The 57,300-nt window shown below is 69.8% G+C and carries 44 protein-coding genes, 2 tRNA genes and 1 other RNA gene (2 of these 47 only partly in view); 20 read left to right on the top strand and 27 right to left on the bottom strand.

The features are described from left to right. From ABDJ40_RS08400 to hemC, 6 genes are all read right to left on the bottom strand, one after another. Positions 1-20 (bottom strand) — tRNA-Arg (locus ABDJ40_RS08400) (it extends 57 nt beyond the left edge of the window). A gap of 228 nt (positions 21-248) precedes the next feature. After that, positions 249-325, bottom strand: a tRNA-Arg gene (locus tag ABDJ40_RS08405). Positions 326-443: 118 nt separating this feature from the next. Beyond that, a complete protein-coding gene (locus tag ABDJ40_RS08410; protein ID WP_269629544.1) occupies positions 444-1,691 on the bottom strand; it encodes a heme biosynthesis HemY N-terminal domain-containing protein in 1,248 nt (415 codons plus the stop codon). Positions 1,692-1,704: 13 nt separating this feature from the next. Further along, positions 1,705-2,877 carry a uroporphyrinogen-III C-methyltransferase gene (locus ABDJ40_RS08415; protein ID WP_347608716.1) on the bottom strand — a complete coding sequence of 391 codons (1,173 nt, stop codon included), beginning with the start codon at positions 2,875-2,877 and terminating at the stop codon, positions 1,705-1,707. Between the two features lie 20 nt (positions 2,878-2,897). Further along, a complete protein-coding gene (locus ABDJ40_RS08420; RefSeq protein ID WP_347608718.1) occupies positions 2,898-3,707 on the bottom strand; it encodes a uroporphyrinogen-III synthase in 810 nt (269 codons plus the stop codon). Then, positions 3,700-4,629, bottom strand: coding sequence for a hydroxymethylbilane synthase (hemC, locus tag ABDJ40_RS08425; RefSeq protein ID WP_430765615.1), 930 nt, complete (start codon positions 4,627-4,629; stop codon positions 3,700-3,702). The genes ABDJ40_RS08420 and hemC overlap by 8 nt, the downstream gene beginning before the upstream one ends. Positions 4,630-4,823: 194 nt before the next feature. Here hemC and ppc point away from each other — a divergent pair, with 194 nt between their 5' ends. Beyond that, positions 4,824-7,712 carry a phosphoenolpyruvate carboxylase gene (gene ppc / locus ABDJ40_RS08430; RefSeq protein WP_430765616.1) on the top strand — a complete coding sequence of 963 codons (2,889 nt, stop codon included), beginning with the start codon at positions 4,824-4,826 and terminating at the stop codon, positions 7,710-7,712. A 30-nt stretch (positions 7,713-7,742) separates the two neighbouring features. Here ppc and ABDJ40_RS08435 read toward each other — a convergent pair whose 3' ends face one another. Next, positions 7,743-8,588 carry a LytR/AlgR family response regulator transcription factor gene (locus tag ABDJ40_RS08435; RefSeq protein ID WP_347608720.1) on the bottom strand — a complete coding sequence of 282 codons (846 nt, stop codon included), beginning with the start codon at positions 8,586-8,588 and terminating at the stop codon, positions 7,743-7,745. An 11-nt stretch (positions 8,589-8,599) separates the two neighbouring features. Beyond that, positions 8,600-9,682, bottom strand: a complete 1,083-nt coding sequence (locus ABDJ40_RS08440; RefSeq protein ID WP_347608722.1) for a sensor histidine kinase — start codon at positions 9,680-9,682, stop codon at positions 8,600-8,602. Between the two features lie 127 nt (positions 9,683-9,809). Here ABDJ40_RS08440 and argH point away from each other — a divergent pair, with 127 nt between their 5' ends. After that, the gene (gene argH / locus ABDJ40_RS08445; protein ID WP_347608724.1) at positions 9,810-11,207 is read left to right on the top strand and encodes an argininosuccinate lyase; all 1,398 of its coding nucleotides are present in this window, start codon (positions 9,810-9,812) and stop codon (positions 11,205-11,207) included. Between the two features lie 9 nt (positions 11,208-11,216). Here the strand turns inward: argH and ABDJ40_RS08450 are convergent, their stop codons facing one another. Continuing rightward, the gene (locus tag ABDJ40_RS08450) at positions 11,217-11,933 is read right to left on the bottom strand and encodes a hypothetical protein (RefSeq protein ID WP_347608726.1); all 717 of its coding nucleotides are present in this window, start codon (positions 11,931-11,933) and stop codon (positions 11,217-11,219) included. A gap of 221 nt (positions 11,934-12,154) precedes the next feature. On the opposite strand from ABDJ40_RS08450, the gene ABDJ40_RS08455 reads away from it, so the two are divergent. The 3 genes from ABDJ40_RS08455 to ABDJ40_RS08465 all read left to right on the top strand — a co-directional run bounded on the left by ABDJ40_RS08455 (position 12,155) and on the right by ABDJ40_RS08465 (position 16,432). Then, entirely contained in the window at positions 12,155-12,664 is a 510-nt protein-coding gene (locus tag ABDJ40_RS08455; RefSeq protein WP_347608728.1) for a hemerythrin domain-containing protein, read from the top strand. A gap of 65 nt (positions 12,665-12,729) precedes the next feature. Beyond that, the gene (gene dinB, locus ABDJ40_RS08460; protein ID WP_347608730.1) at positions 12,730-13,968 is read left to right on the top strand and encodes a DNA polymerase IV; all 1,239 of its coding nucleotides are present in this window, start codon (positions 12,730-12,732) and stop codon (positions 13,966-13,968) included. A gap of 112 nt (positions 13,969-14,080) precedes the next feature. After that, a complete protein-coding gene (locus tag ABDJ40_RS08465) occupies positions 14,081-16,432 on the top strand; it encodes an ATP-binding protein (protein ID WP_347608732.1) in 2,352 nt (783 codons plus the stop codon). 12 nt (positions 16,433-16,444) lie between these two features. Here ABDJ40_RS08465 and ABDJ40_RS08470 read toward each other — a convergent pair whose 3' ends face one another. Next, positions 16,445-16,861, bottom strand: coding sequence for a YbaN family protein (locus ABDJ40_RS08470; RefSeq protein WP_347608734.1), 417 nt, complete (start codon positions 16,859-16,861; stop codon positions 16,445-16,447). On the opposite strand from ABDJ40_RS08470, the gene ABDJ40_RS08475 reads away from it, so the two are divergent. Together ABDJ40_RS08475 and ABDJ40_RS08480 are read left to right on the top strand one after the other, a co-directional pair. Further along, the gene (locus tag ABDJ40_RS08475) at positions 16,860-17,774 is read left to right on the top strand and encodes a LysR substrate-binding domain-containing protein (RefSeq protein ID WP_347608736.1); all 915 of its coding nucleotides are present in this window, start codon (positions 16,860-16,862) and stop codon (positions 17,772-17,774) included. The two genes, ABDJ40_RS08470 and ABDJ40_RS08475, sit on opposite strands and share 2 nt — an antisense overlap. Positions 17,775-17,911: 137 nt before the next feature. Continuing rightward, complete coding sequence (locus ABDJ40_RS08480; RefSeq protein WP_347608738.1) at positions 17,912-19,048, top strand: alpha-hydroxy acid oxidase; 1,137 nt, start codon at positions 17,912-17,914, stop codon at positions 19,046-19,048. A gap of 532 nt (positions 19,049-19,580) precedes the next feature. Here ABDJ40_RS08480 and ABDJ40_RS08485 read toward each other — a convergent pair. Beyond that, positions 19,581-21,749: a S46 family peptidase gene (locus ABDJ40_RS08485; RefSeq protein ID WP_347608739.1), complete on the bottom strand. Its 2,169-nt coding sequence runs from the start codon at positions 21,747-21,749 to the stop codon at positions 19,581-19,583. Positions 21,750-21,960: 211 nt separating this feature from the next. Between ABDJ40_RS08485 and ABDJ40_RS08490 the strand changes: the two genes are divergently transcribed. Further along, entirely contained in the window at positions 21,961-22,224 is a 264-nt protein-coding gene (locus ABDJ40_RS08490) for a hypothetical protein (RefSeq protein WP_269629560.1), read from the top strand. Between the two features lie 63 nt (positions 22,225-22,287). On the opposite strand, the gene ABDJ40_RS08495 is transcribed toward ABDJ40_RS08490, so the two are convergent. Both ABDJ40_RS08495 and dcd read right to left on the bottom strand, forming a co-directional pair. Next, a complete protein-coding gene (locus ABDJ40_RS08495) occupies positions 22,288-22,617 on the bottom strand; it encodes a hypothetical protein (protein ID WP_347608742.1) in 330 nt (109 codons plus the stop codon). Positions 22,618-22,746: 129 nt separating this feature from the next. Then, a complete protein-coding gene (dcd, locus tag ABDJ40_RS08500) occupies positions 22,747-23,313 on the bottom strand; it encodes a dCTP deaminase (protein WP_183102741.1) in 567 nt (188 codons plus the stop codon). 167 nt (positions 23,314-23,480) lie between these two features. Between dcd and ABDJ40_RS08505 the strand changes: the two genes are divergently transcribed. Next, entirely contained in the window at positions 23,481-24,173 is a 693-nt protein-coding gene (locus ABDJ40_RS08505; RefSeq protein ID WP_347608744.1) for a Crp/Fnr family transcriptional regulator, read from the top strand. A gap of 160 nt (positions 24,174-24,333) precedes the next feature. Here ABDJ40_RS08505 and ABDJ40_RS08510 read toward each other — a convergent pair whose 3' ends face one another. The 4 genes from ABDJ40_RS08510 to ABDJ40_RS08525 all read right to left on the bottom strand — a co-directional run bounded on the left by ABDJ40_RS08510 (position 24,334) and on the right by ABDJ40_RS08525 (position 30,093). Then, positions 24,334-27,393 carry an efflux RND transporter permease subunit gene (locus ABDJ40_RS08510; protein WP_347608746.1) on the bottom strand — a complete coding sequence of 1,020 codons (3,060 nt, stop codon included), beginning with the start codon at positions 27,391-27,393 and terminating at the stop codon, positions 24,334-24,336. A gap of 22 nt (positions 27,394-27,415) precedes the next feature. Next, positions 27,416-28,636: an efflux RND transporter periplasmic adaptor subunit gene (locus tag ABDJ40_RS08515; protein ID WP_347608748.1), complete on the bottom strand. Its 1,221-nt coding sequence runs from the start codon at positions 28,634-28,636 to the stop codon at positions 27,416-27,418. Positions 28,637-28,765: 129 nt separating this feature from the next. Continuing rightward, a complete protein-coding gene (gene rnhA / locus ABDJ40_RS08520) occupies positions 28,766-29,245 on the bottom strand; it encodes a ribonuclease HI (RefSeq protein ID WP_269629565.1) in 480 nt (159 codons plus the stop codon). Next, positions 29,242-30,093 (bottom strand): class I SAM-dependent methyltransferase, encoded by an 852-nt coding sequence (locus tag ABDJ40_RS08525; protein WP_347608751.1) that lies wholly within the window; start codon positions 30,091-30,093, stop codon positions 29,242-29,244. Before ABDJ40_RS08525 ends, rnhA begins: the two co-directional genes overlap by 4 nt. Before the next feature lie 44 nt (positions 30,094-30,137). Between ABDJ40_RS08525 and gloB the strand changes: the two genes are divergently transcribed. Continuing rightward, positions 30,138-30,944: a hydroxyacylglutathione hydrolase gene (gene gloB, locus ABDJ40_RS08530; RefSeq protein WP_347608753.1), complete on the top strand. Its 807-nt coding sequence runs from the start codon at positions 30,138-30,140 to the stop codon at positions 30,942-30,944. Further along, entirely contained in the window at positions 30,941-32,557 is a 1,617-nt protein-coding gene (locus tag ABDJ40_RS08535; RefSeq protein WP_347608755.1) for a transglycosylase SLT domain-containing protein, read from the top strand. Before gloB ends, ABDJ40_RS08535 begins: the two co-directional genes overlap by 4 nt. Positions 32,558-32,578: 21 nt before the next feature. On the opposite strand, the gene ABDJ40_RS08540 is transcribed toward ABDJ40_RS08535, so the two are convergent. The 5 genes from ABDJ40_RS08540 to dnaX all read right to left on the bottom strand — a co-directional run bounded on the left by ABDJ40_RS08540 (position 32,579) and on the right by dnaX (position 37,351). Further along, a complete protein-coding gene (locus tag ABDJ40_RS08540) occupies positions 32,579-33,442 on the bottom strand; it encodes an alpha/beta hydrolase (RefSeq protein ID WP_347608757.1) in 864 nt (287 codons plus the stop codon). A gap of 129 nt (positions 33,443-33,571) precedes the next feature. Continuing rightward, on the bottom strand, positions 33,572-33,964 hold the full coding sequence (locus ABDJ40_RS08545; RefSeq protein WP_269629570.1) for an MAPEG family protein: 393 nt from the start codon (positions 33,962-33,964) through the stop codon (positions 33,572-33,574). A 96-nt stretch (positions 33,965-34,060) separates the two neighbouring features. Continuing rightward, complete coding sequence (gene recR / locus ABDJ40_RS08550) at positions 34,061-34,684, bottom strand: recombination mediator RecR (RefSeq protein WP_347608760.1); 624 nt, start codon at positions 34,682-34,684, stop codon at positions 34,061-34,063. A 131-nt stretch (positions 34,685-34,815) separates the two neighbouring features. Further along, on the bottom strand, positions 34,816-35,145 hold the full coding sequence (locus tag ABDJ40_RS08555; RefSeq protein ID WP_269630515.1) for a YbaB/EbfC family nucleoid-associated protein: 330 nt from the start codon (positions 35,143-35,145) through the stop codon (positions 34,816-34,818). A 70-nt stretch (positions 35,146-35,215) separates the two neighbouring features. Continuing rightward, the gene (dnaX, locus tag ABDJ40_RS08560) at positions 35,216-37,351 is read right to left on the bottom strand and encodes a DNA polymerase III subunit gamma/tau (RefSeq protein WP_347608762.1); all 2,136 of its coding nucleotides are present in this window, start codon (positions 37,349-37,351) and stop codon (positions 35,216-35,218) included. Between the two features lie 79 nt (positions 37,352-37,430). Between dnaX and ABDJ40_RS08565 the strand changes: the two genes are divergently transcribed. After that, positions 37,431-38,555 (top strand): AIR synthase-related protein, encoded by a 1,125-nt coding sequence (locus tag ABDJ40_RS08565; protein ID WP_347608764.1) that lies wholly within the window; start codon positions 37,431-37,433, stop codon positions 38,553-38,555. 136 nt (positions 38,556-38,691) lie between these two features. Further along, positions 38,692-39,072, top strand: a complete 381-nt coding sequence (locus tag ABDJ40_RS08570; protein ID WP_347608766.1) for a SirB2 family protein — start codon at positions 38,692-38,694, stop codon at positions 39,070-39,072. A gap of 18 nt (positions 39,073-39,090) precedes the next feature. On the opposite strand, the gene ABDJ40_RS08575 is transcribed toward ABDJ40_RS08570, so the two are convergent. After that, complete coding sequence (locus ABDJ40_RS08575; protein ID WP_347608768.1) at positions 39,091-39,525, bottom strand: hypothetical protein; 435 nt, start codon at positions 39,523-39,525, stop codon at positions 39,091-39,093. A 279-nt stretch (positions 39,526-39,804) separates the two neighbouring features. On the opposite strand from ABDJ40_RS08575, the gene ffs reads away from it, so the two are divergent. Then, an RNA gene (ffs, locus tag ABDJ40_RS08580) (signal recognition particle sRNA small type) lies at positions 39,805-39,902 on the top strand. Between the two features lie 92 nt (positions 39,903-39,994). Here the strand turns inward: ffs and ABDJ40_RS08585 are convergent. The 4 genes from ABDJ40_RS08585 to ABDJ40_RS08600 form a co-directional block, all read right to left on the bottom strand. Further along, positions 39,995-42,358, bottom strand: a complete 2,364-nt coding sequence (locus ABDJ40_RS08585) for a protein kinase domain-containing protein (RefSeq protein ID WP_347608770.1) — start codon at positions 42,356-42,358, stop codon at positions 39,995-39,997. A gap of 90 nt (positions 42,359-42,448) precedes the next feature. Then, positions 42,449-44,350, bottom strand: coding sequence for a serine/threonine protein kinase (locus ABDJ40_RS08590; RefSeq protein ID WP_347608772.1), 1,902 nt, complete (start codon positions 44,348-44,350; stop codon positions 42,449-42,451). A gap of 182 nt (positions 44,351-44,532) precedes the next feature. Next, entirely contained in the window at positions 44,533-48,537 is a 4,005-nt protein-coding gene (gene hrpA / locus ABDJ40_RS08595) for an ATP-dependent RNA helicase HrpA (protein ID WP_347608774.1), read from the bottom strand. Positions 48,538-48,770: 233 nt separating this feature from the next. Then, entirely contained in the window at positions 48,771-49,160 is a 390-nt protein-coding gene (locus ABDJ40_RS08600) for a VOC family protein (RefSeq protein ID WP_347608776.1), read from the bottom strand. 125 nt (positions 49,161-49,285) lie between these two features. Here ABDJ40_RS08600 and argA point away from each other — a divergent pair, with 125 nt between their 5' ends. The 6 genes from argA to rpoD form a co-directional block, all read left to right on the top strand. Continuing rightward, complete coding sequence (gene argA, locus ABDJ40_RS08605) at positions 49,286-50,623, top strand: amino-acid N-acetyltransferase (protein ID WP_347608778.1); 1,338 nt, start codon at positions 49,286-49,288, stop codon at positions 50,621-50,623. A 106-nt stretch (positions 50,624-50,729) separates the two neighbouring features. After that, positions 50,730-51,002: an oxidative damage protection protein gene (locus ABDJ40_RS08610; RefSeq protein ID WP_183102724.1), complete on the top strand. Its 273-nt coding sequence runs from the start codon at positions 50,730-50,732 to the stop codon at positions 51,000-51,002. Positions 51,003-51,233: 231 nt separating this feature from the next. Next, the gene (locus tag ABDJ40_RS08615; protein WP_183102723.1) at positions 51,234-51,536 is read left to right on the top strand and encodes an H-NS histone family protein; all 303 of its coding nucleotides are present in this window, start codon (positions 51,234-51,236) and stop codon (positions 51,534-51,536) included. A 308-nt stretch (positions 51,537-51,844) separates the two neighbouring features. Beyond that, positions 51,845-54,811 carry a putative bifunctional diguanylate cyclase/phosphodiesterase gene (locus ABDJ40_RS08620; RefSeq protein ID WP_347608781.1) on the top strand — a complete coding sequence of 989 codons (2,967 nt, stop codon included), beginning with the start codon at positions 51,845-51,847 and terminating at the stop codon, positions 54,809-54,811. Positions 54,812-54,851: 40 nt separating this feature from the next. Next, positions 54,852-56,849: a DNA primase gene (dnaG, locus tag ABDJ40_RS08625; RefSeq protein WP_347608783.1), complete on the top strand. Its 1,998-nt coding sequence runs from the start codon at positions 54,852-54,854 to the stop codon at positions 56,847-56,849. 383 nt (positions 56,850-57,232) lie between these two features. Further along, positions 57,233-57,300: the 5' portion of an RNA polymerase sigma factor RpoD gene (gene rpoD, locus ABDJ40_RS08630; RefSeq protein ID WP_347608785.1), read on the top strand. It continues 2,167 nt past the right edge of the window; only the first 68 of its 2,235 coding nucleotides appear in the window; it begins with the start codon at positions 57,233-57,235; the stop codon falls past the right edge of the window.

Genomic DNA, 57,300 nt, shown 5'->3' on the forward strand with positions numbered 1-57,300 from the left:
TCCAACTGAGCTACAGCCGCTTGTATTTAGTTGAGCCTTAGATTGTAGCGCGATTTTTATTCAATCGCAAGCCAAGACTCATATTTTTAATTCCGGATTGTCTTGAAACTCGGAAGTTTCTTGACTCACACCTCGGCTTCATCATTCCTTTGAAACGCTGCAGGACTGCAGCAGTTTCTCCGTCGCTTTCCAGAAATTCTCAGAACAGTATTCCGAAGATTTTCCAGTGAGCTTCAAATCTGAAATTTTGGCGCGGCTGGCAGGATTCGAACCCACGACCCCTTGGTTCGTAGCCAAGTACTCTATCCAACTGAGCTACAGCCGCCGAAGCCTTGAACTATAGCATGGGTTTTTCCGACCATGCAAGTATTCGGCTGAATTTTCCTCTGGAGCGGGTCTCAGGCAAGCGGGTGCTCATCGCCCCGCAGCCGCCCAAGGCCGGCTCAGCCCAGCAGGGCCGCCGCCTCGAAACAGCGGGCGCGGCGTTCGGCGTCGCCGTCGTTCTCGGCCAGGTCGGCCAGCTTGAGCCAGCTGCGGCGGCGAGCGCTGATGCTCAGCTGGCGGTCCTCGGCCGCCTGTTCCAGCATGAGACGGGCCTTGCCCCACAGCTGTCGCTCGGCCAGGGCGTGACCCAGGGCATAGGAGAGGCCCGGATCCCGCGCATGACGCTGCATGAGGCCTTCCAGACGCTGCAGCCATTCCGGCCCCAGGCCAGGCATGCACTGGACCAGGGCCTCGGCCAGCGCGGCGCGCTCCTCGGCCTGCAGGTCGCCGTAGTCGTCCCAGGAGGGGCGCAGCCAGCCGCGGCCATCGTCAGGCGCGCCGAGACCGGCGGCGCATTGGGCAGCCCGGGCGGCGACGAAGACATCACGCCGGTCGGCGGCATCCAGCTGCTGCCAGCTGCTGCGGAGCTGGTCGATGTCCCGGGAGGACTCCAGGGCCTCCACCGCCAGGGAGCGCAACAGCCCTTGGGCGGCCGACTTGGAAAAGCCCTGGTGCTTGGCCAGCAGGCGCGCGGTGCGCAGCGCCTCCAGCGGCTGTCGGGCCAGGCGGGACGCCTGCAGCTTGAGGCGCAGGGCCTGGGTGCGGCGGGCCACGCCGGGGGTCAGCTCGGCCAGGATCTGGCTGGCGCGATGGGCATCGCGGTCATCCAGGGCCCATTCGGCAGCCAGCAGCCGGGCGCCCTCCTCCTGAGCCTTGGCCTGGGAAGAGGCCTGCGCGAACTGCAGCGCCAGCTGCAGCTGCTCGTCGCGACGGCGTTTGTCCTGGAGCCGGTGGGCGCTCTGGGCCGCCAGCAAGTGGCTCAGGGCCATGAAGGCCTGGTCCTGGGCGAGGTCCGGCGTCTGGGACTGGATGTTGAGGGCACGCTGCACGGCCTTCTGCGCCCGGCCGTAGCGGGCGCCGAAATACTCGGCCAGGGCTTCGCGCAAGGCCAGCTGCGCGCTGCGCTCGCGCTGCGACAGCCGCCATTCGCGGGCCCTGCGCGGCAGGGAGACCAGCGAATTGACGGTCTGGATCAGCGTCACCAGCGCAAAGCAGCCCGCCACCAGGGCCAGCAGGAAGAGGTTGAGCGACACATCGAGGCGCCAGCCATTCCAGTAGAAACTCGCCAGACCGTCATTGCTGCCCAGGGTCAGGGCGGCCACCACGGCCGCGGCAAAGAGCAGCACCAGCCAGATCACAGTACGCATGGACCGGCCTCCCTCATCGCCCGGCCGCGGCCAGGGCCGCGAGGCTGTCGTCAGGGCGCGGCACGGCCACCTGGCGCGCCTGCCCCTGCACCTGGCGCAGCAGCTCGGCAGCGGTCTGGGCCTTGCGCGAGCGCATGTCGACGTAGCGGTCCAGCAGGGCCAGGGCCTCGCGCAGGTCCGACTGTGCGGTGTCGTACTGGCGGCTCAGCAGGGCCAGCCGCGCATTGAGCAGGCGCAGCTTGAGGTTCTCGCGGAGGAAGTAGCCCTGCTCGGGCGTGATCAGCGCCGCCTCGGGATGGTTGATCCGCGTGACGCGCACCAGGGACTTGGTCTCCTGCCAGACCTGGCTGCTGAGCTCCTGCCAGCGGCTCTGGGCCAGGTTCCACCAGGCCTCCCAGCCCTCCGGGGCCGGCGCCGGCTTGGACGCTGCGCCGGCGGCCTTGCGGGCCTTGGGGTCCGTGCGGGCGTCGGTCTTCGATTCCAGCCGGGCCGCGCTGCGGGCCTCGCCCTCGGCCTGGGCCACGCGTTCGGCCACCGACAGCAGCGGGAGCTCGTCGGCCAGGCGGGCGACTTCATCGAGCTTGATGCCCAGCGTGGCCACATCGACCACGCTGACCGCCTTGACGCGGTCCAGGTCGCGGATCACGGCACGGCGCACGCCCTCCAGCCGGGGCTGCTTGTAGCGCTGCAGGCGCTCGTCCGCCTGCTTGAGCGCCGACACCAGGGGCTCGGCGCTGCCGGTGATGCTGGTCTGCTGGAGGGCCACGCGCAGCGAGGCCTCGATGTCACCCAGCACGTTCTCGTCCCGCGAGCGGGACATGGACTGGATCAGTTCCTCCAGCTGCCCGCGCTGCAGGGACACCTCGGCGAGGCGGGCGTCCAGCAGGGCCAGCTTGGCCGAGGTCTCCTGGGCCACCTCCTGGGCGCGGCTGGCCATGCCGCGGGCGTCGGAGGCCTGGGTCTGGCTCTGTTCCTGGCGGCGCACCAGCTCCTGCTCCAGCTGCCTGACGCGGCTGTGCCCCTGCCAGGCCATGGCGAGGGCGCCCAGGGACAGCACGCCCAGGGCCATCAGGATCAGGGTCAGCGAACCCGGCGTGCTGGCGCGGGCCGGCACTTTCTCGGGCAGCACGGAGGCGCTCTCGGGCTCGGAAGCCGGGGCGCTGCGGGGGATGTCTTGCTCGCTCACAGTGCCGCGGATTGTAGGGTTCAGTCCCAGGGGCCTTGCAGGGCGGTAGCGACGGCGGCGGCGTCCGGTCGCGTCAAAACCACATGGCCCAGGCCCAGGCGGCGCGCTCGCTGCGCAATGCGCTCATGCGTGGCGATGGCACGGCTGCGGGACCAGTCGGCGGTGGTGCCGGCCAGCGCGGGCAGATGATCGATGGCTTCCGCGCTGCTGAAGAGCCACACATGCGCCTGCGGCTGGGCCAGCGCGCGATCCAGCACCGCCTGCTCCGCGGGCTCCAGCCGGGGCGCCTGGCGGCGGTAGACGCTGACGGCCCCCACCCGGGCACCCGCCTCGCGCAGGCGGTCCGCCAGCCACTCACGGCCGCCGTCCCCGCGCACCATCAGCACCTCGCGCCCCCGCCAGTCCAAGCCGGACAGCACGGGCCACAGGTGTTCGGAATCCAGGCTGGGCGCATCCGGCGGCGGCTGGCGTAGCAGCGCGGGCGGCACGCCCTGGCTCACCAGGGCCTGGGCACTGCCCGGCCCCACGGTGGCCGCCAGAGTGTGGGCGGGCCAGCGCATGCCGGCCGGGCGCGCGGCAAAGAAGTGCTCGACGGCATTGGGGCTGACGAACATCAGCAGCGCCTGGCTGGCCAGACGCTCCCAGGCCTGGCGGGCGGGGGTGGGATCCAGCGGGGCGATGTCCAGCAGCGGAACGCAGTCGCAGGCCACGCCCAGCCGCGCCATGCGCTGCACCCAGTCCTGCGCCTGGGCACGGGGGCGGGTGAGGATCAGGCGCGGCAGGGCATCAGGCGATCCGCCCTCGGCACCGGGCCGGGCGGAATCAGGCACAGCGCAGGTAGTCCTCGGCACCTTGGGTGCGCAGGGCCTCCGCAGCCTGCAGGCCCAGGGCGCGGGCCGCGGCCTCATCGGTCGGCTGGCCCTGCACCCGCGCCTTCAGCAGCGGACGCTCGGGATGCTCCGGATGGCCCAAGGCCACCTCCAGCTGCAGCTGCCCGTCCACCCAGCGTGCATGGGCAGCCAGCGGCATGGAGCAGCTGCCGCCGAGGCTGCGCGAGACCGCGCGTTCGGCCTGCGTGGCCAGCCAGGTGGGCTGGTCCGTCAGGGTGCCCAGCGCCTGGGTCAGCGCGGCGGCATCGGCCCGCACTTCCAGGCCCAGGGCGCCCTGCCCGGCGCAGGGGATCATCTGATCGAGGGCGAAGCAGCTGCGGATGCGCTGCCCCAAGCCCAGCCGTTTGAGGCCGGCTGCCGCGAGCACGATGGCGTCGTAGCCGCCTTCGTCCAGCTTGCGCAGGCGGGTGTCGAGGTTGCCGCGCAGGGGCTCGATGCGCAGGTCGGGCCGCAGGTTCTTCAGCTGCACCACGCGGCGCAGGCTGGAGGTGCCCACCAGCGCACCCTGGGGCAGCTCGTCCAGGCTGGCGAACTGGTTGGAGACGAAGGCATCACGCGGGTCCTCGCGCTCCAGGATGGCCACCAGGGCGAAGCCCTCGGGCAGGTCCATGGGCACGTCCTTGAGCGAATGCACGGCCAGCTGGGCGCGGTCTTCCTCCAGGGCCGTCTCCAGCTCCTTCACGAAGAGGCCCTTCCCTCCCACCTTGGAGAGGCTGCGGTCCAGGATCTGGTCGCCCCGGGTGGTCATGCCCAGGAGTTCCACGGTGGCACCCAGGCGCTGTTCCAGCAGGGCCTTCACGTGTTCGGCCTGCCAGAGGGCGAGCCTGCTTTCGCGCGTGGCGATCACTATCTTTTCCATCATGGTGGGATGCTAGCGCAGCGTCGTGGCCGCCCAGCCACGCTCCTGTCAAAGAAACTGATAAAGTCAAATGAAGGTAACTTGGTTACATTGCTGAATCCAGGCTGAAAGGCCTGGACAGCGCAACCGCGCTACCCTTCCACGAACCCCAGCACCCGCGCCCCGGAGCCCCCTCCGGACGCCAACCCCGAGCCGCCATGCCTGCCCGTCCTGACGCTTCCGCCCCCGATCGAGCCCCCCGCGCCCCTGCCGCCCGCAAGACCGGCAGCAAGGCGGGCACCCGCACAGCCGGCAAGACCGCCCCGGCACGCAAGGCCGAGGAGGACAAGAACCAGCCGCTGATGGAGGACATCCGCCTGCTGGGCCGCATCCTGGGCGAAGTGATCCGCGAGCAGGAGGGCCGCGAGGCCTACGAGCTGGTCGAGCGCGTGCGCAAACTCTCGGTGGCCTTCCGCCACAAGCAGGACGCGCAGGCCGGCAAGACTTTCGACAAGCTGCTCAAGAGCCTGTCCGGCGAGCAGACCGTCAGCGTGATCCGCGCCTTCAGCTATTTCTCGCACCTGGCCAATATCGCCGAGGACCGCCACCATGTGCGCCGCCGCGAGATCCATGAGCGCGCCGGCAGCCTGCAGGCCGGCTCGCTGGCCTACTGCATGGAGCGCCTGCATGAGGCCGGCGTGCGTCCAGCCGAGGTGGCCCGCACCCTGCAGCACGGCTTCATCTCGCCGGTGCTGACCGCCCACCCGACCGAGGTGCAGCGCAAGAGCATCCTCGACGCCGAGCGCGCCATCGCCGAGCTGGTCGAGCAGCGCGACCGCCTGCAGACCGAGCGCGAGAAGCGTGACAACGAGAACCTGATCCGCGCCCGCATCACCCAGCTGTGGCAGACGCGCATGCTGCGCTACTCCAAGCTGACGGTGGCCGACGAGATCGAGAACGCCCTCTCCTACTACCACGCCACCTTCCTGCGCCAGATCCCCAAGCTCTACGGCGAGCTCGAGGAGGCCCTGCCCGGCCATGAGCTCAACAGCTTCCTGCGCATGGGCCACTGGATCGGCGGGGACCGCGATGGCAACCCCAACGTCACCGCCACCACGCTGCGCCATGCGCTGCGGCGCCAGAGCGAGGTGGCCCTGCGCCACTACCTGACCGAGCTGCACGAGCTGGGCGCCGAGCTGTCCATCTCGGCCCGCCTGGCCCAGGTCAGCCCGGCGATGCAGGAGCTCGCCGAGCGCAGCCCCGACCGCAACGAGCACCGCATGGACGAGCCCTACCGGCGCGCCCTCACCGGCATGTACGCGCGCATGGCCGCCACCTTGCACGCGCTGACCGGCACCGAGGCCCTGCGGCACGCCGTCGCGCCGCAAGACCCCTACGTCTCGCCCGAAGAGCTGCTGGCCGACCTGCGCGTGATCGCGGACTCGCTCAAGACCCACCATGCCGAGGCCCTGATCGCCCCGCGCCTCAAGCCCCTGATCCGCGCCGTGCAGGTCTTCGGCTTCCACCTGGCCACGCTGGACCTGCGCCAGAGTTCGGACCAGCACGAGCTGGTGATCGCCGAGCTGCTGGCCACCGCCCGCGTCTGCCCCGACTACGCCGCGCTGGACGAGGCCGCACGCCGCCAGCTGCTGCTGGGCCTGCTCAACGATGCCCGCCCGCTGCGCGTGGTCGGCGCCGAGTACAGCGAGCGCTGCCAGGGCGAGCTGGCCATCTTCGAGGCGGCGCGCGAGTCCCTGCAGCGCTTCGGCCGCGAGTCCATCCGTCACTACATCATCAGCCACACCGAGACTGTCAGCGATCTGCTGGAAGTCCAGCTCCTGTTCAAGGAAGTGGGCCTGCTGCGCGGCCTGCTGGACGGCGAGGCCGTCAGCGACCTCATCGTCGTGCCCCTGTTCGAGACCATCGGCGACCTGCGCGAGGCGCCGGTGATCATGGGCGAGTTCTACGCCCTGCCCGGCGTGGCTGCCCTGGTGAAGCGCTCCGGTGCCGAGCAGGACGTGATGCTGGGCTACTCCGACTCCAACAAGGACGGCGGCGTCTTCACCAGCAACTGGGAGCTCTACCGCGCCGAGATCGCGCTGGTGGGCCTCTTCGACCAGCTCAAGGCCCGCCACGGCATCACCCTGCGCCTCTTCCATGGCCGCGGCGGCACGGTGGGCCGGGGCGGCGGCCCCAGCTATCAGGCCATCCTGGCCCAACCCCCGGGCACGGTGAACGGGCAGATCCGCCTGACCGAGCAGGGCGAGGTGATCGCCTCCAAGTACGCCAACCCCGACATCGGCCGGCGCAACCTCGAGACGCTCGTGGCCGCCACGCTGGAGGCCACGCTGCTGCATCCGACCAAGAGCGCGCCCAAGTCCTTCCTGGACGCCGCCCAGCAGCTCTCGGACGCCAGCTTCGCGGCCTACCGTGGCCTGGTCTACGAGACCAAAGGCTTTGCGGACTACTTCTTCTCGTCCACGCCCATCCGCGAGATCGCCGAGCTGAACATCGGCTCCCGCCCGGCCTCGCGCAAGGCCACCCGCGCCATCGAGGACCTGCGCGCCATCCCCTGGGGCTTCAGCTGGGGCCAGTCCCGCGTGGCCTTGCCCGGCTGGTGCGGCTTCGGTGCAGGCGTGGCGGCCTTCCTGGACGCCGACCCGGCCCTGCGCGAGCAACACCTGACCCTGCTGCGCCGCATGTACAAGCAGTGGCCCTTCTTCCGCACCCTGCTGTCCAACCTGGACATGGTGCTGGCCAAGACCGACCTGGGCCTGGCCCAGCGCTATGTGGACCTGGTCGAGGACAGAAAGCTGGGCAAGCGCATCTTCGCGGCCATCGAGGCCGAGTTCCGTCGCACCCAGCAGGCCGTTGCCCTGATCAGCGGCGAGAAGCACAACCTGGCCAGCAACCCGGCCCTGGCGCGCTCGATCGCGCACCGCTTCCCCTACATCGACCCGCTGCACCACCTGCAGGTCGAGCTGATGCGCCGCTATCGCGCCATTCCCGTGGAGAAGCGCGCCGAGGACCCGAGCATGGAGCGCGTGCAGCGCGGCATCCACCTGTCCATCAACGGCATCGCCGCCGGCCTGCGCAACACCGGCTGAAGGCCGGGCCGCCAGGAGCGGCGGCGCGGCTCAGCGCCCGCCGCCCGCCGGGCTGCCCGCCAGCGCCTCGCGCACCGCGGCCACCTGGCGGCGCGAGACCGACAGCCATTCATCCACCGGCGCCACGCGCACGGCCCAGCCCTCGCCCGATTCGCCGCCCGATTCGCCGTCCGCTTCGCCGGCAGGCGGCTGGGCGAGGTGCCGGCCCAGCTCGCGCAGGGCCTTGCGCGCCACCAGGGCATTGCGGTGGATGCGCAGGAAACGCTCGCCCAGGCGCTGCTCCAGCTCGGTCAGCGAGCCTTCCATGATGTAGCTCTGCGTCGCGGTGCGCACGGTCAGGTACTTGAGTTCGGCCTTGAAGAACAGCACCTCAACCAAGGGCACGCGGATCAGGCGCCCACGCTCGGTGATGGTCAGGAACTCGCCCTCGGGCAGGGCCTCGGTCTCGGCCTGCGTGCTCTGCCAGGTCGCGGCCGCCAGGCGCTCATGGAGCCGGGCACGGGCCCGCTCCACCGCCGAGGCCAGGCGCTCGCGGCGCACCGGCTTGGTCAGGTAGTCCAGGGCCTCGATCTCGAAGGCGCGAAGCGCATGGCCGGCATGGGCCGTCACGAAGATCACGATGGGGCGCTGGGGCAAGGCCTCCAGGGACTGCGCCAGCTGCAGGCCGTCCGGCCCGGGCATCTGGATGTCCAGGAAGACGAGGTCGCAGGCATGCTCCTTCAGCCAGACCAGGGCCTGGGCCGAGGACCCTGCCTCGCCCAGCACGCGCACGGGCAGTCCGGCCAGGCCCTCGAGCAGGCCGCGCAGGCGCAGGCGGGCCAGGGGCTCGTCGTCGACGATCAGCGTGCGCAACGGGGTCTCACCGGTCTGGGTCATCGCGGCGCTCATCAGGATTGAAGGGGCAGCAGGATCTTCACCACATAGCGCCCGGGTGCAGCGTGGAGCTCGAACTGGGCGGCCACATCATGCATCAGCAGCAGGCGCTCGCGGACGTTGTCCAGGGCCAGGCCGTGCCCCGGCCGCGAAGGACCCTGGCCCACCGTGTTGCTGACGCGGACCTCCACCTGCCCGCCGCGGCGCCGGGTCAGCACTTCGATCTCGCCGCCTTCGTCGTTGGGCTCGACGCCATGGCGCACGGCGTTCTCCACCAGGGGCTGCAGCATCAGCGGCGGCACCCGCACCGCACCGGCCGTGGGGTCCAGGCGCCACTGCACGCGAAGGCGGTCGCCGAAGCGGATCTGCTCGATCTCCAGGTAGCGGCGCGCCAGCTCGATCTCCTCGTCCAGGCTGACCGCCGCGCCGTTCTCGCTGAGCGCCACACGGAAAAGCTCGCTGAGGTCTTCCAGCACCTTCTCGGCCCGCTGCGGGTCCAGCTGCACCAGCACGATGGCGGAGTTGAGCGTGTTGAAGAGGAAGTGCGGGCGGATGCGCGACTGCAGCTCCACCAGCTGCGCCATCGCCGCCGCCGGGCGCTGCCAGCGCTGGCGGCTGCGCAGCCACAGCCACAGCGAGGACGCCACCGCCGCTCCGCTGAGCGCCACCGCCACGAAGCGGAACAGGGAGCCCACCTCGCCGGCGGCCGCGTTGAGCAGGCGCCAGGCGAGGCTGGCGCACAGGGCGCCCAGGGCGGCCAGGACCAGCCATTGCCCGGCGCTGCCCAGGCGCGCCAGCAGATGCTTGCCCGCGCACACCAGGACCAGCCAGGCCAGCACCGCCGTCATGGAGACGAAGCTCGCGCTGGCCAGTTGCCACAGCCATTGCTGCAGGTCCGAGGCCTGCAGCGCGATGCCCAGGGACAGCAGGATCTGCACCCCCAGCACCGCGCGCAGGGCCAGCCCCATGTGGCAGACGTCGAAGAGCTGGGCCCGCAGCGCGGCGTCACCCGCCTGTGCCGGGCCGGCCGCCGCGGAGATCACGGGCGGCAGCAAGGTGGTGCTGGCATCAGTCTGGGACGAAGGCGGCTGCTTCATGAGCTTCGAAGGCTGGACGGCGCGCGCTCAGGTCCAGGCAAGGTGGCAGTCTTTAGAATCGGTGGCCATTCTCCCCCAGCCCTGGGCCCGCGCCACCCGGCAGCGGCCCGCCGCCTTGCAACAAACCATGTCCGACAACCAACTCGCCAACAAGTCCCAAGCCTGGTCCGCGCTGTTTTCCGAACCGATGAGCGAGCTGGTCAAGCGCTACACCGCCAGCGTCTTCTTCGACAAGCGGCTCTGGAAGGCGGACATCGACGGCAGCCTCGCTCACGCCGAGATGCTGGCCGCGCAGGGCATCCTGAGCACCGAGGACCACGCCGCCATCCAGCGCGGCATGGCCCAGATCCGCGAGGAGATCGAGGCGGGTCGCTTCGAATGGAAGCTGGACCTGGAGGACGTGCACCTCAACATCGAGGCCCGCCTGACCGAGCTCGTGGGCCTGGCGGGCAAGCGCCTGCACACCGGCCGCAGCCGCAATGACCAGGTCGCCACCGACGTGCGGCTGTGGCTGCGCGGCGAGATCGACGAGATCGCCCAGCTGCTGACCGCGCTGCAGCTCGCCCTGGTCGACGTGGCCGAGAAGAATGCCGAGACCATCCTCCCCGGCTTCACGCACCTGCAGGTGGCCCAGCCCGTGGCCTTCGGTCACCACCTGCTGGCCTATGTGGAGATGTTCGCCCGCGACGCCGAGCGCATGGCCGACGTGCGCCGCCGCGTGAACCGCCTGCCCCTGGGCGCGGCAGCCCTGGCCGGCACCAGCTACCCGCTGGACCGCGAACGCGTGGCCCGCACGCTGGGCATGGAGGCCGTGTGCCAGAACAGCCTGGATGCCGTGTCCGACCGCGACTTCGCCATCGAGTTCAGCGCCGCGGCCGCGCTGGTGATGGTGCACGTCTCGCGCCTGTCCGAGGAGCTGATCCTCTGGATGAGCCAGAGCTTTGGCTTCATCGACCTGGCCGACCGCTTCTGCACCGGCTCGTCCATCATGCCGCAGAAGAAGAACCCCGACGTGCCCGAGCTGGCCCGCGGCAAGAGCGGCCGCGTGGTGGGCCACCTGATGGGCCTGATCACGCTGATGAAGGGCCAGCCCCTGGCCTACAACAAGGACAACCAGGAAGACAAGGAGCCGCTGTTCGACACCGTCGACACGCTCAAGGACACCCTGCGCATCTTTGCCGAGCTGGCCGCCGGCATCACCGTCAAGCCAGAGGCCATGGAGCGTGCCGCCATGCGCGGCTATGCCACCGCCACCGATCTCGCCGACTACCTGGTCAAGAAGGGCCTGCCCTTCCGCGACGCCCACGAGGTCGTGGCCCATGCGGTCAAGACCGCCATCGCCGAAGGCCGCGACCTCTCGGCCCTGAGCCTGGACGCGCTGAAGGCCTTCGATGCGCGCATCGAGGCCGACGTGTTCGACGTGCTCTCGCTGCGCGGCTCGCTCAATGCCCGCAACATCCTGGGCGGCACGGCACCGGACCAGGTACGTGCCCAGGTGGCTCGCCACCGGGCACGCCTGGCCTGAAGCCGGCTTTCAGCGACGACGGCGGCGCAGGGGCAGCAGGCTCAGCGCCAGCCCCGCCAGCGCCAGGCTGCCCGGCTCCGGCACCTTGCTCACTGTGGGCGCGAAGGTGCTGAAGAGACCGGAGATGTGGGTGTGGCTCATGTCGGCCACGTCCATGAGGCCCGAGAAGTCGTAGGCCGTGGCGTCGGTGTCCAGGAACATGAAGTAGGACGACAGGCCCGCACCCAGGCCCGTCATCCCGCCGGTGGGGCCCATGCGCTGGAAGTTGAAGTTGATGTCGCTGGCCATGGTGCCGCTGAAGCGGTGGGCGTTGACGGGCGACACATCTCCCATGCCGTCATTGCGCCAGTTCACCCGGTACTCGCTGGTGAAGAGCTGGCCCAGGCGGAAGCTGCCGAGGTCGTCGGCCGAGCCCGCATCGCTGGTGACGCGCCAGTAGAAGTCCACGGTGCCGTCTATCGAGCGCACCACCCGCGACTGGATGCTGCCGGACACCATGCCGTTGGTGCTGCTGAAGCTGAAGGCATCACTGCGGTCCTCGATGATGGTGCCGGCCAGCTGGGGCTCGGCGGCCGAGCTGGTGCCCGTCAACAGGGCGACGGTGGCCCCTTCCAGCAGCACGTCGGCCCGTGCCAGGGAGGGCGCGGCCGCAGCCGCGACCAGGGCCAGGGCGCCGGCAAGGTGCTTGAACAGGGGCTTTTGAGCCTTGAGGGCTTGATCGGTCATGGAAACCTCCTGGGGTGATGAACGAGAGTGGGCTGAACCTTAGGACCGATCGGCCGGCGAGCGTCCCCCTAGCTTCTCAGGAGGCCCCGCAATCAGGGGGCACGGGCGTCGCCGGCCGGCGACGCCCGCGGGCGCAGCCGGACCTTGATCACGCGCAAGATTCCCGCCGGCGGCAGGCGTCCGGCCGGGCGTTGTCTGGCAGCTCAGGTATCGTTCGGCCCATGAGCCTGATCACCTGGACCCCCGAGCTCGCGCTGCAGCACACCGAGCTGGACGACACCCACGAGGAATTCGTGGGCCTGCTGAATGACTTCGCCACGGCCCTGGCCGGCGGGGGCGACCCCATGCCCGCCTTCGAGACCCTGCTGGCCCACACCGAGGCGCATTTCGCGATGGAAGAGCGCTGGATGGCCGCCACCGGCTTCGCACCCGAGAACTGCCACAGCAAGCAGCACGAGATGGTGCTGGACACCCTGCGCGAGGTCCGCCGCTACGCCCTGGAGCTGAAGGACCTGGAGCCCATGCGCATCATCGGCCCCGAACTCGCCCAGTGGTTCCCGGCCCATGCCGAGATGATGGACGCCGCCCTGGTCTTCCACATGCAGCAGGTCGGCTACGACAGCGCCACCGGCGTGCTGCTCAAGCCCGAGGCCAGCGAGGCCACCGCCACGCAGGCCACCCAGGGCGAGAAGGCCATCACCTCCTGCGGCAGCAGCAGCTGCGGCCACTGAGCGCCCGCCGCGGCGCAGGGCGCTGCTGACAGCGCCTGTCAGGGCGGCAGCGCGACAATGCCACCATGACTGAGCTCGAGCGCCCTTCCGATGCGGCTGCGCCCCCCCGGCGCTGGATCGCCCATCTGGACATGGACGCTTTCTACGCCTCCGTGGAGCTGCTGCGCTACCCGGAGCTCAAGGGCCAGCCGGTGGTGATCGGCGGCCGGCGCATGCATGCGCCGCGCACCCTGGAAGACGGCAGCCGGCAGTACGCGCGGCTGCGGGACTACACCGGCCGCGGCGTCGTCACCACCTCCACCTACGCCGCCCGCGCTCTGGGCGTGTATTCGGCCATGGGCCTGATGAAGGCTGGCCTGCTGGCGCCTGACGCCATCCTGCTGCCCACCGACTTTGACTCCTACCGCCACTACTCCCGCCTCTTCAAGGCCGCGGTGGCCGAGATCGCGCCCGTCATCGAGGACCGCGGCATCGATGAGATCTACATCGACCTCAGCGCCGTGCCCGGCGTCCATGAACCCGTGGGTCACGACCCCCTGGGCGGCGTGCGCGCCGTGGCCCGCGAGATCAAGAACAGCGTCAGCCGGGCGACAGGGCTGAGCTGCTCCATCGGCATCACGCCCAACAAGCTGCTGTCCAAGATCGCCTCCGACCTGGACAAGCCCGACGGCCTGACCGTGCTGACCGAGGAGGACATCCCCACCCGCATCTGGCCCCTGCCGGTCCGCCGCATCAACGGCATCGGGCCCAAGGCGGCGGCCAAGCTGGAGACCCTGGGCATCCAGACCATCGCCGAGCTCGCGGCGGCCGCGCCGGCGATGCTCATCGAACGCTTCGGCCGCAGCTACGGCGCCTGGCTGCACGAGGCGGCGCACGGGCGGGACGAGCGCCCGGTGGTGACGCACAGCGAGCCCGTCTCCATCAGCCGCGAGACCACCTTCGAGCGCGATCTGCACGCCAGGCACGACCGCGAGCTGCTGGGCCGCATCTTCACCGAGCTCTGCGAGCAGCTCGCGGCCGACCTCCAGCGCAAGGGCTATCTGGGCCGCACCGTGGGCATCAAGCTGCGATTCGAGGGCTTCCGCACGGTCACCCGGGACCAGACCCTGGCCCTGCCCATCCAGGACGCCGCCGCCATCCGCCAGGCGGCCGGCCAGTGCCTCAAGCGGGTGGACCTGAGCCAGCGCCTGCGCCTGCTGGGTGTGCGCATGGCCTCGCTGAGCCGGCCGGGAGAGGCGCCGCCCCCGCCGGCCCGGATCGCGCGGCCCGCGCAGGCTCGGCTCGAGAACCTGTCGCTGTTCTGAGCTGCACGCTGCCCCCGGGCTTGTAGGCTGGTCGGCACTGCCGACCCTGGGTATCCTGGATGCCGAACCCCTCGGAGCACGGCCTGCCAGGGGCCTGACACCAAGGAGCGGCATGCAGCAGTACCAGCACTCGCCACCTGCCGGGCAGCAAGCCGGCGCCCCCGCCTGCGACGACGCCGAGGCGGCGCGCCTCATCCACGCCCTGGCCTATGCCGGCATGCGGCATCCCCGCTGCGCCCTGCCCCTTTACGAGCATGCGCTGCAGCGCGCGCAAGACCTGACCCTTCTGAGGCGCCTGCAGCTGCTGCAGGGCCTGTTCTTCTCCAGCGAGCGCCTGGGCCGCGCAGCGCCCTTGCGGCAGGCCCTTCAGCAGGCCCTGGCCGAGGCCCAGGACGCCGGGCTCGTCCGCCAGGTGACGCGCCTGCACGAGAACCTGGGGCGGCTGTGCTACCAGGCCGCCGAGTACCAGGAGGCCAGCGCGCACTGGTCCGAGGCCCTGGACCTCGCCGCGCTGCAGCCCGGCAGCCTCGAAGGGGTGGGGCCCTGCATCGGCCTGGCCCAGCTGCACTTCGCGCTCGGCGACTGGCAGACCGGCCAGCACCTGCTGCTGGATGCGCAGAGCCAGCTGCGCAGCGGCGCGCCGCGGCTGGCCGCCCGCTATCTGCAGGCCAAGCTGCTGCTGAACCTGGGCGTGGCCCAGTACAACCGGGCCGAGTACGCCCAGGCCCGCGCCAGCTTCGAACAGGGCCAGCAATGGGCCCGCAGCATCGGGCACCGGGACTATGTGGCCGAGAGCCAGTGGCACCTGGCCCGCTGCGCCCAGGCCAGCGGCGAAGAATCGGCGGCACGCCGGCTCTGCGAGCAGGCCCTGCAGTCGGCGCACCGCTGCGGCTATGTGTGGCTGGAGGCGATGGCCAGCGCCACCCTCACCGAGCTGGCCATGGAGGACCAGGACTGGGCCCAGGCCATCCGCAGCGGCGAGCAGGCCCTGGCCCTGGCGCGCAGCCTGGGGGCGCGCCGCCAGCAGAGCAGCGCTCACAAGGCCCTCGCCCAGCTCTACCAGCATGCGGGCCGCCTCGGCGAGGCCCTGGACCAGCTCTGGCAGCACCAGGCCCTGGAGGCCGAGCTCTACCGCCTCAGCCTGCCCGAGCGCCTGAGCGCCCTGGTGCGCTTCGACCACCTGCGCCAGGGGCCGGAGGAGCGCATGCTGGCCCTCTCCAACCAGCACTTCAGCGTGGAGACCCCCGAGGACCTGCGCCTGGCGCTGCTGCAGATGCGCGAGCAGGTCCTGGCCATCATGAGCCTGGACGACTGGACGGTCTGGTGGGACGAAGGCAGCCAGCAGCAGTTCCTCAGCATCGCGCAGGCCGGCAAACCCGATGACGAGGGCCTGGACCCCGAGCACTGCGGCGCCTACCTCCAGCTGCTGGCCGACACCCAGGAGCCGCTGGTGATCCGCGACATGCGCCTGCACCCGTACGGCGCCGCCCTGCTGCAGCGGCCTCGGGCGCAGCGCCAGGGCGGCCGCATCGAGGTGCCGCTACGCCTGCAGCAGCAGCTGCGCGGCATCCTGTGGCTGCAGCGCGAGGGCATCGAGCGCGCCTGGACCCGCGAGGACCTGCTCAGTGCCAGCCATCTGGCCAAGATCTGCGAGCGCCTGCTGCTGTCCCTGGACCTCACCCGGGCCAAGGCCGCGCGCCAGGAACTGGAGCAGGAGAAGTTCGCCTCGCTGGGCCGCATGGTCGCCAGCATCGCGCACGACGTGAACACGCCGATCGGCGTGGCCATCACCGCGGCCTCGGGCGTGGCCGACCACGCACGGCGCCTGGGCCGCGTCGCCGATGGCAGCGAGAAGCTGACCCGCAGCGAACTCCAGGCCCTGGCCGCCCAGCTCGCCAATGCAGCAGACCTGGTCGACCGCAACCTGCAGCGCGCCGCCACGCTGATGGGCGACTTCAAGCGCATTGCCGTGGACCAGAACGCCGAGGCGCCCCAGCGCCTGGCGCTGAAGGACTATCTGCAGAGCGTGCTGTCTGTGCACAGCCCCGCCCTGCGACGTGCCAGGGTCGAATGCCGGCTGGAGGTCGAGGACAGCCTGCAGATCGAGACCGTGCCGGGCCTGCTGAGCCAGATCCTCTCCAACCTCATCATGAACAGCCTCACCCATGCCTTCCCGGAGGGCCAGGGCGGGACGCTGAGCCTGCGCGCACAGGCCTGCGGGCCGCTGCTGCGCATCGACTATGCCGACGACGGCGTGGGCCTCAGCGAGGCGGCCCGCGTCCATGTGTTCGAGCCCTTCTTCACCACGCGCCGGGGCCAGGGCGGCTCGGGCCTGGGCATGTACATCGTGGACAACCTGGCCAGGCGCCTGGGCGGCCAGGCCCAGCTGCTGCGGCCGGAGCGGGGCTTTGCGCTGCGTCTGGAGCTGCCGCTGCAGGGGGCCGCAGCGGCCGAGGCGCGTTGAGCCAGCCGGCGCCTAGCCGGCCTTCAGGCGCTCGCGCGTGGGCAGCGACCACATCCAGAGCCCCACGGCCAGGCAGCAGGCGGCGGGCACCCAGCACCAGGCCAGGGGCAGGCGCCAGGCGCCCAGGGCCGAGCCCAGGGCCATCATCACCCAGGCCAGCTGCTTGGCCCGCCAGGGGATGGCACGGTAGGCGCGCCAGTCGTGGATCATGGGACCGAAGCGGGGATGGCCCAGCAGCCAGGCCTCGCAGCGGCGGCTGCTGCGGGAAAAGCAGAAGGCCGCCAGCAGCACGAAGGGCGTGGTGGGCAGCAGGGGCAGGAAAATGCCGAGAATGCCCAGGCCCAGGCTCAGGAGCCCGGCCATGCCCCACAGCAGGCGGCGCCACAGGGGCCGCGGTGCCATCGCTTGATCGTCGAAAGCCTTGTCCATGAATCCATCTTCGCACGCCCCGTCACTGGCGCCGGACCTGCGCCTGCCCTCCATCGAGGGGCTGCGCGCCTTCCAGGCCGTGGCGGCGCTGGGCATGCTGGACCCGGCCGCCGAGGCCCTGCACATCAGCGCCAGCGCGGTGGGCAAGCGAATCGGCGCGCTGGAGGAGCTGCTGGGCCTGGCCCTGTTCCAGCGCCAGGGCGGGCAGTGGAGCCTCACGGCCGCGGGGCGCGAGTACCTGGAGCAGGTGCGCGCCGCCCTGGACCTGCTCGCCGCCGCGCCCCAGCACCGCCGCCCGCAGCAGCGCCGCGAGCGCCTGCGCCTGTGCGCCCCGCCCACCTTCGCCCGCCAGATCCTGGTGCCCGCCCTGCCCGCCTTCAGCCAGGCCTTTCCGCACCTGGAGCTGGAGCTCGTGCTGAGCGTGCCCTATCTGGGCGACGGCGCGCCGGAGGCCGAGCTGCAGGTCTACCATGCCCCCCAGCCGCCCGTGGCCGAGCTGCTGCTGCGGGACACCGTGACGCCCCTGCTCGCGCCCGCGCTGGCCGTCCGCCTGCCCGAGCGGCCCGCGCCGTCGGACCTGCTGCCCCTGCCCCTGCTGCGAACGCCGCTGCAATCCTGGCTGCCCTGGCTGCAGGCGGCCGGCCTGCCCGCCATCGAGCCGGACGAGGGCCCGCGCTTCATCGACCTCGGTCTGGTGCTGCAGGCGGCCGAGTGCGGTCAGGGCGTGGCCCTGGTCGGGCGCTCGCTGGCCCGCCGCCTGCTGGACCAGGGCCTGTTGCTGCGCCCCTGGGCCCTGGAGGTGCCGGCGGCCCAGGCCTATGCCCTGCGCCCGCTGCCGGCCCAGGCCTCGCCGGGGCTGCAGGCGCTGGCCGACTGGCTGCGCCAGCACTGCCGTTCGCTGACGCCGGCCTGATCTGCCCTCCGAAGTGGCCCCGCAAGGGCTCGGAAAAGCCTTCCGCGCCACTCGGCGGCAGATTCCGCAAGGGACCCACCCGCTGCCACTAGGATCGCGCCTGGACCTGATTCCCAAGGCAAGCAAGCGGAGGCCCCATGCCCGTCATCACCTGCATAGAAGACCTGCGACAGCTGGCCCAGCGCCGCGTGCCCCGCATGTTCTACGACTACGCCGATTCCGGCAGCTGGACCGAGAGCACCTACCGCGCCAACGAGAGCGATTTCCGGGGCATCAAGCTGCGCCAGCGCGTGGCGGTGAACATGGAGAACCGCAGCACCGCCACCACCATGGTGGGCCAGGCGGTGTCCATGCCCGTGGCCCTGGCGCCCACCGGACTGACCGGCATGCAGCACGCGGACGGCGAGATCCTCGCCGCCCAGGCCGCCGAGGCCTTCGGCGTGCCCTTCACGCTCTCGACCATGAGCATCTGCTCCATTGAGGACGTCGCGGCGCGCACCAGCAAGCCCTTCTGGTTCCAGCTCTATGTGATGAAGGACCGCGGCTTCATCGAGCGCCTGATCGACCGCGCCCGCGCCGCCCGCTGCAGCGCCCTGGTGCTCACCCTGGACCTGCAGATCCTCGGCCAGCGCCACAAGGACCTCAAGAACGGCCTCTCCGCGCCGCCCAAGCCCACCCTCGCCAACCTGCTCAACCTGGCCACCAAGCCGCGCTGGTGCCTGGGCATGCTGGGCACGCCACGCCGGCAGTTCGGCAACATCGTGGGCCATGTGAAGGGGGTGGACGACATGAGCTCGCTGTCGGACTGGGCGGCCAAGCAGTTCGACCCGGCGCTCTCCTGGGACGACGTGGCCTGGATCAAGCAGCGCTGGGGCGGCAAGCTCATCCTCAAGGGCATCCAGGACGTGGAGGATGCGCGCCTGGCCGTGCAGAGCGGCGCCGATGCGCTGGTCGTCAGCAACCACGGCGGCCGCCAGCTGGATGGCGCCGAATCCAGCATCCGTGCCCTGCCCGCCATCGTCGACGCCGTGGGGTCGGAGATCGAGGTGCACATGGACGGCGGCATCCGCAGCGGCCAGGACGTGCTCAAGGCCTGGGCCCTGGGCGCCCGCGGCTGCTACATCGGCCGCGCCTTCCTCTACGGCCTCGGCGCCATGGGCGGCCCCGGCGTCACCAAGGTCCTGGAGATCATCCACAAGGAGCTGGACCTCAGCATGGCCTTCTGCGGCCGCACCCGCATCACCGACGTCGACGGGAGCATCCTGCTCAAGTAAGCCCGCCCGACACGCACAGCCGAAATGAACAAAGCCCTCCGTGGAGGGCTTTGTCCTTGGCCCAGCGCTTGAACTTGAACTGCCCCTGAGGCCCCGCGAAGCACGGTGCCCGCAGCAGAGCGCGGGCCGGAAAACAAAACGGGACCCAAAGTAGGTCCCGCTTCATTCCCCGACAGAGCTTGGTGACCCGGCCTTTCCAGAACCTCCCGCTCGCCAACGCGCATGGCCACAAAGAACAAAACGGGACCCAACGCAGGTCCCGTTTTGTCCCCAGCGGAGCTTGGGGATCCGGCTTTGCCGGGCCTGCGGGCGCGCCCCCTTGCCGTGGAGGGCTTTGTCCTTGGCCCAGCGCTTGAACTTGAACTGCCCCTGAGGCCCCGCGAAGCACGGTGCCCGCAGCAGAGCGCGGACCAGAAAGCAAAACGGGACCCAACGCAGGTCCCGTTTTGTCCCCAGCGGAGCTTGGGGATCCGGCTCTGCCGGGCCCTCAAGCTCGCCCCCTGGGGGGCCGGCGAAGCCGGTAGGGGGGGATTCAAAGTGCTTGCATTTCCTTGAGCAGGCGATCGGCACGGTCCACGTACTTCATCTGCCACTGCATGTAGCGGGCGTCCAGGCAGATGCTGCGGGTGGTCTTCTCGTTGAAGTCCCAGTCCGAGATCACGGCGTCCAGGGTGCCGTCGAACAGCAGGCCCACCAGCTCGGCGTTCTTGTTCAGCACGGGCGAGCCGGAGTTGCCGCCGGTGGTGTCCAGGGTGGCCAGGAAGTTCACCGGCACCGAGTTCAGGGACTTCATGCCGTACTTGCCGAACTCGCCGGCCTTGATGGCGGCCAGTTGCTCGGCGGGGGCGTCGAAGTCACCCTTGCCCTGGTGCTTGGCGGGGATGCCGCGCAGGGTGGTGAAGGCGGTCCAGGTGGTGCCGTCGGCGCCGTCGCGGCCAGCGACCTTGCCGAAGCTCACGCGCAGGGTGCCGTTGGCGTCCGGATAGACGGCCTGGCCCTTGCTGCCCTTGAAGGCGATCAGGGCCTTCATCACGTCGGCATAAGCCTGCTGGATGTGGCCACCGATTTCCTTGGCGCGGTTCTCGCGGGCCTCGGTGTCGGCGTGCAGGGCCACGGCGGCGGCGATGAAGCTGTCGCTGCTCTTCTCGAAGTCCTCGGTGCTGCGCTCGAACCAGGCCAGGCGCTCGGCCTTGTCAGCCAGCTTGCTGCCCGCGTACAGGGCGTCCACGCGGGCCTTGAGGGCGTCGGCGGGCATGTTGGCCGTCAGGCCCAGACCCTTGAGCACGGCCGGGTTGAGCATCTCGGCCGGCTGGGCGAGGTACTGGCCCAGGAAGTGCACGGTCTTGGCCTTGTCGGTCTGCTCGTCATAGCGGCGGTCCAGGGCTTCCAGGCCCTGGCGGCGGCGCAGGGCATCGCGCTCCTGGAAGCCCAGCTTGCGCTCGGCATCCGGCAGCTTGCGCTGCACGGCGCCTTCGTACAGGCCGGCGGCCGAGTTCAGCAGCGTGGGCAGGCTCAGGCCCAGCAGCACCTCGCGCTTGGCCAGGGCATTGCGCTCGGCCAGCAGGCGGTCGACATTGTCCAGGCTGGCGCCGTACTGCTCGCGGCGCTTGGCGTCGCCATTCACCCAGGCCTTCAGCTCGGCATAGGCGGCCGACTTGCGGGCGAGGATGTCGCTGCCATCATAGCTGGCCTGCTGGCCCTGCCAGTTCTTGTAGGCATTGCCCAGCCCGGCCACGGTGCCGGCCATCTTGATCTCGCCGTCGCGGCGGCCTTCGGTCTCGCGCTTGATCAGGTCCAGGTACTCGCCAAAGGCCTTGATGCTGGTCGGGCGCTCCCAGCCGAAGGTGAAGTCCACCTCGGTGGGCAGGCGGTAGCGGCTCGTGCGGCCGGGGTAGCCGGTGACCATCACGAAGTCGCCTTCCTTCAGCGGGCTGCTGGCCAGCTTCAGGAAGTGCTTGGGCTGGTAGGGCTTGTTGTCCTTGCTGAAGTCGGCCGGCTTGCCGTCCGGGCCCACGTAGGCGCGGTAGAAGCTGTAGTCGCCGGTGTGGCGGGGCCAGATCCAGTTGTCGGTGTCACCGCCGAAGCGGCCGACCATGTCCGCCGGCGCATGCACCAGGCGCACGTCGCGGATCTCCATCTGCTTGATCAGCTGGTAGACCAGGCTGCCGTAGAAGGCGCTGACGGTGCAGCGGTGGCCCTTGTCCTGCTCGCAGGCGGCGATCAGGGACTTCTGCTTGGCCTCGATGGCGTCCGTGCGGGCCTTGCCCTTCAGCGCCTGGACCTTCGCGTCCAGCACCTCGGCGCTGACGTCCTTGACGTCCACCGTCACGAAGACGCGGCTGCCCGGCGCGGCCGGCAGCTCTTCCTCGAAGCTGTTGGCCAGGAAGCCCTTCTTGATCAGGTCACGCTGGGGCGTGGAGTTGTACTGGATGCTGCCGTAGGCACAGTGGTGGTTGGTCACCACCAGTCCCTGCGGCGAGACGAAGGAGGCCGTGCAACCGCCCAGGCTGATCACCGCGCCCATGGGGAACTCGGTCAGCTTGTTCAGCTTGGCCGGGTCCATGGCCAGGCCGGCGGCCTTCAGGTCCTTGGCGATCTGGGGCAGCTGTTGGGGCATCCACATGCCTTCGTTGGCATGCGCCAGGCCGGCGGCCAGCGCGAGGGGGGCCAGCGCGAAGCGGGCCAGGGTGACTGCGTTCATGGGTTGGGTCATGAAGAGAGAAGAAGCCGCGACCATACACGCATTCAGGGCCTCGGCGATGTGCCGTCCGGCATTGGGTCATTCCCCAAATGGCAGCCGGCCCGGTCGCTGGCAAGACCTGTTCAGGGGACAGCGCCAGGGCCCACCTTCCTGGCGGATTCCCGGGCCATCGCCGATAAATGAGCTGACACGAAACTGACGGAGGCAAGCCATGACCCTCAGCCAGCTGGCCAGCATCAAGCGCTGGCTGATCCTGCATCCGTCGGCCCATGGCGTGGAGCTCTTCACCTGGAATCTGGTGCTCACCAGCTGGCTGATGGGCTGGGTGGGCCTGCCCGGCACGCTGCTGTCGGGCGAATGGGCCGCCCTGCCCCTGTGCTTCGTGGCCTCGATCAGCCCGCGCTGCTACGTGCTGGCGCGGCGCCGGCTGCACCGCAGCGGGCGGCTGCGCTGCGACTGGCTGACGGCGCTCTGAAGCTGCGCCAGAAACAACGAAGCCCTCGCGCGGAGGGCTTGGGCTGACGGGCTGCCGGGTCGCTCAGTGCATGAGCCCGATCCACTCGCCGCGCGCCTGGTAGGCGTCGAAGATGTGCAGGGCCATGCGCTGCAGGGCCTCGCTGCCGCTGCCATGGGCCAGGGCCAGGCAGTCGAAGGCGTAGAGGCGGTCGTAGATCATGCGGGTGGGCTGCAGGGGCAGGCCTTGCGCCTCCATCAGGCGGCTGAAGGCCTGCAGCTCGGCCATGTCGATGCCGGTGCTGAGGGTCAGGCCCAGGCCCAGTTCGGGCAGATCCTCGAGGGCGCCATGGACGTGCAGCTCGGGCGCCGCGGGGGCGCTTGCCTTGGGAACCAGGTGCAGAGGGAAGCTCATGGTGGACCTCGAATGGTGGTACTGCCTGGGTCCATCATGCCGGCCGGCGCCGGAACTTGAGCGCGAAAAAGCCGGGGAATGCCCGGCTTTTTCGATTCAAGTGCCGCGCACGGCGGCCGGGGGCGCCCCTCAGGCCTTGGGCAGCGTCACGCCGACCTGGCCCTGGTACTTGCCGCCGCGGTCGCGGTAGGAGGTCTCGCAGACCTCGTCGCTTTCAAAGAACAGGACCTGCGCGCAGCCCTCGCCCGCATAGATCTTGGCCGGCAGCGGCGTGGTGTTGGAAAACTCCAGGGTCACATAGCCTTCCCATTCGGGCTCGAAGGGGGTGACGTTGACGATGATGCCGCAGCGCGCATAGGTGCTCTTGCCCAGGCAGATCGTCAGCACATTGCGCGGGATGCGGAAGTACTCGACGGTGCGGGCCAGCGCGAAGCTGTTGGGCGGGATGATGCAGACGTCGCCATGGAAGTCCACGAAGCTCTTCTCGTCGAAGTTCTTGGGATCGACCACGGTGCTGTGCACATTGGTGAAGATCTTGAACTCGGGCGCGCAGCGGATGTCATAGCCATAGCTGGAGGTGCCGTAGCTGACGATCTTGCGGCCGTCGGCCTCCCGCACCTGGCCGGGCTCGAACGGCTCGATCATGCCGTGCTGCTCGGCCATGCGGCGGATCCATTTGTCGCTCTTGATGCTCATCTCTCGTCCCCAAGGGCTTCATGGCCCATGTCCGGCGCCCATGAGGGGCGTCCCACCGTTGTTGAACTGTCGCGCGGATTCTAGGCGCAGCTGCGGCTGCGTCCTTGCGGCAGCGCAGCGTCCCTAGAATCCCCGGCTGATGCAGGATCCTGGGAGCGGATGTGGGCATGAGCCTGGCTGAGATGGTGAGGAAGTCGGTCTGGGGCCGGGGCCTGAGCGCCCAGGTGCTGGAGGCCGTGATCGCGCAATGCCACCAGACCGAGGTCGCCGCCGGACAGTCCATCGTGCGTGCGGGCGAGCCTGCCCTGCACTGGCTGGGCCTGATCAGCGGCGTGGCCTGCATGAGCGTCAGCATGCCCGACGGCAAGGAAACCAGCCTCACCAGCCTGGCCGCCGGCGGCTGGTTCGGCGAGGGCACGCTGATCAAGCGCGGCCACTGGCAGTACGACGGCCGGGCCCTGAGCGACTGTCAGGTCGCCCTCATGCCCCTGGACTGCTTCGAGCAGCTGCGCCAGACCAGCCTGCCCTTCAATCACTACCTGCAGCAGCTGATGGGCGCGCGCATGGGCGGCTTCATCGCCAAGCTCTGCGTGGACCGCATGCTGGACTCGACCGCGCGCATCGCCCAGTCCCTGGCCGGGCTCTACCAGCCCGAGGTCTACCCCGACCCCGGCCCCCTGCTCCACCTGAGCCAGGCCGAGCTGGGCCAGCTGGCCGGCGTCTCGCGCCAGCGCACCAACATCTCGCTGCAGGCACTGGAGCGCGCCGGGCTGATCAGCGTCAGCCGGCGCGGCATCCGGGTGCTGGACCTGGCGGGGCTGCGGGCCTACCGCAGCGGCGCGCCGACGGCGCAGGGCTGATCGTCACAAGGAAACGCCGGGCCGCCCCAAGTTTCCTTGCCCCCTCGGGGGGCCTGGCACGCAGTGACAGGTCTGGGGGCGATGCCCCGGAAACGCCGGGCCGCCCCAAGTTTCCTTGCCCCCTCGGGGGGCCTGGCACGCAGTGACAGGTCTGGGGGCCTCAGTACTCCATCGCCGGGGTGGCGATCTCACCCGGCACGCTGCGGCGCGCCAGCAGCACGTACATGGTGGGCACCACGAAGATGGTCAGCAGCGTGCCCAGGCTCATGCCGCCCACGATGACCCAGCCGATCTGCTGGCGGCTCTCGGCGCCCGCGCCGGTGGCCAGGGCCAGCGGCAAGGCGCCCAGCACCATGGCGCCGGTGGTCATCAGGATGGGGCGCAGGCGCAGGGCCGAGGCCTCGACCACGGCCGCCATCGTGTCCCGCCCCTGCTGGCGCAGCTGGTTGCTGAACTCGACGATCAGGATGCCGTGCTTGGTGATCAGCCCCACCAGGGTGATCAGGCCGATCTGCGAATAGACGTTGAGCGTGCCGCCGCTCCACTGCAGCGCCGCCAGCGCGCCCACCATGGACAGCGGCACCGACAGCATGATGATGAAGGGGTCGACAAAGCTCTCGAACTGCGCCGACAGCACCAGGAAGATGAACAGCAGGGCCAGCACGAACACCAGGCCCAGCGCGCCGCTGGAGGCCTTGAATTCGCGGGTCACACCGTTGAGCTCGGTCGCGTAGCCCAGGGGCAGCACGCGCTCGGCGATGCGGTCCATGTCCTGCAGGGCCTCGCCCAGGGCATAGCCGGGGGCCAGGCCGGCGCTGATGGTCACGGCGCGGCGCTGGTTGAAGTGGTTGAGCTCCTTGGGGCTCACCGCCTCGCGCACCTTGACCACGGCCGACAGCGGCACCAGCGCATCCGTGCGGCTGCGCACATAGAGCTGCTCGATCTGCTGCGGCGTGCTGCGCGCCTGGGCCTCGGTCTGCACCAGCACGTCGTACTGCTCGGCGTCGCGCTTGTAGCGGGTCACCACGCGGCTGCCCAGCATGGTCTCCACCGTGCGGGCGACCTGGTCCACCTGCACGCCAAGGTCCGCCGCGCGCTCGCGGTCCACCTCCATGAAGATCTCGGGCTTGTTGAGGCGCAGGTCGTTGTCCACCTGCACGAAGCCGGGGTTCTTGGCCATCTCGGCCTGGAACTGCTGCACGACCTTGTTGAGGTTCTCATAGCTGTCCCCGCTGACCACCACATAGCTGATCGGCCGCGAATTGAAGCCCTGGCCCAGGCTGGGCGGCGTGATGGGGAAAGCGTTGACGCCTGGCAGCTGGCTCACCTGCGGGATCAGCGAACGTGCCAGGTCTTGCGTGCTGCGCTTGCGATCGTCCCAGTCCACGGTGCGCAGGATGGACATGCCCTGGGACACCGTCGAGCCACCCGCGAAGAAGAAGCGGCGCTCGAACTCCGGGTACTGCGAGGCGATGCGCTCGACGGCATCGAGGTAGCGGGCCGTGAACTCCAGCGTCGCGCCGTCGGGTGCGGTGATGGGCATCACCACCACGCCGCGGTCCTCCATCGGCGCAAGCTCGCTCTTGGCATGCGAGAACAGCCACCAGCTGCCGCCCGCCGCACTGGCCATCACCAGCAGCACCAGCCAGCGCTGGCGCAGGGCGAAGCGCAGGGCCGCGGCGTAGCGATCGCTGATCCAGACGAGGATGCGCTCCATGCCGGCGTCGAAGCGCGTGGGCTGCTCCACATGCCGAAGCAGCTTGGAGCACATCATGGGCGTGAGTGTCAGCGCCACGAAGCCCGAGACCAGCACCGCGCCGGCCAGGGTCAGCGCAAACTCCACGAAGAGCCGGCCGGTGCGCCCCGGCGTGAAGGCCAGGGGCGCGAAGACCGCGGCCAGCGTCAGCGTCATGGCCACCACGGCGAAGCCGATCTCGCGCGCACCACGCAGTGCGGCCTGGAAGGGGCTCAGCCCCTCTTCGATGTGGCGGAAGATGTTCTCCAGCACCACGATGGCATCGTCCACCACCAGACCGATGGCCAGCACCAGGGCCAGCAGCGTCATGGTGTTGACGGTGAAGCCCGCCGCGGCCATCAGCGCGAAGGAGCCGATCAGGCTCACGGGAATCGTGACCAGCGGAATGACGGAGGCGCGCACCGTACGCAGGAACAGGAACACCACCATCGCCACCAGCACCACGGCCTCGGCGATGGTGTGGTAGACGGACTTGATGGAGCGGTCGATGAAGACGGCGTTGTCGCTGGCCGGCCGCACGGTGATGCCGGGGGGCAGGTCTTGCTGCAGGCGCGGCATCATGGCCGTCACCGCCTCCGAGACCTCCAGCGGATTGGCCGTGGCCTGCTTGATCACGCCCAGCGAGACCGAGGGAATGCCGTTGAGCCGCACCCGCGAGCGCTCGCTGGCCGCGGCCTCCTCGATGCGCGCCACGTCTGAGAGCTTGACGGTGTAGCCATTGAACTGCCGCAGCGCAATGTCCCGGAACTGGGCGACGGTATTGAGGTCGGTGCGCGCGGTGACGTTGAACTCGCGCTGCTGGCTCTCCACGCGACCGGCGGGTACCTCCAGGTTCTGCTTGCGCAGCGCGTCCTCCACGTCCTGCACGCTGAGGCGGTAGGCGGCCAGGCGGTCGGCGTCCAGCCAGATGCGCATGGCGTAGCGGCGGTCGCCGCCGATCTCGACGTCAGCCACGCCGGGGATGGTCTGCAGGCGCGGCTTGACCACGCGGTTGACGAGGTCGGTGACCTCCAGCGGGTCCATGCTCTCGCTGGTGAAGGCCATGCGCAGCGTGGGCTGTGCATCGGCCTCGACCTTGGCAATCACCGGCTCGTCCACCGCCGTGGGCAGGCGGCCGCGCACGCGGGCCACGCGGTCGCGCACGTCGGCGGCGGCGTTGTCGGGGTTCTTCTCGAGCTTGAAGCGCACCGTGATCTGGCTCTGCTCGGAGCGCGAGATCGAGGTGACGGTGTCCACGCCCTCGATGCCGGCGATGGAGTCCTCCAGCGGCTTGGTGACCTGGCTTTCGATCACCTCGGACGAGGCGCCCGTGAGCCGGGTGTTGACGGTGACCACCGGCTCGTCGATGCGCGGGTACTCGCGCAGCGAGAGCTTGGAAAAGGACACCAGCCCCACCAGCAGCAGCATCAGGGACATGACGGTCGCGAAGACCGGGCGGCGGATTGAAATTTCGGACAGACGCATGGGAACTCCTCGCTCTGCCGCCTCAGCCCTTGGACGGCGCGCTGGCCGGGGTGCTGGCCGGGGTGCTGGCCGCAGCGGGCTTGGCGCCCTGCTGGTCCACGTCCACCCGCTTGACCGGCTGGCCGTCGCCACGCATCAGCTTGGCCTGCCCGGCGGTGACGACCCAGTCGCCCGGTTTCAGGCCTTCGGTGATCTCGACAAGACCTGGCACCCGCAGGCCCAGCTTCGCCTCGAAACGCTGGGCCACCTGGCCCTGGCCCTCGGGGGCCGGCACCAGCTTGATCAGGTACTGCTTGCCACCCATCGGCACCAGGGCTTCCTCGGGCACGACCACGGCCTGCTGGCGCTCGCCCAGGCTCAGGCGCACACGCGCAAAGAGGCCCGAGCGCAGCTCAGGGCCGGGTTTGAGCACCTGGGCCCGCACCAGCAGGGAGCGGCCGTTGGCGTCCAGCTGGGCGTCCAGGGCCTGCACGCGGGCGTCGAACTGCTTGCCCGGCAGGGCGTCCAGGCTCAGTTGCAAGGCCTGGCCGGGGCGCACGCGGGGCGCCTCGCGCTCGGGCAGGCGGAAGTCCACCCAGACGGTGGAGCTGTCTTCCAGCGACACCAGCTCGGCGCCGTCCTTCACGTAGTCGCCCAGGCTCACCGTGCGGATGCCGGCCATGCCGTCGAAGGGCGCCAGCACGCGCATGCGGGCCAGCTGGGCACGGGCCAGGGCCACCTGCGCCTCGGCGACGTCGAGCGTGGCCTGCGCCTGGTCCAGGGCGCTGGGGGTCACGAAGCCCTGGGACAGCAGCTCCTTGTTGCGCTGCAGCTGGGTGCGGGCGATGTGGGCCTGGGCCTCGGCCTGCTGCAGCTGGGCGGCCTGCAGGCTGTCGTCCAGCTGGATCAAGACCTGACCCTTGCGCACCCGCTGGCCGTCCTGGAAACCCAGCTTGACGATGCGGCCGGCGGACTCGGGCTTGAGCACCACGGACTGGTGGGCGCGCAGGCTGCCCACGGCCTGGGTGTCATCGCTGAGGGTGCGCAGCTGCACCTGGCGGGCCTCGACGGGCACGGGGCCGGCGGGCTTGGCATCCTTGCCATCCTTGCCATCCTTGCCATCCTTGGCGCCCGGGGCGGCCTTGTCCGTGGTCTTGCCGGCGGCCGGGGGCGGCAGCGAACCCGGCCGCTGCCAGACATAGGCCACGCCCACGGCGGCCAGCAGGCCGACCACCACCAAACCCTTGTGCAAGCTCTTCTTCATGCGCGAAATCCCGGAACGATCGCGCAATGTAGCGGCGCTGTGCCCGGGCTGCGCTGACATGTCCCTTGAAATGCGCCAGGGCACGAAACAGGCGGTGTGAATGGCGGTTGCCCCACCCGGGGGCCGGGCTCAGCGGCGACCGGCTTGCGCGACGCCCTTGTTGGCCAGCGCATCGGCGCGCTCGTTGCCCGGGTCGCCCGCATGGCCCTTGACCCAGCGCCAATCCACCTCGTGCAGCTTGCGCAGCGCGTCCAGGCGCTGCCACAGCTCGACGTTCTTGACCGGCTTGCCGTCTGCCGTCTTCCAGCCACGGCGCTGCCAGCCCTGGATCCACTCGGTCATGCCCTTGCGGACGTACTCGCTGTCCGTGTAGAGCACGATCTTGCAGCTGCGCTTGAGCGAGGCCAGGGCCTCGATCACGGCCGTGAGCTCCATGCGGTTGTTGGTGGTGCCCAGCTCGCCACCGAAGAGCTCCTTCTCATGGCCGCCCGAGCGCAGCCACGCGCCCCAGCCGCCGGGGCCGGGATTGCCCTTGCAGGCGCCGTCGGTGTAGATCAGGACCTCGGGCTTGGCAATGGCAGGGGCGGGCTTCTTGTCGGTGTCGCTCATGGATCAGGGGATTGGATGTCGCGGGGATGGGGATGCATGGCCACGGCCGGCGCGGCCTTGGCGGCGAGTTTCTTGTTGCGAGCCAGGCCCACCAGGCGCATGCCATGCACGCGCTTGACGGCCACCATGAAGTAGACGGCGCCCAGCACCGTCCACCAGCGCATGCCGGCGCCTTCCATCCATTGCCAGCGTTTGAGCCAGGGCTCGGTGCGCAGGGGCGGACGGTAGCAGCCGAACTGCGCGCGCTCGACCTCGAAGTTGAGCAGGCGCAGCCAGTCGCGCAGGCGCCAGTAGCCGATGAACTCGCCGGCACGTGGCAGGAACAGGCCCTCGGGGCTGCCCGGCCACACGTGTCGGCGCAGGCGGCCCAGATTCTGCCTCAGGCCCCAGAGGCTGGCCGGATTCAGGCCCAGGACCACCAACCGCCCTTCCGGCCGAAGCACCCGCTCCACTTCGCGCAGTGTCTGATGCGGATCGTCGGCCAGCTCCAGGGCATGCGGCAGCACGATGAGGTCCAGGCTGTTGGCCTCGAAAGGCAGGGCATCGAAGGCGCAGCGCAGGGTGGGCGCGGCCTCCATCAGCAGACTGCTGCTGTCGAACTGGCTGAAGCAGGCCTGCGGGGCGGGCTCCGTGCCCTCCTCAGGCGGCGGGGCCGGCAGGGCGAACTGCTCGGCGCTGTCCAGGGCCAGCCAGCGGTGGCGCATGCGGTTGGCGCGCAGGCCCTGCAGCTCGGGCAGGCCCAGCTGCAGGGCGTTGAAGCCGAAGAGGTCCACCACGGCCTCGTCGACCTGGCGCTGCTCCCAGTCCAGCAGGTAGCGGCCGGGCGGCGTCTGCAGCCAGCGGGCCAACTCTACAATCTGCGCTTCCCGACTGATCACCCCCGCACCTCCGCATGCCCGCCGCCCTTGAGTGGATCGCCCTTCCGGCCTTCACTGACAACTACATCTGGATGCTGCACGATGGTGTTCAAGCCTTGGTCGTCGATCCGGGCGAGGCCGCGCCGGTGCTGGATGCGCTGCAGGCCCGGGGCCTGCGGCTCGCTGCCATTCTAGTGACGCACCACCACGGCGATCACATCGGCGGCGTGGCCGGCCTGCGCGGCGTGCTGGAGGGTCAGGTCTTCGCCCCGCCGCATGCGCTCAATCCCCAGCCCTGCGTGCCCGTGCAGGACGGCCAGAGGCTGGAACTGCTGGGCCAGCGCTTCGAGGTGCTGGGCACGCCCGGGCATACCGCGGATCACGTGAGTTACCTGCTGCAACAGGCCGGCCAGCCGCCCCTGCTGTTCTGCGGGGACACGCTGTTCTCGGCCGGCTGCGGCCGTGTCTTCGATGGCAGCCTGGCCCAGCTGCATGCCTCGCTGCAGCGCCTGGCCGCCCTGCCAGATCAGACGCGGATCTGCTGCGCCCATGAATACACCTTGTCGAATCTGCGATTTGCGAGGACCATTGAGCCCGCCAACGAAGCCCTGGCCCGACATGAGGCCTGGTGCGAGGCCCGCCGGGCGGCGCAAGACCCGACCCTGCCGGCCCTGCTGGCGACCGAGTTGTTGATCAATCCATTCCTGCGCTGCCGGGAGCCTGCCGTGAAGTCTGCGGTCAGTGCCCGGCTCGCCTCCGAGCCTTGCGCCGTCAACGGCGATGCGGACGAGCCCCTGGCCGTCTTCAGCGCCCTGCGCCTGTGGAAGAACGAATTCAGATGATGAAGTTGCCCGCCCTGCCCCTGCTGTCCCAGCCGCGAAGCGTCCTCGGCCTCTGCGCCCTGCTCCTGCTCGGTGCCTGCGCCCACGCCCCCCGCGCCGCGGACACCCCGGCGGCCGGCGCCCTGGCCCCCACCGGCGCCGGCCCGGCCGGCAATGCCGCCGAGCTGCCGCCCATCGTCCAGCACGCCCCCGCGGCCCTGGACTACGGTCTGCTCGAGGACACCCTCAACCCCGGCGAGAAGATCGACCTGGCCGACGCCAACGCCCGCGCCGACCTCTGGGCCCGCGTGCGCAAGGGCTTTGCCATGCCCGAGCTCAGCAACGAGGGCGTGCGCAAGGCCGAGGCCTGGTATGCCGCCCGCCCCGACTACGTCCAGCGCATGACCGAGCGCGGCAGCCGCTACCTCTATCATGTGGTGGAAGAGGTCGAGAAGCGCGGCATGCCCACCGAGCTGGCCCTGCTGCCCTTCGTGGAGAGCGCCTTCCGCACCGACGCCCAGTCCACCGCCAAGGCCGTGGGCATGTGGCAGTTCATGCCCGCCACGGGCCGCGATTTCGCGCTCAAGCAGAACATCTTCCGCGACGACCGCCGCGACGTGCTGGCTTCCACCCGTGCCGCACTGGACTACCTGGGCCGCCTGAACAAGATGTTCGACGGTGACTGGCAGCTGGCCCTGGCCGCCTACAACTGGGGCCCGGGCAATGTGCAGAAGGCCGTCAAGCGCAACCTGGCCGCCGGCCTGCCCATCGACTACGACAGCCTGCGCATCCCCGACGAGACCCGCTACTACCTGCCCAAGCTGCAGGCCGTGAAGAACATCGTGCTGCGCCCCGAGGCCTATGGCCTGGCCCTGCCCGACGTCGCCAACCACCCCTACTTCCTGACCGTGCGCATCGAGCGCGACATGGATGTGGACGTGGCCGCCCGCCTGGCCGGCATGGAGGTCGAGGCCTTCAAGGCCTTCAACCCCCAGATGAACAAGCCGGTGATCCTTGCGGCCAGCACGCCCCAGATCCTGCTGCCCTATGACAACGCCGGCGCCTTCGTGGCCAACCTGGCGGCGCATGAAGGCCCGCTGGCCACCTGGACGGCCTGGGTCGTGCCCAAGACCATGAGTCCGGCCGACGCCGCGAAGCACGTGGGCATGAACGAAGGCCAGCTGCGTGAGGTCAATACCATCCCGCCGCGCATGCTGGTCAAGCAGGGCTCGACGCTGCTGGTACCACGCACCGCGCACCGGGACCAGGACGTCTCAGAGCACCTGGCCGAGAACGCCAGCATGGCCCTGACACCCGACACCCCGCCCCTGCGACGTCTGCAGTTCAAGGCCGCCCGCGGCGACACCGTGGCCAGCCTGGCCACCCGCTACCGCGTCAGCGTGGACCAGTTCGCACAGTGGAACAAGCTGAGCAGCAAGGCCGCGCTGAAGGCGGGCCAGACCCTGGTGGTCTACAGCCCCAATGCCGCACCGGTACGCGTGGCATCCAGCAGCGCGGGCAGCAAGAAGGCCACCAAGGCCACGAACGCCCGCGCCACCAAGGTCGGCAGCAAGCCCAGCGGCACCCGCCTGGCGCTCAACGGGCGCAACAGCCCCAGCCTGGCCCAGCGCTGAGCATGGGCTGCGCCTTCCCGGTCAGGAATTCGCCGGCTTGAGCAGCCGGCGCATCGCCAGCAGGGCCGCCGGGTGATAGACGGTGGCATGGCCCTCGCCGGCCATGGGCTGGTAGTGCCAGTCCAGGCCCTGAGGGCGCAGCCGCCGCAGGCCGGCCACGAAACGGCGGATGGGCGCGGTGTTGCCGTCCTTGTCGGCACTGGCGATGAAGAGGCGGTGCCCCGCCAGGCCTGCGGCCTGAGCCGGCAGGTCCTTCAGCAGCTGCTCGCGGTTCCACCACAGGCTGGGGTCGATCGCGATGCCTGTGCCGAACAGCTGCGGTGCCTGCAGCATCGTCTCCAGCACAAAGAGCCCGGCCAGCGACTCGCCGATGATGGCGCGCTCGGCCGTGCAGCGGTAGCGCGTGTGCAGCAGCGGCAGCAACTCCTCGGCCAGGAAGCGCCGGAAGGCCGCCGAGCCGCCAATCTGCGGCGCGATGGCGCGGTCCCGCGCATCCGCGCTGGGCGGCGTGAGATCGCGGCGGCGCTGGGTGTTCTCGATGCCCACCAGGATGTGCGGCCGCACCGTGCCGTTGGCAACGCCCACCTGCAGCAGGCCTGCCACATGCGGGAAGTCCTCGGCCATGCCGCCATCGGGCATCAGCAGCAGGGGCAGGTGCAGGCCCTCCTGCTGCTGATAGGGCTGGGGCAGGTAGACGTTGATGCGGCGCGTTTCGCCCAGCACCGCCGAGGGCAGCAGCAGGCTTTCGCCGCCCAGCCGAAGGGGCTCGACCGCGCTCGGCTCCAGGGAGGGGTCCGCCGCGGCCAGGCCTCGTCCGGAGAGAAGCGGCATGCCGGTGGCCAGGGCCAGGGCCCGGAGCAAATGCAGGCGTCGTTGCGTGTTCATGGCGGGCAACTTTAAGCGCGATGGGGCCCACGGTCATGCGGGCGCCGGCGGGACCGCGCGTGGCCTGCACGCCAGGCGCACACGGTCTCGCTCCCGGGGTCAGGTCTTGCCGGGGTCAGGTCTTGCGGTTCAGCGCAGGAAGAACAGCCCGATCGAGCAGGCCAGGCCCAGGGCCCAGATGAGGGAGCGCAGCGTGGCCAGGTCGGCCAGGTAGACGCCGATATAGACCAGGCGCACACCGATGAAGGCGGCGGCCAGGAGGTCGATGCGGTCCTGCGGCGCCTGCATCTGCTGCGCCGCCAGCACACCGGCGATGAACAGCGGCAAGGCCTCGAAGCTGTTGGCCTGCGCAGCATTGGCGCGGGCCTGCCAGCCCTGCAGGCCGGCCATCCAGCTGCGCGGGTCGTGGTTGTCATAGCCGCCGTCGCGACGGCGCTTGCCGAAGCCTCTGGACTTCGCCAGGCCGGCGCAGACGATGGGCAGCAGCGCTGCGACGATGATGCAGGTGTTGGCGAGGGTCATGTCTTGCCTTTCTCGGCTGAGTTCGGGGCTGGACTGTGCCGCCGGGTCAGTGGCAGGCGCGGGGCCTGATGCGTGCCCTGAGGCGGGCGCCGACGCTCAGCGCCGGTCCACCAGGGCGTGCGCGATGGTACCCAGATCCACGTATTCCAGCTCGCTGCCCACCGGCACGCCGCGTGCCAGGCGCGTGGCCTTGATCCCGCGCGAGCGCAGGGCCTGGGCCAGCACGTGGGACGTGGCTTCGCCCTCGGCGGTGAAGCTGGTGGCCAGGATGACCTCTTCGAGCGCGCCATCCTGGGCCCGCTCCAGCAGCTGGCTCACGCCGATCTCCCGACCGCCGATGCCATCCAGCGGGCTCACCCGCCCCTGCAGCACGAAGTAGTAGCCGCGGTAGGAGCCGGTGCGTTCCAGCGCCGCCTGGTCCGCGGGCGTTTCAACGACGGCCAGCAGCCGCGCATCCCGCCCCTCGTCCTGGCAGATCTCGCACAGGCCGGCCTCGCTGAAGGTGTAGCAGCGGTCGCAGTGCCCCACCCGCTCCCCTGCCGCCCGCAGTGCCTCCGACAGACGCACCGCGCCCGCCCGGTCATGCTGCAACAGGTGATAGGCCATCCGCTGCGCCGACTTCTGCCCCACACCCGGCAGGCAGCGCAGCGCATCGATCAATTGCTCAAGTGCGTTCAATGAGGTGACTTCCGGGAATCCGACTTCGCCGCCCCTGCGCATGTGGCTCCTCGAGAGAGCAGGCAAGGCCCGAGGGGCCGATGCCTGCACATCCAGCGACAACCGAGGATCCGGCTCCGCCGGTCCTGCGGCTGTGCCCCCTGGGGGGCGGGCGAAGCCCGTAGGGGGGAGCCTTAAAACGGAAATTTCATGCCAGGAGGCAGGGGCATGCCAGCAGTGAGCTTGCCCATCTTTTCAGTGCTGACCTGCTCGGCGCGGCGCACGGCGTCGTTGAAGGCGGCGGCGACGAGGTCTTCCAGCATGTCCTTGTCATCGGCCAGCAGGCTGGGGTCGATGGTGACGCGCTTGACGTCGTGCTTGCAGGTCATCAGGACCTTGACCAGACCGGCGCCGGACTGGCCTTCCACCTCGACCAGGGCCAGTTCGTCCTGGGCCTTCTTGAGGTTGTCCTGCATGGCCTGCGCCTGCTTCATCAGGCCGGCAAGTTGACCCTTCATCATGATTCACACTCCTGGTTTCGTTGTCAGTGTCAAAGGCTGAGCGTCTGGTTCGGAGCAGCCAATGCTCCAGCGCTCAGTGAGGCTTGATGGACCCGGGCACGATGCGTGCCGTCTTGAACTGCGCCAGCAGTTCCTTGACCAGCGGGTCCTCGAGGATGATCTGTTCAGCGCGGCGCTGCCGGGCCTGGACTTCGGTGGCCTCGCGCAGCGCCGGGGAGTCGGTGGCGACGCCGGTCTCGAGCTCGATGCGCACCTCCGCCTGCAGATGCGCCGCCAGCGCGGCCTGCAGCTTGTCCTTCAGCGCCGGCTGGCGCAGCGAATCGCGCTCCACCCGGAAGCGCCACTGCTGCGGCTGCACGCTCTCGTCGACGGCCAGGCACTCGGCCTGCATGCCCAGTTCACGCGGCAGCGCGGTCAGGCCCAGCTGCTTCATGATGCCGGCCCAGCGCTCGCCCAGCGCCGTGGCCTGCAGGGCGATCGCGCCACCGGCGGTGGAGGCATAGCCGCCTTCGCCGCGCGGGCTGGGCTCGGGCAGGTCCAGGCCCGCGTCGGAGGCCATGATCGCGCCGTCCTCATCCGCGGGAGGCGCGTCCAGCCAGGGCGGGGGTTCGTCCCCCTCCGCCTCCGGCGCGTCGGCATGGACCACCGGGCGCGGACGCAGGCGGGCACTCGGGGAGACGGCTTCGCCAGAACGCGAACGGGCCAGGATGCCTTGCGCCGGCGCCTGGGCCGCCACAGGCTTCTGAGGTTCGGCCCTAGACAGGGCTTGCGGCGGCTCCAGCGGGGGCTCGCCAGCCGGCTCCACGGGCCCCTGCGCCGCTGCAGCGGGCTCGGCCGACGCTGCGTCGGCAGCGGCCTCCCCCGGAGCAACTGGGGCTGGCGCGGCAAGGGGCATTGCCAGGGCCGCGGGGGCAGACGCGGCCTCGGTGACTGCCGCCGCGGGCACAGCAGCCACGGGCGCCACCGCAGGCTCGGCGGCCGGCATGCGCGCCGGCACCGCCATGGCTGCGGCTGCGGCAGGCCGCAGCAGGGGCGCCGCGGCTGCGGAAGACGAGGTCGCGGCCGCAGGCGCGGCAGCAGGTGTGCTGCCCGGGCTCAGGCCCGCCCCGCCCCGGGGACGAAAGGCCAGCATGCGCAGTAGCACCATCACCAGACCGGCGTATTCGTCCGGCGCCAGCGGCAGTTCCTGGCGGCCATGCAGGGCCATGCTGTACATCAGCTGGATCTCGTCGGACGGCAGGGCGGCGGCCAGGCGCTGTGCTTCGGCGCTGTCCGGGTCCTGCGGGTCGAGGGCGCCAGGCGCGGCCTGGGCGATGGCCATCTGCTGCAGGGCCGTGGCCAGATCTTCCAGCGTGCCGGCGGCGGAGAGGCCCAGGTCACGCAGACGGTCCGCCGCGGCCACGACGGCCGGGCCGTCCGCCGCGATCAGGGCGTCGAGAATGGCGATCACATGGCTGCGGTCCACCGTGCCCAGCATCTGGCGCACACCGTCCTCGCTGAGCGTGCCCGAGCCGAAGGCGATGGCCTGATCGGTCAGCGAGAGCGCATCGCGCATGGAACCGCGCGCCGCGCGGGCCAGCAGGCGCAGCGAGCCGGCATCCACCGGCACCTGCTCCGCCTCCAGCACGCGGCCCAGGTGCATCTGCACGTTCTGCGGCGCCATGGGGCGCAGGTTGAACTGCAGGCAGCGCGACAGCACGGTCACCGGCACCTTCTGCGGGTCGGTGGTGGCGAGCACGAACTTGAGGTACTCGGGCGGCTCCTCCAGCGTCTTGAGCATGGCGTTGAAGGCGGTGTTCGAGAGCATGTGCACTTCGTCGATCATGTAGACCTTGAAGCGCCCCACCACCGGCTTGTAGACCGACTGGTCCAGCAGCTGCGAGATTTCCTCGACGCCGCGGTTGGAGGCGGCATCCAGCTCCACGTAGTCCACGAAGCGGCCGGCGTCGATGTCCCGGCAGGCGGGGCAGACGCCACAGGGCTGGGCCGTGATGCCGCCGTTGCCGTCCGCGCCGGTGCAGTTGAGGCTCTTGGCCAGGATGCGCGAGACCGTGGTCTTGCCCACGCCGCGGGTCCCGGTGAACAAGTAGGCGTGATGCAGCCGCTGCTGCGTCAGCGCATTGGCCAGCGCCTGCACGACGTGCTCTTGGCCCACCAGTTCCTCGAAACGGTGGGGGCGGTACTTGCGGGCGAGAACCTGGTAGCTCATGGCGGCGGATTCTACGGGCCGGCGGACCCGGCGCCGGGCGCTTCGGGGAAGTCCCGGCCATGACCGATAATCGCGCCCCATGAGCACGCACGCCCCCTCCTCTCCCGACACGCTGAGCTACGAACAGGCCGGCGTCAACTACGACCTCATCGACCCCCTGAAGATCAGCGCCCAGCGCGCCGCCGCGGCCACCGCGGCCCATCTGGGCGGCCATGGTTTCACCGAGGTGAAGGCCTCGCGTGGCGAGTCGGCCTATGTGGTGGACGTGGGCCCTTTCTACCTGGCCTCCATCGTCGAATGCCTGGGCACCAAGACCCTGGTGGCCGATGAGATGTCCAAGCTGACGGGCAAGAGCTTCTACGCCGGCATCGCCCAGGACACCATCGCCATGGCCATCAACGACCTGATCACCGTGGGCGCCACGCCCCTGGTGGTGCAGGCCTACTGGGCCGCCGGCGGCTCGGACTGGTTCGGCGACAAGCTGCGCGCCCAAGCCCTGGTGGAGGGCTGGAAGAAGGCCTGCGACACCTGCCAGGTCGCCTGGGGCGGCGGCGAGACGCCCGCCCTGGCCGGCATCGTCGAGGAAGGCCGCATCGACCTGGCCGCCTCCTGCACCGGCCTGATCAACCCCAAGGAGCGCCTCTCGGTGGGCGACAAGCTCGGCGCCGGCGATGCCATCGTGCTGCTGGCCTCCAGCGGCATCCATGCCAACGGCCTGTCCCTGGCCCGCAAGCTGGTCGAGCGCCTGCCCCAGGGCTACCTCACCGAGATCAGCCCCGGCCTGAGCTATGGGGAGGCCCTGCTGGCCCCCACGGTGCTGTACTCGCCCGTCACCGAGGCCCTGTACAAGGCCGGGATCATCCCGCACTACTGCGCCAACATCACCGGCCACGGCTGGCGCAAGCTGCTGCGCCACCCCGGCCAGTTCACCTACCGCATCCACACGGTGCCGCCGGTCACGCCGGTGCTCAAGTTCATGCAGGACCACGCCAAGCAGGACGACCGCGAGGCCTACTCCACGCTGAACATGGGTGCGGGCTTCGCCATCTTCGTGCCGGCAGACCAGGCCGCGAAGGTGGTCGAGATCTCCCAGGCCTGCGGCATCGACGCCTGGGTGGCGGGTCAGCTCGAAGAGGGCGAGAAGCAGCTGCTGATCGAGCCCCTGAACATCCGCTTCAGCGACGACGACCTGCAGCTGCGCTGACCCCTGTCGGCGCTACCCAAGACCTGCCCAGGCCTGCGGCCTCGGCAGGTTTTTTCATGCCTGGATCCTGGCGAGCCCGGCTTGACAGCGCCTCGCCCGGCAGGACAAGCTCCCCGGGGAGAGGAGACAAGACAAGATGGACTGGTTCTACAGCCAGATGGTGTTCATCCACAGCCTGCTGGCCTGGTGCAGCGTGGTGCTGTTCCTGATCCGCGGCCTGGCCTTCCAGTTCGGGGCCGAATGGTCCATGGACGTGAGGCTGCGCGCCGTGGTCTTCGGCGTGGACACCATGCTCACCGTCTGCGGCCTCAGCCTCTGGGGCTCCATCGGCTACTCCCTCACCCGCGACACCTGGCTCACCGCCAAGCTGATCGCCCTGGTGGGCTATACCGTCTGCGCCCACTGGGCGATGGGCCGCGGCGAGTTCCGGCTGCTGGGCTATCTGCTGTCGCTGCTGCTGCTGGCCTACATGATGGGCGCGTCCATCACACGCTCTGCGTGGCTGGGCCTGGCCTGAGGCGGGGCGAAGCGCTGGTCAGGCCGACAGGCGCCAGCCCTGTGCCCACAGGGCCTGCACGGCGGCACGGCGCAGGGACTGCAGCAGCGCGGCGGGGCGCTCACCTGCGCAGGCCTTCAGGGCGGGGCTGATCCAGAGCGGGCCGGTGTCGCGGCCCAGGCGGGGCTGGCCATGGCGATCGGCGCGGAAGAGCGCGAGACGCCAGGCGGGGTTCAGAGAGCCCTGCGTGCCTTCCTCGGCCAGCACGCCGCACCAGTCGCCCGCTTGCAGACGATGGGCCGCGGCGAGGATGTCCGCCAGACGGGGCTGGCCCTGCCATTCGGCAACGACATGCCCTTGCGGATCGCGCAGCAGCCGGCTCTGCGGGCGGGCGGTGGGGGTGTTGCGCAGCCAGTGGCGCGAGGCGGCGGCGTGGCCGCTGAGGAGGCGATCGAAATCGGCGAGACCGTGCATGAAAAAACTCCGAGTGCCCTCATCACCGGCGTTTGCCGGCCCGGGGCATCATCGGAGCCGCAACGCTTTAGCCGTACTTGTTGACCGCCCGCAAGTAGTTGGTAAATCGGCGGTGTGCCGGACAGATGTCTCAGCACGGGTCGGATTCTACAGGCCTCGCTCCCGGCAATGGAAGCCCTCGGCTCGGCAGCGCTCGTGCAATCCTGCGCGAAGCGAGGCAAAGGACGGCATCGACCGGCTTTCCCGGGAGTGCCCTTCCGATCGCATACAATGCGCGCTGACGGGCCTCCTCGCATGGAAGCGCGGCCAACCGGGTCAGGTGGGGAACCAAGCAGCCCTAACCGTTGTGACCAGTGCCGGGGGTAAGGCTCGTCAACCCCAACACCCGTGCACGCTGCCTCGCAGCGGCACACAAAGAACCCGGCCCAGGCCGGGTTTTTTCTTGCCCGGACGCCCTCTGGGCCCGGACTCAGCTCGCCTGCTTGAAGGCCATCACGGCCTGGTTGCGCAGGGTGCGCAGCAGGGAGAGCTCCTTCTCGTCGAGGTTCAGGCTGCCGGCCTCGGCGCGATCGGCGTAGATCATCGCGAAGCTGCTGCCCTTCATCACCAGGGGCAGGATCAGGAAGCTGGCGCCATGCACGCTGCCGTGGAACCAGGAGGGCAGGCGCTCGGCGATGCGGGGCTGGGAGGCGTCGGCGATGAGGGTGTCCGCCCCTTTCTGGCAGACGGCGCTGAACAGGTCGGCCTGCTGGCCCTCGGCCACCTGCAAGGGCACGCGGAACAGGGGCACCACCTGCTCCACCTGCTCGCCCAGGCCGAAGCGGCCGGTCAGGGCGTTGCTGCGCGGATCCCGCAGGCAGAACACCACGCGCCGGAAGCCCAGGCCGCGGTAGATGGTCTCCAGGATCATGCGCAGCACTTCATTGAGCTTGAAGTTCTCCACCATGACGTTGGTGACGTCATGGATGCCGGCGGCCAGCACCTCGGCCGCGGGCTGGCGAGGCGCGGTGGCCGGCGTCATCACCTGCGTGGGTTCGTACAAGGCCGTCGCATGCAGTTCCAGCGGAGACAGGCTGTCATCGTCAGGCGAAGCCGACAGCGGCGCCAGCAGACGCTGGGCCTGCGAGCTCTTGGGCAGGCGTATCTCCATGGCCTCGGCCAGCTGGGACAGGCGCTGGCGGGCCTGGTCTGCCGCCTGGTCGATGCGCTCGGCGCTGAGGCCCAGGGCACGCGCATAGCGCTGCCCCATGTGGCGGACCTTGGCATGGGCCTCGTTGGGCTCGCTGTGCAGGATCACGTCGGTCACGTCATTGGCCGCTCTCGCCAGCCAGCGCAGGCGCTCGGTGCCCTGCTCCAGCAGGCGCGGCGGGGCTTCGCCCTCCGGCCGGCTCATGCCGCGCTGCAGGGCATCCGGCAGCCCCCACTGGCGGGCCACGCCCAGGCCCAGCTGCTCGAAGCTGAGCCCCAGCACCTGCTGCGAAGCCGCCCCCTCGCTGATGGGCGCCGCGGCCGCCGCGCCCTGCCCCCGCTCGGGCCGCACGAAACGGCGGATCTGCTGCGCCTCCTCGGGGAAGTAGAACTCGGTCAGCAGCCGCCCCAGGTTCTGCAGCATGCCCACGAGGAAGGCCTCTTCGCTCTCGCGCTCCGCGGGGCACAGCTCGCGCGCCAGCGAGGCCGCCATCAGCGAGCGCAGGAACTCCTCGCGCAGCACCCGCGCATGGGCCTTGTTCTCCATGCGCTCGAGCAGGATCAGGGACAGGGCCAGGTTGCGGATGCCCGCAAAGCCGATCAGCGCCGCCGCGCGCGACACCGTGCTGATGCTGCCCCCGCCGGCATGCGTGTACTGCACCGTGTTGACCAGGCGCAGCAGCTTGTGGGTCAGGGCCACGTCCTTGAGGATCTCGTTGGACAGGCTGTTGAGGCTCTCGTTCTCAGACGAGGTGATGCGCTGGATGCGCGTCATGGACTCCGACATTGCCGGGAAGTCCGAGCGGTGGCGCATGCGCCGCATGAGGAAGTCCAGCGTGCCGTTGTCGGCCGCACTGCTGGTGCTCATCACCGGCGGATGCAGCCATTCAGCCAGCGCATCGTGCAGGGCCCGTGCCGTGGGCCAGCGCAGTGCCGGGTCGCGGGCCAGGCCGCGCTGGACGATGGCCCGCAGCGCGTCGTCAACGTCCGGGTCCAGGCCATCAGGCAGCTGCAGATCCTCGTCGACCACCCGGCGCACGGCCTTCCAGGGGTCGGGATCGTAGTTGAGGCGCCGGCCGCTGAGCATCTCGGACAGCATCACCGCCACGGCGAAGACGTCCATGACAGGCGATGGCGCCAGGCCCTGCGCCGCCTCCGGCGAGAGATAGCCCGGCGTGCCCACCACCCGGCGGCGATGGCTGGGGTCACTGGTCCAGTCGGCAATGCCGAAATCCAGGATGCGGGCCCGGCCCTTGGCGTCGATGAGGATGTTGCTGGGCTTGAGGTCCCGGTGCACGACCCCGGTCTCGTGCGCGGCCATCAGGCCGTCCAGCACGCCCAGCATCAGCTCCACCGCCTCGCGCGCCTTCATCACGGGGTTGCGCTGCAGCTTCTCCGTCAGCGTGAGGCCCGCCACGTACTCGAAGACCATGTAGGCCTGGCCATCCTGCTGGTCGGCCTCGAAGACCGGCACGATGTGCGGGTGCATCAGGCGGGCCACCGCGCGGGCCTCGTGCAGGCCGGCGTCGATGAGGGCCGGGTCCGCCGCGGGGGCCAGCACCTTCAGGGCGACGTCCCGGTCCAGCCGTGGGTCATGGGCCAGCCACACGGTGGCCTGAGCGCCGCGCCCGAGTTCACGCAACACCCGGAAACGCCCGATCTGCGGTGGTCTGCTTGGGCTGTCGGGTGCGTGCATGGAGGATTGTTGCGGAGAGGTGATCAGGCGGGCGGGATGTCAGCGCTGCTCGGGGAGCGTGTCCGGGGCGGCGTCCTCGCCGGCCAGGCGCCGGCGCAGGGCGGAGGCCTGCGGCCCGTCGGGCGGTACCGACGGCACGATGGGCGGGATGTCCAGGTTGGCGGTCAGGGTGAGGTTGGCCGAGCCGATCTCGCGCGCGGCCTCGGGGCCATGGCTCGCCACCGCCTCCTTGCGCGCCGTCTCGGGCTTCAAGGCTTCCATCACCTCGCGCAGGCCCAGGCCCAGCACGCGGGCATAGCGGCGCGTGGCCAGCTCCAGCGCCTGCTTGCGGCGGCCCTCGGGCTGCACCATGGCGTCCACCAGTTCGTTGGCGAAGCTGCAGGTGAGCCGGATGATGTCGGTGTCATGGCCGGCATGGCGCACCGGCGCATCGGGCGAGGCCCGGTGCATCATGTGCTGCACGTCAGCATCCAGGCCCCAATAGCGGGCCACGGCACTGCCCAGGGCGTCCAGGTCACAGCCCAGCACCGCGTAGGCTGCGGCCTGCTCGCTCATGCCCGGAGGATGCGGCGCTTCCTCCGTGGGCTCCGGGGGCAGCATCAGCTGGCGGATCTGCTGGGCGTCGTCAGGGAAGTGGTATTGCAGCAGCAGGCGCCCCAGGTTCTGCAGCAGGCAGACGAGGTAGATCACTTCGGGGTCGTAGCCCGCCGGACGCAGGTTCTGCGCGATGAGGCCGGCGCGGTGCACGCGCTTCATCAGGCTGCGCATCACCGTGGCTTGCAGCTCGGACATGGGCCCCGGCCAGGGCTTGAGCGAACGCACCGCCGCCTGCAGGCCGTTGAGCCCGATCATCGCGACGGCGCGCTGCATGTTCAGCATGGTGCCGCTGTTGGCGGCGCCACTCTGCTTGAGCGCGTTGTTGACCCGGCGCAGCAGCTCCAGGGTCAGGGCCATGTCATCCAGTACCAGGCTGGACAGGGCCGCGGCATGCTGCCCCTCCAGGCCTGCCGCACCCAGGATGCGCGACAGGCGGGCCGAGCTCGCAGGCAGGTGGCCGAAGCGCTGGAGCTTGTCCATCAGCAGGGCGATGGGGCCGCCCTCGTCCTGCTCAGCGGCCGTGCGCCAGCCGTCGAGGGCCCGCAGGAAGGTGCGGGCCTGGTGGTAGCGCTGGCGCGCCTGGCGGTCAGTCGAGCGGTTGGCGATGGCGCGCAGGGCCTCGGGGATGGGGTGCGGGGTCTCCCAGCCCAGGCGCACCAGTTCGCGCCCCTGGGGCTGCATGAGGTCCAGCACCTGACGCAGGTCAGCCTGGTCCAGCACCGGCTTGCCGCTCAGCAGGCGGTGCAGCAGCAGGCCCGCGCACAGCACGTCCTGCTCGGCCGCCTCACGGACGGCGCTGCGGCTCTGCGTGTTGAAGTCCTGGGCCGTGCCCGTCAGGTCCTGCGCCACCTCCAGGCCGACCAGGCGGATCTGGTCCGTGGCATTGATCAGCACATGGGCCAGCTGCAGATCGCGGTGCACATGGCCGGCCTCGTGGGCATAGGCCAGACCTTCCAGCAGCTGGCTGACCCAGGCGGCGACATCCAGGGGCAGCGGCGCGGGCTGGCGACGCAGGCGCTCCTCCAGCGTTTCGCCCAGCGCGCGGTCGTAGGCCAGGTAGGGCCACAGCTCCACCTCGCCCTGCTCGACGACATGGGCCAGGTTCGGATGATTGACGCGCGCCCCGGCGTCGGCGGTGCGCTTCCACTGCGCGAGTGCCTCCGCGCTGGCGGGCTTCTCGCGGGGCATGGACAGCAGCAGTTCCTGGCCATTGCGGGGATCGAACACCAGCCACAGCAGGCTGCGCGGCGTCTTGCTGAGCAGGGCACGCAGCTCGAAGCGGCCGAAACGGCGCAAGGGCGCGGCCGGCGCGGCTGTGGCGGTGGTGGCGGGCGTAGAGGACACGGAGACGTTCTGGACCTGGTTAATGTGGGCGGGACCTGAACGGCCCGCCCCCCAACTTGCTCTATTTGAGCGCGAAGCGCCAGCCGGGCATAGCCTGAACTGGCGCGGGCATGACAGCTTTTTCAGCTTCTCGGCCCGGGCGTGGCGAATTCACGCCGCCGACCTGGGGGGCTGAGCCCTCTTCAGTGGCTCAGCTGGGTCCAGACCTTCTCCAGACGCTTGACGCTGACGGGCTGGGGTGTGCGCAGCTCCTGCGCGAACAGGCTGACGCGCAACTCCTCCAGCTGCCAGCGGAAATCATCCATCCGCGCGTCCGAGCTGCCTTTGAGCTCGCTCAGCCGGCGCTGCCAGCGCTGCTCCAGCGGCCGGTACTCGGCCATCCACTTGGCATCGCGGGCGGCGTCGGCACGGAGCTTGTCCAGGCGCAGGGTGATGCCCTTGAGGTAGCGCGGGTAGTGCTGCAGCTGGGCCCAGGGCGTCTGCAGCACGAAGCGCTTGCCGCACAGGCGCTGCAGCTGGGCCTGGATGTCCTCGGCCACCTCCTTGGGCGCCCGGCTGTCCTTGAGCTTGCGCAGCGCAGCCTGGTACTCGACCAGCACCGTGCCCGCCAGCCGTGCGACCTCCTGGGCGATCAGGTTGAGCCGCGTGCGGCCCTCCTCGATGCGGGCCTTGAAGCTGAACTCGTCCGTGGGCAGCGGGTCGACCAGGAAGGCGCGGTCCAGGGCCACGTCGATGATCTGGTCCCGCAGTTCCTCGGCCGTGCCCAGGCTCATGAAGGCCACGGCCATCTTCTGCAGGTCGGGGATGTTCTTCTCCAGGTACTTCAGCGGCTCGCGGATCTGCAGTGCGACGAGGCGACGCAGGCCGGCACGGTGCCGGGCGGCGGCCACCTCGGGCTCGTCGAAGACCTCGATCTCCACCTGCGCTCCCTTGTCGATCAGCGCCGGGAAGCCGATCAGCGTCTGCCCGCCCTTCTGGATCTCCATCAGCTCGGGCAGCTCGCCGAAGGTCCAGGCGGTGTAGGCCTGGGCCGCCTGCTGCGGCTTGGGCGCGGGCATGCGCACCTCCGCGCGCAAAGCCTTGCCGCCACCCGGCGTGGTGATGGGCGCGGGCGCCGGGGCCGCCTCGGGCACAGCCTGGCTCTGCAGCTTCAGCGCGGCCAGGGCCTGGAAGGCCGAGCGCGCCTGGGCGCCCAGCTCGGCCTTCAGGGCCGCCAGATTGCGCCCCTGGCCCAGCTGGCGGCCGTGCTCATCCACCACGCGGAAGTTCATGAACAGGTGGGGCGGCACCTGCTCCAGCTTGAAGTCATTGCGCTGCACGGCAATCTGGCTGCGCTCGCGCACGGCCTTGACCAGCACGTCCATGAGGCTGCCCTGGGCGAAGGGGTTCAGCTCGATGAACTCCGCCACGAAGTCCGGCAGCGGCGTGAGCCGCGCGCGGGGCTTCTGGTAGAGGCTCTTGAGCAGGGCCAGGACCTTGGCCTCCAGCATGCCCGGCACCAGCCACTCGCACTGGTCCTCGTTGACCTGGTTGAGCGCGAAGATGGGCACGGTGACCGTGACGCCGTCGCGCGCGTCACCCGGCTGGTGCAGGTACTCGGTCTTGCAGTCCACGCCGCCCAGGCGGAGCATCTTGGGGAAGGCGTTGCTGGTGATGCCGGCCGCCTCGTGGCGCATCAGCTCGTCGCGGCTGAGGTGCAGCAGGCGCGGATTGCCACGGCCGGCCTCGCGGTACCACTTCTCGAAGGTCGCCCCGGAGCACACCTCGGCCGGCAGCTGCTGGTCGTAGTAGGCGTAGATCAGGCCCTCGTCCACCAGCACATCCTGCCGGCGCGACTTGTGCTCCAGCTCCTCGACCTTGGCGATCTGCTTCTGGTTGTGGGCCAGGAAGGGCAGCTTGGTGTCCCATTCGCCATTGACCAGGGCCTCGCGGATGAAGATGTCGCGCGCGGCCACCGGGTCCACGCGGCCGAAGTTCACACGGCGGTTGTTGTAGATGACGATGCCATACAGCGTGGCGCGCTCCAAGGCCACCACCTCGGCCGCCTTCTTCTCCCAGTGCGGCTCCAGCAGCTGGGTCTTGAGCAGGTGACCGGCCATCGGCGCGATCCAGTTGACGTCGATGTTGGCCAGGCCGCGCCCATAGAGGCGCGTGGTGTCCACCAGCTCGGCCGCCACGATCCAGCGCCCCGGCTTCTTGGACAGATGCGCCCCCGGATGCCGCCAGAACTTGATGCCGCGTGCGCCGAGGTACCACTCGTCGTCGTCGCTCTTGCAGCCGATATTGCCCAGGAAGCCCGCCAGCATCGAGAGATGCACCTGGTCGTAGGTGGCCGGGCTGCCGTTGAGGCGCCAGCCATGCTCGGCCACCACGGTGTGCAGCTGCGAGTGGATGTCCCGCCACTCGCGCACGCGGCGCGGGCTGACGAAGTTGTCCCGCAGCAGCTGCTCGTAGCGGCGGTTGGAGAGCTTGTGTTCGCCCTGCCCCCCTTTGCCCTCTTCCAGCCACTTCCACAGCTTCAGATAGCCCATGAACTCCGACTTCTCGTCGTCGAACTTCTTGTGCTTCTCGTCGGCCTGCTGCTGCTGCTCCATCGGGCGGTCGCGCACATCCTGGCCACTCAGCGCGCTGGCAATGACGAGCACCTCGGTCAGCGCGTCCCGGCGCTTGGCCTCCAGGATCATGCGGCCCACGCGCGGATCCAGCGGCAGCTTCGAGAGCTCCTTGCCGATGTCGGTGAGCTCATTGCGGTCGTCCACCGCGCCCAGCTCGGCCAGCAGCTGGTAGCCGTCGGCGATGGCCTTGCGCGGCGGCGGCTCGATGAAGGGGAAGTCCTCGACCGTGCCCAGGTGCAGCGCCTTCATGCGCAGGATCACGCCGGCCAGCGAGGAGCGCAGGATCTCCGGGTCGGTGAAGCGCGGGCGGCCGAGGAAGTCCTTCTCGTCGTAGAGCCGGATGCAGATGCCGTTGGCCACGCGTCCGCAGCGGCCGGCGCGCTGGTTGGCTGCCGCCTGGCTCACCGGCTCGATCTGCAGCTGCTCGACCTTGTTGCGGTAGCTGTAGCGCTTGACGCGGGCCGTGCCGGCGTCGATCACGTAGCGGATGCCCGGCACCGTCAGCGAGGTCTCGGCCACATTGGTGGCCAGCACGATGCGCGGCGCGCCGCCGGTCTCGAAGACGCGGTCCTGCTCCTGCTGCGAGAGCCGCGCGAACAGGGGCAGCACCTCCACGCCGGGCGGATGGTGCTTGCGCAGGGCCTCGGCGGCCTCGCGGATCTCGCGCTCGCCGGGCAGGAAGACCAGCACATCGCCCGAGCCCTCGCGCCACAGCTCGTCGACGCCGTCGCAGATGGCGTTGTTGAGGTCGTACTCGCGGCTTTCCTCGAAAGGCCGGTAGCGCTGCTCGACGGGGAAGGTGCGGCCGGAGACCATCACCACCGGCGCCGGCCCCTTGGCCGAGGCGAAATGTGCGGCGAAGCGCTCGGCATCGATGGTGGCCGAGGTCACGACCACCTTCAACTCGGGCCGGCGGGCCAGGATCTCGCGCAGATAGCCCAGCAGGAAATCGATGTTGAGGCTGCGCTCGTGGGCCTCGTCGATGATGAGGGTGTCGTAGGCCTTGAGCAGCGGATCGGTCTGTGTCTCGGCCAGCAGAATGCCGTCGGTCATCAGCTTGACGCTGGCGCCCGGCTGTAGGCGGTCCTGGAAGCGGACCTTGTAGCCCACCACCTCGCCCAGCGGCGTCTTGAGCTCCTCGGCGATGCGCTTGGCCACGCTGGAGGCCGCGATGCGCCGCGGCTGGGTATGGCCGATCAGCCCGCCGCCGTTGGCCCGGCCGCGGCCCAGGGCCAGGGCGATCTTGGGCAGCTGGGTGGTCTTGCCCGAGCCTGTTTCGCCGCAGACGATGATCACCTGGTGCTCGCTCATCAGGCGAGCGATCTCCTCCCGCCGCGCCGAGACCGGCAGGCTCTCGGGGAAGGTGATGGGAGGCAGCGGATTGGCCGGCGCCTCGCGCTGCGGGCGGCGCTCGCGCGGCCTGGCCGGCGCACCGCCCGTCGGCTCACCTGCCGGACTGCTGCGCTGCGCGGGCCTGTCCCCGCCGGGGCGGCGTTCACCGGCGCCCGCGGCACGCGCGTCGCCCTCAGCTGCAGGCCGCCGGGGCCGGCCTTCCCCTCGGTCAGGGCCCATCGCCGCCTGGGCGGGCCGCTCTTGCCGGCGCGGGCGGGAGGGCTGCGCAGACGGCACGGCGGGCTGGGGGCGTTCGTGCGCCGGCGGCTCGCCGGCTGGATCGGACGGGCGTGCAGAGGCGGCCTCGGCAAAGGCCGCTGCAAGGGCGGAGGGAGGGTTCTTCTTGGAATTCACGGCGCGCGGATTATCCGTGCCCCGCGATGCAATGCCGCAAAGGCAGCGCCGGCCGCCCTTCAGCCCTCTCGCGGGAAGTAGCTGATGACGTTCACGGTGGCCCCCTGCGGGTCCTGGATGCAGGCCATGCGCCCGACAGTGGGCACGTCCATGGCCGGCATCAGCACCTTGCCACCCAGGGCCTCGCAGCGACGGATGGTGTCGTCCACGCTGGCGACGGTCACGTAGCAGCCCCAGGCAGGCGGCATGGCCGGTGCGCCCTCGGGGCAGCTGGCCATGCCGCCCACGGCCACCTCGCCGACCTTGGCCACGTAGTACTTGCCCATGGGCATGTCCATGGCCTCGATGGTCCAGCCGAAGAGGCTGCCGTAGAACTCGGCCGCACGGGCGGGATCCTGGGTCATCAATTCGGACCAGCTGAAGGCGCCCGGGGTGGTGAAGACGTCCATGATCGATCTCCTGGCAAGGTGAAGTCGGGGGAGGACCATCCTCCCGCCGGCTCTGGGCTTGCGCAAGTGCCGGGCCATGGCCCGCCCCCCGGGAAAGCCCTGCAGCTGCGGCACAATCGGGGCCCATGAGTCTGGTCTTTCCCCACACCTTCGTGCCCTGGTTCCGCGCCGTGGCGCCCTACATCCACGCCTACCGCGGCGAGACTTTCGTGGTCGGCATGACCGGGGAGCTGGTGGCGGCAGGCAAGCTCAATGCCTTTGTGCAGGACCTGTCCATCATGCACGCCATGGGCATCAACATCGTGCTGGTGCATGGCTTTCGGCCGCAGGTGAACGAGCAGCTGGCCGCCAAGGGCCAGACCTCGCGCTACAGCCATGGCATGCGCGTGACCGACGCCATCGCCCTGGACTGCGCCCAGGAGGCGGCCGGCCAGCTGCGTTTCGAGATTGAGGCGGCATTTTCCCAGGGCCTGCCCAATACCCCCATGGCGAATGCCGCAGTGCGGGTGGTGTCGGGCAATTTCCTGACCGCGCGGCCCGTGGGTATCGTCGACGGCGTGGATTTCCAGCACAGCGGCCTTGTCCGCAAGGTGGACGCCACCGCCATCCAGCGCGCCCTGGATACGGGCGCCGTGGTGCTGCTGTCACCCTTTGGTTTCTCCCCCACCGGCGAGGCCTTCAATCTCAGCATGGAAGACGTGGCCACGAGCACGGCCATTGCCCTGCAGGCGGACAAACTGCTGTTCGTCTGTGAAGTGGCCGGCGTGCCGGAAAATCCGGGCGATCCCGACAGCGCCATCGATACCGAATTGGCCCTGGCCGACGCCGAGCGCATGCTGGCCGGCAAACCCGCGCCCACGGATCCACTGGACGTGAATTTCTACCTGCAGCATTGCGTAAAGGCCTGCCAGGCCGGCGTGGAGCGTTCCCACATATTGCCGCTGGCGGTGGACGGGGCCCTGCTGCAGGAGGTTTACACCCACGACGGCATCGGCACCATGGTGGTGGACGAGAAACTCGAAAGCCTGCGCGAGGCCAATGCCGACGACATCGGCGGCATCATCGCCCTGATCGAGCCCTTCGAACGCGACGGCACGCTGGTCAAGCGCGATCGCACGGAAATCGAGCGGGATATCGAGCTCTATTCCGTGATCGAGCACGATGGCGTGATATTCGGTTGCGCGGCCCTCTATCCCTATGTGGAGGCCAAGACTGCCGAAATGGCGGCTCTCACCGTCTCGCCTGCCGTGCAAGGTCAGGGTGACGGCGACCGCATCCTCAAGCGTGTGGAGCAGCGCGCCAAGGCCATGGGCCTCCACAGCATCTTCGTGCTGACCACCCGCACCATGCACTGGTTCATCAAGCGCGGCTTCGCGCAGGTGGACCCAGACTGGCTGCCCGAGGAACGCAAGCGCAAATACAACTGGGACCGCCGCTCCCAGGTGCTGGTCAAGAAGCTCTGAGCCCTTCCCGGACCGCGCCTTCCCGACCCCAGTTTCCCCAGGTTTTTCAGCCGCGCGCTACAGTGCGGCATTGCATTCAACCCCACCGATTTCGACGAGGAATACCATGGCCCGCACCGTGCAATGCACCTATCTGAACAAGGAAGGCGAAGGCCTGGACTTTGCGCCCTATCCGGGCGAGCTGGGCAAGCGCATCTACGAGAACGTCAGCAAGGAAGCCTGGCAGCTCTGGATGAAGCACCAGACCATGCTGGTGAATGAAAACCGCCTCAATCTTGCAGACCAGCGCGCCCGCCAGTATCTGGCCCGCCAGATGGAACAGTTCTTCTTTGGCGGCGGCGCCGAACAGCCCGCCGGATACGTGCCCCCTTCCGCCTGAGGCCGGATAACCCGGCACCCGCCGCCAGAGTGCAGGCCAGGAACTTCCTGGCCTTTTTTTTGCCCCTGCACCGGGAAAATGCGGGGAGAGAAACCCCGCGGAATGCCTTCGCTTCGTTGCAAAAAAATCAAATCCCGAAGGGACATAATCCCGCCTGCACACGATCAGGAATATTTATCTACAATTCCGGGCAGAGACAATTCGTTCTCGTTACCGCGCGAGGGTTGCAAAATGGCTTCATCACTGAAGGAATTGCTGGCTCAACGAGCCGCACTGGATCAGCAAATTGCTGAAACCAAGGACAAGGAACGCAGCGAGGCCATCGCCAAGGTCCGCTCGCTGATGGCCGATTACGGCCTGACCGCGGCCGATCTCGGCTCGCGCCCGCCCAAGGCCGCCAAGGCGGCCAGCAAGGTGGCGGCCAAGTACCGCAACCAGGCCACCGGCGAAAGCTGGAGCGGCCGTGGCCTGCAGCCCAAGTGGCTGAAGGCGGCCATCGCCGCCGGTGCCAAGCTGGAAGACTTCCACGTCTGAAGACCGGCCCCCGGCCATGGCAAAAGCGGCTGCGGCCGCTTTTTTCTTGCCCTGCGCCCGCACCCGCACCACAAGGCCGGCCAGGTCTGCGGCACGCCATCCGGGCAATCCCGCCCCCTCGCCTGAGTGGCCGGGCCGAAGGCGCCTCCCGAGACCCGGCTGCTAGCATGGCCTGATCCACCCCGTGTGCCCGCGCCCGCAAAGGGCGCCTCACCCTTCCGAGTCAGCCTCGCTTGACTGTCCGCAATGCCAGGCCGGCGCGCCACGCCAGCAGCCCCTTCGCCCAAAGCCTTGCCGTCGCGGCAGGGGTGTCCGTCCTTCTTTACCTGCTGATCCGCCTCTCGCAGCGCCTGCATCTGCCGGTGGACCATGCCTGGACCCAGGCCGGGCTGGTGAGCCTGGTGCTGATCGGCCTGCTGCGCGGGCGCTGGGCCACGCTCCCACTGCTCGGCCTTGGCACCTTCGGGATGCTGCAGCTGCAGGCCTCCAGCGGCCTGGCGGCCCTGTCCCAGACGCTGAACGCACTGCTTGCGGGCGCCGCCGCCCACGCCTTTCTTTGCAGGCAGGACTTCAAGCAATCCCTGGACGACAGCCGGGACCACGAACTGGGCCTCGTGGCCTGCCTGCTGATTGCCGCACCGCTGGCCGGCCTGCTGCCGCTGATGCCCGGCATCGAGGGCTTTGAACACCGCTGGACGGCATGGCGCAGCGAACCCGCCGCCGCCGGCCTGACCCTCTTGTTCCGCTGGGCCGCCAGCAGCACGGCGCTCACCCTGACGCTGCCGCTGGTGCTGAGCCTGTACCCGCGGCCCGGCAGCACGCGCGAGCCCGCATCCACCGGCGCCATCGCGGCCGCATTGGCCTTGACCCTCTGCCTGGCCTCGAGCTGGCTGCTGCACTGGCCGCCCCTGCCCGCGCTGTGGCTGGTGCTGCTGACCCTGCTGGCCTGGCAGTCGCCCCCCTGGATCAGCAGCCTCGCCGCCCTGGCCGTGGCCACCAGCCTGGGACTGCACCACGGCGCCGAGGGCCTGTCCGAGGCCATGGAACACGGCGACGAGCCACCGCTGGAGATGGCCTGCGAGCTCCTGGCCGCCGCCATGCTGCCGATGATCGTGCAGCTGATGCGGGCGCGGCAGCGCCAGCAGCTGCAGCAATGGCAGACGCTGTTCGATGCCGGCGGGCTGGGCCTCATGGTCTGGCGCGCCAACGAGCAGCTGCCGCGACTCAGCCTGCGCTGGCAGGCCTTGAGCGGCCAGCGCGGCGGCAAGGACCTCGAACAGTGGCTGGAGCATGCCCACCCCCTGGATCGCCCCCGCGTGGCCCAGGCCCAGGAGCGCCTGCTCCAGAGCGAGGACGGTGACGCCCAGAGCGCCAGCGTGGAACTGCGCGTGCGGCCCGCCGGCGAATGGCGCTGGCTGCACTGGCATGCCCAGGTCATGGAGCGCGACACCTACGGTCATCCCGCCCTGCTGGTGGCCAGCCTGCGCGACATCACCAGCCTCAAGGTCGCCCGCGAGCGCGAGCAGCTCAGCGCCCACCTGTTCCAGACCGTGCACGAGGGCATCCTCGTGAGCGACCCGCAGCACCGGGTCGTGGACATGAATCCCAGCAGCTGCGCCATCCTCGGCCGCGACCGCGAGTCCCTGATCGGCACGCCCTGCCTGCTGGTGGATCCCGAGCTGCTGCAGCACAACGGCATCCAGCCGGATGCCCTGACCGAAGCACTGTCCCGCCAGGGCCAGTGGGAAGGGCCGCTTCGCCTGCGCAATGCCAAGGGGCAGACCAAGGTGCTGCAGGTCCGGCTGAGCCTGCTCCACGATGATGACGGCCTGCTTCGCTACCACGTCTTCGCCCTGCAGGACCGCACGCAGGAAGAGTGGCAGCAGAACCAGCTGCTGCGCCAGAACCAGTTCGATGCCCTCACCGGCCTGCCCAACCAGGCCAGCTTCGTGGTGCAGCTGGGCCAGGCGCTGGAGCTGGCGCGCAGCGAGGGCTTCATGCTGTGCGTCTGCAATCTGGACCTGGACCACTTCAGCGCCATCAATGAACGCCAGGGCCGCCCCGCCGGGGACCAGACCCTGGTGGAGATGGCCCGGCGCCTGCGCAGCAGCCTGCGCCACACGGAGCGCTGGACCGACCAACTGGCGCGCATCGGCGGTGACGGCTTCGCGCTGATCCTGCGCTGCCGCAACGTGGAAGAGGCGCGGCTGGCGCTGGCCCGGCTGCTGGACGTGGTGCGTGCGCCGCTCTACGACATCGCCCCCGGCAGCCCGCTGCACCTCACCGCCAGCCTGGGCGCTACCCTGTTCCCGCAGGATGCCTCGGACACCGAGACCCTGATGCGCCATGCCGCCCATGCCCTGTACCGTGTGAAGCGCTCGGGCCGCGACGGCTTCGAGCTCTTCGACACCGACAAGCGCCAGCGCAGCGAAGCCAAGGTGCTGGCCCTGGGTCGCATGCAGGAAGCCCTGGACCTGGGCGAGCTGCAGCTGCATTTCCAGCCCAAGGTGGACCTGCGCCGCGGCAAGGTGCTGGGCATGGAGGCCCTGCTGCGCTGGCATGACCCGGAGCGCGGACTGCTGCTGCCGGGGCACTTCCTGCCCTTGGTCGAGCACACGGGCCTGGGCGTACGGATCGGCGACTGGGTCATCGAGCAGGCGCTGAAGCAAGCCGAGCAATGGGCGGCCGACGGGCGCCCGCTGCGGATTGCCGTCAACGTCACCGCGCGGCACCTGCAGTCACCCGACTTCGCCCAGCGCCTGGACGAGCTGCTGGCACGACACCGCCCCGGACTGGCCCGGCTGCTGATGCTGGAGGTGCTGGAATCGGCCGCCCTGGCGGACGTGGCGGCGACCCAGCGGCTGATCGAGCACTGCCGCGGCCTGGGCGTGCAGTTCGCCCTCGACGACTTTGGCACCGGCTACTCCAACCTCAGCTACCTCAAGCAGCTGCCGGTGGACTTGCTCAAGATCGACCGCTCCTTCGTCCAGCAGATGCTCAGCGATGCCCACGACCGCGCCCTGGTGGAGGGCGTGATCAGCCTGGCCCGCACCTTCGGCTGCGACGTGATCGCCGAGGGCGTGGAATCCGCCGCCCATGCCCAGGCCCTGCTGGCGCTGGGCTGCGAACAGGGGCAGGGCCATGGCATCGCCAGCGCGATGCCGGCCGAGCTGGTGCCGATCTGGGTGCAGGCCTTCGAGCGTTCGCCTGACTACGACGGCCGCATCAGCGTCCCCGCGCCAATGAGCGAGTTCGCCCCCGCCGGCCAGGCCTAGGGACGGCCGGCGGACGCCGGCTTTCCGATAGACTGCCGCGGTGATTCCACCCGGCTTTATCCAGGACCTGCTCGCCCGCGTCGACATCGTCGACATCGTGGGCCGCCACGTCGAACTCAAGAAGGCAGGCATCAACCACAAGGGCCTGTGCCCCTTCCACGGCGAGAAGTCCCCCAGCTTCATCGTCAGCCCCAGCCGCCAGACCTACCACTGCTTCGGCTGCGGCGTGCACGGCAATGCCATCGGCTTCCTGATGGAACATACCGGCGCGGGCTTCATCGAGGCCGTGGAGGACCTCGCCCAGCAGGTGGGCATGCAGGTGCCACAGGACGAGCGCAGCCCGGCCGAGATCCAGCGGGCCCAGGCCCAGAAGGCTCATCAGCTGAGCCTCACCGACGTATTGGCCAAGGCCACGGAGCACTACCGCAAGCAGCTCAAGGGCAGTGCCCGCGCCATCGACTACCTCAAGCGCCGCGGACTGACAGGCACTATTGCCGCCCAGTTCGGCCTCGGCTACGCGCCCGAGGGCTGGCGCGCGCTGGCCAGCGCCTTCGCGTCCTATGACGACCCGCTGCTGGTCGAGGCTGGCCTGGTGATCCTCCAGGACGACCCGGGCAAGAGCGCGGAGGAGCAGCGCCGATACGACCGTTTCAGGGACCGGATCATGTTCCCCATCCGCAATGTCCAGGGCGAGGTGATCGGCTTCGGCGGGCGGGTGCTGGACAAGGGCGAGCCCAAGTACCTCAACTCGCCCGAGACGCCGGTGTTCAGCAAGGGTCGCGAACTCTATGGCCTCTACGAAGGCCGTACCGGGCTGCGCCAGCGCGGCTATGCCCTGGTCGTCGAGGGCTATATGGACGTGGTGGCCCTGGCCCAGCACGGCTTCAACAACGCCGTGGCCACGCTGGGCACAGCGTGCACGGCGGACCATGTCCACAAGCTCTTTCGCTTCACTGAGTCGGTGATCTTCAGCTTCGACGGCGACGCGGCCGGGCGCCGCGCCGCCGGGCGCGCACTGGAAGCCGCCCTGCCCCATGCGACCGACACGCGCAGCATCAAGTTCCTCTTCCTGCCCAGCGAGCACGATCCCGATTCCTATGTGCGTGAGCTGGGCAGCGAGGCCTTCGAGCGCTGCGTGGAGCGCGCACTGCCGCTGTCACGCCAGCTGATCGACCATTGCGGCGAAGGCCTGGACCTGGGCAGCGCCGAAGGTCGCGCCCGCCTCCTGGCCAATGCCAAGCCGCTGTGGCAGCAGCTGCCCCAGGGCCTGCTCAAGCGCCAGCTGCTGGGCGAGCTGGCCCGCATGGCGCAGCTGCCGGACCAGGAGCTGATGGATCTGTGGCAGGCCGGCGAGCCCCGGCGCCCTTCCGCCCGTCAGGAGCGACGCAGCCCCTCGCACGGTGCTGACGACGCCCCCTGGGACGGCCCACCGCCGGACCTGGACGAACTCGCCTATGCCCAGTCCGGCCAGCCGGACATGCCTGATGCAGGCCCCTCTCCCGCCGGCCAGGCTCCTGCCCGCAAGCCTGGCGGCGAGAAGAAGCCCTGGAGCAAGGATCGCAAGGACTGGAAGGAATGGAAGAAGCGCGAGCAGGACGAGACCTACGGCCTGCCCCGCCACCAGCCGGCCTCCCCGCGCGATCACGCCCTGCGCATGTTGCTGCTGCACTGCGCATGGTGGGAGCTGCTGAGCGACCAGGACCACCAGTTGCTGCACGAGCTGCCGGGCGAGCATGGCGAGGTGGTGGCCTGGCTGGAGCGCTATCTGGTCAATCACGGGCCGGGCCCCTGGTCCGTGCTGCAGGCCGCCCTGGAGGAGGAAGGCCTGCTGGAGCTGGCCCAGCGCGCCAGCGGCGGTCGCCTGCACGCCAGTGACGACGAGCTGCAGCTGGAAGACTTCCAGCGCCTGCTGCGCAAGCTGTGGATCTCCCGGCTTGAGGAGGAGTCCCGCCAGCTGAGCGCCGGCCCGGTCACGCCCGCCGTGCTGGATCAGCTGCGGGGCCTGCGCCAGCGCATCCAGGAGCTCAAGGCGGACTGAGCGCCACGGCCCGCGATGCCCGGCCGGCAGTCCCACGGGCTAGCCCTGAGGCCGGCCTTCTTTGAAAAGCGCGCGTTCTTGATGGATAATTAAGGGTTTTCGCGCGTCAAGAGTGACGGCAGCGCCTCCCGGACCCGGCCACCCACTGACCCTGGGCACCAAGATTAGGTATCAAGGCCACCTATATCCGCTTGAGGGCTGCACTTTCCAACGTACACGCTAGCCTTGTACGCGCAAAGCCCTGGCATTCGCCTTGATTGGTCGGCTCGCGCCACCATCTTGGAAGAGCCGGGGCCTATGTTTGTGCCGCCTGGGCGGCGCCTGACAGCAGGCGCGCGCAGGTGGCCGCTTGCATTGCGCACCCACTCCACTCGAGGAACTGCATGACCGCCAAGAAGACCGCGTCCAAGGCAACCGCCCCCAAGCCCGAGGAACTGGCCGAAGACACCAA

Origin of the sequence: Roseateles flavus (assembly GCF_039872765.1) — a bacterium.
In the GTDB taxonomy this organism is placed as follows: Bacteria; Pseudomonadota; Gammaproteobacteria; order Burkholderiales; family Burkholderiaceae_C; genus Roseateles_B; species Roseateles_B flavus.

Excerpts from the sequence above, each read along its gene's own strand:
- rnhA (WP_269629565.1), bottom strand. The coding sequence starts at position 29,245 with ATGAGCGACACCGACAAGAAGCCCGCCCCTGCCATTGCCAAGCCCGAG.
- ABDJ40_RS08475 (WP_347608736.1), top strand. The coding sequence starts at position 16,860 with ATGAATCCATCTTCGCACGCCCCGTCACTGGCGCCGGACCTGCGCCTG.
- ABDJ40_RS08515 (WP_347608748.1), bottom strand. The coding sequence starts at position 28,636 with ATGAAGAAGAGCTTGCACAAGGGTTTGGTGGTGGTCGGCCTGCTGGCC.
- ABDJ40_RS08435 (WP_347608720.1), bottom strand. The coding sequence starts at position 8,588 with ATGACCCAGACCGGTGAGACCCCGTTGCGCACGCTGATCGTCGACGAC.
- ABDJ40_RS08610 (WP_183102724.1), top strand. The coding sequence starts at position 50,730 with ATGGCCCGCACCGTGCAATGCACCTATCTGAACAAGGAAGGCGAAGGC.
- ABDJ40_RS08575 (WP_347608768.1), bottom strand. The coding sequence starts at position 39,525 with ATGCACGGTCTCGCCGATTTCGATCGCCTCCTCAGCGGCCACGCCGCC.
- ABDJ40_RS08450 (WP_347608726.1), bottom strand. The coding sequence starts at position 11,933 with ATGACCGATCAAGCCCTCAAGGCTCAAAAGCCCCTGTTCAAGCACCTT.
- ABDJ40_RS08440 (WP_347608722.1), bottom strand. The coding sequence starts at position 9,682 with ATGAAGCAGCCGCCTTCGTCCCAGACTGATGCCAGCACCACCTTGCTG.
- hemC (WP_430765615.1), bottom strand. The coding sequence starts at position 4,629 with ATGATGGAAAAGATAGTGATCGCCACGCGCGAAAGCAGGCTCGCCCTC.
- ABDJ40_RS08545 (WP_269629570.1), bottom strand. The coding sequence starts at position 33,964 with ATGACCCTCGCCAACACCTGCATCATCGTCGCAGCGCTGCTGCCCATC.
- ABDJ40_RS08540 (WP_347608757.1), bottom strand. The coding sequence starts at position 33,442 with ATGAACACGCAACGACGCCTGCATTTGCTCCGGGCCCTGGCCCTGGCC.
- ABDJ40_RS08495 (WP_347608742.1), bottom strand. The coding sequence starts at position 22,617 with ATGAGCTTCCCTCTGCACCTGGTTCCCAAGGCAAGCGCCCCCGCGGCG.
- dcd (WP_183102741.1), bottom strand. The coding sequence starts at position 23,313 with ATGAGCATCAAGAGCGACAAATGGATCCGCCGCATGGCCGAGCAGCAC.
- dinB (WP_347608730.1), top strand. The coding sequence starts at position 12,730 with ATGACTGAGCTCGAGCGCCCTTCCGATGCGGCTGCGCCCCCCCGGCGC.
- ABDJ40_RS08465 (WP_347608732.1), top strand. The coding sequence starts at position 14,081 with ATGCAGCAGTACCAGCACTCGCCACCTGCCGGGCAGCAAGCCGGCGCC.
- dnaX (WP_347608762.1), bottom strand. The coding sequence starts at position 37,351 with ATGAGCTACCAGGTTCTCGCCCGCAAGTACCGCCCCCACCGTTTCGAG.
- ppc (WP_430765616.1), top strand. The coding sequence starts at position 4,824 with ATGCCTGCCCGTCCTGACGCTTCCGCCCCCGATCGAGCCCCCCGCGCC.
- ABDJ40_RS08565 (WP_347608764.1), top strand. The coding sequence starts at position 37,431 with ATGAGCACGCACGCCCCCTCCTCTCCCGACACGCTGAGCTACGAACAG.
- gloB (WP_347608753.1), top strand. The coding sequence starts at position 30,138 with ATGCCCGCCGCCCTTGAGTGGATCGCCCTTCCGGCCTTCACTGACAAC.
- ABDJ40_RS08410 (WP_269629544.1), bottom strand. The coding sequence starts at position 1,691 with ATGCGTACTGTGATCTGGCTGGTGCTGCTCTTTGCCGCGGCCGTGGTG.
- ABDJ40_RS08615 (WP_183102723.1), top strand. The coding sequence starts at position 51,234 with ATGGCTTCATCACTGAAGGAATTGCTGGCTCAACGAGCCGCACTGGAT.
- ABDJ40_RS08505 (WP_347608744.1), top strand. The coding sequence starts at position 23,481 with ATGAGCCTGGCTGAGATGGTGAGGAAGTCGGTCTGGGGCCGGGGCCTG.
- ABDJ40_RS08470 (WP_347608734.1), bottom strand. The coding sequence starts at position 16,861 with ATGGACAAGGCTTTCGACGATCAAGCGATGGCACCGCGGCCCCTGTGG.
- argH (WP_347608724.1), top strand. The coding sequence starts at position 9,810 with ATGTCCGACAACCAACTCGCCAACAAGTCCCAAGCCTGGTCCGCGCTG.
- ABDJ40_RS08455 (WP_347608728.1), top strand. The coding sequence starts at position 12,155 with ATGAGCCTGATCACCTGGACCCCCGAGCTCGCGCTGCAGCACACCGAG.
- ABDJ40_RS08485 (WP_347608739.1), bottom strand. The coding sequence starts at position 21,749 with ATGAACGCAGTCACCCTGGCCCGCTTCGCGCTGGCCCCCCTCGCGCTG.
- recR (WP_347608760.1), bottom strand. The coding sequence starts at position 34,684 with ATGCGCAGGGGCGGCGAAGTCGGATTCCCGGAAGTCACCTCATTGAAC.
- ABDJ40_RS08480 (WP_347608738.1), top strand. The coding sequence starts at position 17,912 with ATGCCCGTCATCACCTGCATAGAAGACCTGCGACAGCTGGCCCAGCGC.
- ABDJ40_RS08535 (WP_347608755.1), top strand. The coding sequence starts at position 30,941 with ATGATGAAGTTGCCCGCCCTGCCCCTGCTGTCCCAGCCGCGAAGCGTC.
- ABDJ40_RS08570 (WP_347608766.1), top strand. The coding sequence starts at position 38,692 with ATGGACTGGTTCTACAGCCAGATGGTGTTCATCCACAGCCTGCTGGCC.
- ABDJ40_RS08490 (WP_269629560.1), top strand. The coding sequence starts at position 21,961 with ATGACCCTCAGCCAGCTGGCCAGCATCAAGCGCTGGCTGATCCTGCAT.
- argA (WP_347608778.1), top strand. The coding sequence starts at position 49,286 with ATGAGTCTGGTCTTTCCCCACACCTTCGTGCCCTGGTTCCGCGCCGTG.
- ABDJ40_RS08510 (WP_347608746.1), bottom strand. The coding sequence starts at position 27,393 with ATGCGTCTGTCCGAAATTTCAATCCGCCGCCCGGTCTTCGCGACCGTC.
- hrpA (WP_347608774.1), bottom strand. The coding sequence starts at position 48,537 with ATGGGCCCTGACCGAGGGGAAGGCCGGCCCCGGCGGCCTGCAGCTGAG.
- ABDJ40_RS08600 (WP_347608776.1), bottom strand. The coding sequence starts at position 49,160 with ATGGACGTCTTCACCACCCCGGGCGCCTTCAGCTGGTCCGAATTGATG.